Consider the following 48,496-nt stretch of genomic DNA (forward strand, 5'->3'; position numbering starts at 1 on the left):
CAAGTGGTTGCTGGAATCGGTCCGGCGAGAGCTTGCGGCCCAGTACCTGGCCGATCCCGGGCGCTCCCTGGCTGAGATCACCTTTCTGCTGGGTTTCTCCGAGCTGTCCAGCTTCTCCCGCGCTTACAGGCGCTGGACCGGTCGATCCCCGAGCCGGTTTCGCGAGGCTGCCTGCCCCTGAGCAGCGGGGCTGCCCCAGGCTGCTGCTGACGAATGGCGCCCCGAGTCAACGACATTGGCGCGGGATGTCAAGCGGGCTAGTCCGGATGAGGTTTATTGTTGATTTAACAAAAATAATCTGCCCGCTCGGGTCCCGTCGTGTACGCCTTGCGCGCCATGGCCTTCGACCGGCACCGAGCAGGGCGTCAGCGCGGGGCCGTCGCGTCCCCGACGTGTTGCAGCGAGATCCGCTCCGGTCGCTCCGCCGAACGTCGGTGACTGGAGCCGATCTCTAGGACAATCGCGGCGTGCGGGTTACCGTCAGCCCTAACGTAACGGACCACCGTCATGCTATCGCTCCACGCAGGACCGGCCGACATCCTGGCCCGCCCGCCTTCAGCGGGAATGCCCCAGGGCTACTTCACCTTCCGCCGCGTCGCCGGTCCTGACGGCATCCGCGAGAGCTGCCGGCTCCGTTACCAGGTCTTCTGCATCGAGCGCGGCTTCCTGAGCCCCAAGGACTATCCGGACCAGGAAGAGAGCGACTGCTACGACGCCCACGCCCTGCATTTTCTGGCGCGCCATATCGACGGCGAGCCGGCGGGGACGGCGCGCCTCGTCTTCAACGGCCCTCTGGGGCTGCCCTTCCAGCCGCATTGCAAGCTGGATCCCCGGTACCAATTCCTGTCCGACCCCCAGTATCCGTCGCGGCGGCGCTATGCGGAGATCTCGCGCTTGGCTGTACCCCGCTGTTTTCGGCGCCGCGCCGGAGACGGCGTCTACGGGGGCCCCCCCCGCGCCGATCGGTCAAGCTTCGACCGTTCCCCCACCCCGGTGTTGCCGCCCCTGGCGGACGCACCGGAAATGGTGGCCGGGATCTTTCGGCTGATCTACCAAGAAAGCAAACGCCGCGGCATCACCCACTGGGTGGTGGCGATGGAACGCGGTCTCCATGTCATGCTGAAACGGCGTGGGTTTGTCTTTACCCCCATCGGGCCGGAGGTGGACTACCATGGCCCGGTCCGGCCCTATGTCGCGGAGATCGCCGCTCTGGAGTGCATCGCCAGCCGTCAGCGTCGCCGAACCTTCGAATTCATGACCTCGGCGCTCGAGTTTCAGCTCAGGCCCGATGGTCCGCTCGATTCCTGACCATAACAGGTAGAACGGCGGGTCGCCGAGAACGATCCGCAGCCGACCAGCCCGCCCGTGCAGACAGCTCGACCGCGTCGACCAGAGATCCGTGAAACTGCGATGGTGTGCTTCGTCGATCGATGAACCCAATTGGCCGGTCGGCGCAGCCTGGCGCACAATGGCCGCGCGGACCGGCATTGCCGGGTCCGCTCCCGGCCCCCTCGCCGGAAAGGCCCCGAGGGTCGCCGCGCGCCACTCGGACCCTCTGACACTGCTGCAGCGCGGCGGGCGTCGCAGGAGCCCCTGATCCCCGCTGGTTCAGCTCGACGGAGGCTCGCCCCAATGACCTATTGCGTCGGACTCTGCCTCGACGGGGGCCTCGTGATGGCCGCCGACTCCCGCACCAATGCGGGCGTCGATTACATCTCCTCATACAGCAAACTGCATCTCTTTCGCCCGGCGCCGGACCGCATGTTCATCCTGCTCGCTGCCGGCAATCTCGCGACGACGCAGGAGGTGCTGAACCGTATTCGGCGCGACTTGGACCAGGCGACGAACCCAAGTCCCGTCCAGCCTGCACCCGCCGTCACGCTCGCGAGCGTGAGCTACCTGTTCGAGGCGGCGAGCTATGTCGGCCAGGTCAATCTCGCGGTTCAGAACGAGTACGGGCCGGCGTTGCGGCAGGCCGGCGCGAGTGTGGAGGCCACCTTCATCCTGGGCGGGCAGATCGCCGGCCAACCGCACGGCCTCTTCATGGTCTATCCGCAAGGCAATGCCATCGCGGCAACACCCGAGACCCCGTTCCTGCAGATCGGCGAGAGCAAGTACGGGAAGCCGCCCCTCGATCAGATCGTCTACCCTGGACTGTCGCTCGACGACGGCGCGCGGGTCTGCCTGGTCTCACTCCTCGCGACAGCTCGCTCCAACCTGACCGTGGGTCCGCCCTTCGAGGTCGCGATCTGCCCACGCGATACCCTGACCACGTCTCAGCGGCTCCGACTGGACGCGGACTCCCCCGAGCTGGACGCCATTACAAGGAGCTGGGCCGACAGCCTTCGCCAGGCCTTCTACAAGCTGCCCCGGTTTCCCTGGGAGCAGCCCGACGGACCCACGCAAGGTGAGGGCGCCCGGCCGAAACAGAAGCGGGTCTAGGAGCCTGTCGGACTGAGGATGAATCGGCTGCGGAAGCGGGACAAGGGTCCATGTCGCCCCGCTTTTTCGTTCTGTCGCCCTCACTCTGCGCCTCACAAACGGAACGCAATGACCTCGCTCTCCCACTCCCTCGCTTCGATCCCACTCAGTCCGACAGGCTCGTGCGCCGATTTTGATGGTGTCAGCGAGGCGAGGACCAGCCGTCCGGCGTCTCGACCGGCCATGGACCGCCGATAGGCTCTCCGGCAGCTGGACGCTGCCGGATGCGATGCCCACCGAGCCGGCCCGATGCGCGATCCTCCGCCCCGTCGACGACGTGGCGCCCATCACCGATCGCGATTGGGTCCCGGAATGCCGGTGACACCCGATCCCCTCAAGCGCCTCCGGGGCCGCGCGCCGTCTGGCGCTCCAGGCGCGCGCGCTCGGCGTAGTGCGCGCTGATGCGCGCCCAGGCATCCTCCGCACGTTCGACAAAACTGAAGAGCTCGAGATCGCTCTCGCTGATCACGCCCTCCTCGACCATCGCCTGGAAGTCGATCACGCGCTCCCAGAAGGCCCGGCCGAACAGCATGACGGGCATCGGCCTGATCTTCTGCGTCTGGATCAGACAGAGCGTCTCGAAGAGCTCGTCGAAGGTGCCGAAGCCGCCGGGGAACACGACGAGCGCCCTGGCGCGCATCAAGAAGTGCATCTTGCGCAGGGCGAAATAGTGAAACTGGAACGACAGCTCCGGGGAGATATAGGGATTGGGAACCTGCTCATGCGGCAGCGTGATGTTCAGGCCGATCGAGACGGCGTCGGCGTCGGCGGCACCCCGGTTGGCCGCTTCCATGATGCCGGGGCCCCCGCCTGTGACGATCACGAAGCGGCGCGCCAGATCGTCCTGCTCCTGCTCGGAGACGATCCGCGCGAAGCGGCGCGCCTCCTCGTAGTAGCACGAGCGCTCGAGCGCGTGACGCCAGCGCCGCACCGCCCGGCGGGCGTCCGGATCCTGAGGTGCCGCGACCAGCGCCCGCTCGGCCTCGGCCAGTCTCCTCGATGCGGTCGCGGGATCCGGGATCCGCGCACTGCCGAACACCACGATCGTGGACTCGATCCCCTGGTCCTGCAGCTCCAGCTCGGGCTTCAGGAGCTCGAGCTGCAGGCGCACGGGCCGGGCCTCGTCGCGCATCAGGAAGTCGACGTCGGTGTAGGCCAGACGATAGGCCGCCGAACGGGTCTGGGGCGTCGAGCGGGCCTCGGCGGCGCGCTCGGCATCCTCGCGTGCGGTCGGTAGGTTGACGTGCTCCTCGTCGCTTGGCGTGCGCATGCCTCTCTCCGCGGCGGACATCGAGCTGGACCGAATGCATGTCGACTCCCGGCGTGTCCGTGCGACTCCGCAGAGATCGCCCCACCGCCACGACCGGCACACGGTTGGGCCGGCTCAGGACGGGTTACCTGTGCCTCGGGATTTCAGCCCCGGAGCACGGCGGCGAGCAGTGTCCCGTCTCTCCAAGCCGCGTACAAGACCCGTCAGGTGCCCATCGCTGCGGGCCCTGCGAGCGCTGATGGCGCGCCCAAACCCCGACATTTTTGGAGTCGATCGAGCCCAATCGATATGCAATGATAGCGGCGCTGATGCGTGCAGCCCAGTGCGAGCACCAGTGATCCGGGAGCCAGCCATGTTGAGCGGTATCCGTCGCTTCTTCGATGAATTCATGACAACCGACCCGGCGGCCGCCGCCGCGCCCGGGCATGCGGTCCAGTGCGCGGCGGCGGCCCTGCTGTTGGAAATGGCCCACATGGACGAGACGCTGAAGCCGGAGGAGCACGACGCGGTGTTGAGGGCAGTCCACGAGCGCTTCGAGCTATCGCCGGAGGAGGCCGACGGGCTGATCGACTGCGCGGAGGCCGAGCGGCTGGAGGCGACCGACTACCACCAGTTCACCTCGCTGATCAAGGCGCATTTCGGCGCGGCCGAACGGATCGCTCTGGTCGAGCAGCTCTGGCGTGTCGCCTACGCCGACGAGCGCCTGTGCAAGCACGAGGAGTATCTGGTGCGTAAGGTCGCGGATCTCCTCCATGTGCCTCACAGCGCGTTCATCTCCGCGAAGCATCGGGTGCAGAGGGAGGCGGAGGGCTGAGACGGTGGGGCGCGGCGGACGCCGGCACTGCGAGGCACCGGCGGTGGGCTTGGTCGTTCAGGCTCCGGATGCATGTCACGCGGCCGCGCTCCCCAGGCGAAGAGGCGAGAGGGCACCCAGGGCCGGCGACCACAAACGCCTTGCGACAGTCCAGCGGCACGGCTATCCTTTGCCCGCGCCGCTTGAGCGGTTTTACCCTGAGCTGGACCTCAGATCTTTAGGGTCCTTCGGAACGCCGCCACGGATGGTCTTCGGTCATGGGCGAGCAGAAAGCTCGCGGCGCGATCTCGTCCGGTCCATCCCCGGCGCCGCCGGGCCTCGTTGCTCCCGGCTCCCCTTCAGGGGTGCGATCGAGCCCCGTCCTGTCTTGCGGCTCCCGCTCCTCCCGACCGCCGGCCCGTGGGTCTTCGAACGCCAACCCCAGCCTGTTAAGGAGTGAATGACCATGCTGAAAGAAATGATCGAGAAGCTTCGGACACTGCCGCGCTTCAGTCTCGCCGGCTCCTTCAAACGCCTGGGGTGGACGGGGTTCTGGATCCAGGTCATGGTGGGTGCGCTGCCGGTCGTGCTGATGGGCTACCTGATCGTGTTCGCGCAGTCCCCGAGCGGCCCGCGCATGGGCCTGCCGATCGTCGAGTATCTGACTTTCGCCGATCTGCTGCTGATGGTCTTCACCACCTTCTGGTTCTACCGCTACACCCGCATCGGACAACGCATCGCCGACCCGGCGCTGCGCCCCGCCGAAACACAGCTCACACGCGCCGTCTGGATCGGCGTTGTCGCCAGCAGCCTGGCGATCCTGTTCACGATCATCGTGATGTTCGTGGAGCTGGGACATCTGCTCTTCTATTTCCTTTCGGCCCCGCAGGCGGGTGTGCCGGTCATCCAGACCACGGGTTTGGGACCCTCAAGCTGGGTCTCGGCCGTCGATATGATCAGCCTGTTGTCGCTGGTCTTCACGCTGACGGCTGAGGTGTTTGTCTTGATTTTCAGCCTTTGGCTGCTGTTCCGGGTCATGGAAGGCTCACCCGAGTACGGTGGCGCCCAAGTCCAAGCCTAGGAGCAGCCTGTCGGACTTGAGACTGATCGACTGCCCCGTCGGTAGAGCGCCCCAGATCGGCCCGATTTCGCGTCACATAGGCCCACTATGCGCCTCAACATCGGTCGAATCTGTCCTCGCTCTCCCACTCGGCTCGCGACGATCGCTCAAGTCAGGCAGCCGCCGCTTAGAAACAGCGTTAACGGCCCGCTTGCGGGCCTTTTCCGCGGTGATAGAGGCGATGCGTTCCAAGAGCGGGCATGCGTTCGCCTTGTGGGACGCCATGCTGGTGCAGGCGGCTCGAGCCGCCGGAGTGATCCGACTCCTTATCGAGGACATGCAGCACGGCCGGACGGTCGGCACGTTGCGTCTGGAGAATCCCTTCAAGGCGGGCTTCGGTCTCGATCCGGATTGGCACGGCTCAGCCAACGGCTGACGCACCCATGCCCGAGCACGCCCGTCTTCGATGAGTCGTTGTTCCATCCACGCATCGGGGAGCAGCCTATCGATCCCGCCCTTGCGCTCTAACTGGATATCGAACATCAACGGTCGCTAAGCGGAGCAATGCTCCGCCCGCGCGCGTCAGTCGAGCAGCTCGGCCGGGATATTGCCGCCGTTGTCCGCGATCTTCTGCAATACCGTTTTGTGCAGCCACATGTTCATCTGGGCGGAATCGCTCATGAGCTCCGTGGGGCAGCCGAGCTCAGTCGCCAGCTCCTTGCGCGCCGCGTAGCTGCTATCGATATCGAGCAGCTTCAACAAGTCGACGATCGAGCGCTTCCAGTTCAGCTCCTGCGGGTTGGCCGCGGCGAGCTCCTCCAGCTGCGCCTTCACGTCCACCACCGACACCTGGGCCGGTGACGGCTTGGCCGGCGCCTCGGATTCGGACGCTGGCGGGGCCGCTGCGCCGGGCGTCGCAGCGGCAGGCGTCTCGTGCCCGGCGACGGGCGCGGCTTCAGCTTCCGACAACCCGAGCTTGTCGAGAATCTTTCCGAAAAAACTCATATTTTGTCTCCTGTTTCTCTACCACCTGTTTCTCTTCCAAGAGCCCCGCAGCTATCCGGCACTCGACGCCCGCGAGATCGAGGGCCCGGTTGCAGGGGCCCGGCAACCGCTGTTCTATTGCGCCTCGGCCGAGCGCTCCCGCGGCGGTGTCGCGACCGCTTGCGCCTCCGCCTTGCTGCCCGGCTCGAAGAAGGAGTGCATCGAGTCGTCGGTGAAGTGCCGCCAGAACTGCTCTTCGAAGAACTTGTCGTGGATCTCGAAGTCGCCGGAGGCCTGCCGCTCCTCGAGGTACTGGCGGTAGGCGTCAAGCGGCTCGGGGCCGAGCTGCTGAAAGATGATGCGGCGGCCGTATTGCTCTTAGAGCGCTCGGTTCAGCTTCCACTGACGAATCATGGCGCGGCCCATCTGCTCGACCTGGGCGGCCTCCTCCGGCGGCAGCTCGTCCTCCGCGGTCAGGCCCTTGGCGCGCATGCCGCGCTGCATGGCCTCGACATGAGTCTCGATCTCCGCGTCGCTGACCTCGACGCCGTGCAGCTCGGCGTAGCGGTCGAACAGCTCGGTCAACACGATCTGCTGCATTTCGCCGGCGTCGCCAGTGCGCACCTCCTCGCCCAGCACGGTCGCGGCCAGCGCCGTCTGCGCGTCCGGCGGCGTCATCGCATCCGACCCGGGCGCGTCCGCGCGCTGCGCTTTCACGAGGCTTCCGGCAATCAGTGCCAGACACAGCAGCAACCAGGCTCGGATTCGCATCTGCATGGCTCAGGCGCGCTTGACCGCTTTGACGATCAGAGCAGCACGGCCACCGCGCCGACCAAGGCCGGAACGAAGGCGCCGATGATCCCCACGCCGATCGACAGTCCGAGCGCCTGGAACAGTCAGCCACCGAGGACGGCGTCGACGGTCCCCATGCAGCAGAGGCCGGCTTGCCGGTCGGGTGGCTTCGGCGTATCTTGCGGGCGTCGGAGCCACCGGGCGCCGGTGCCGAAGCATCTTACCCTTTCGAGCCCGCGCTCGCCACGAGGCAAATTACCGCGTCTGCAAAAAGGAGGATCAGGTTGTCGGCCACCAGCACCGCCGGCTCGAGCGCCCCGGGTGCCTTCGCGCCGGCGAGGATCGTCTTCTTCGGTCTGGGTGCGGTGGGATCCGCACTGCTCATCTGCCTCTCGGAGCTGGCCGAGCGTGACGAGGTCCCGGTCCACTTTGTCGTCTATGTACTCAACCCCGACGCGGCGCGCGATGCGCTCTTTCACGCGGAGCGGCTGTTTGACCGGATCGACTTCATCGGGGTGTCCGACTTCGCCCCGATCTTCGCCCTTGCACCCGAGCATGAGGCCGAGCTGAAGCAGGCGTCGGTGCTGGTGAATGCGGCACTGCCGGAGTTCAACGGGGCGATGATCGACCTGGCGCTGCGCATCGGTGCGCACACGGTCGACCTTGCCTCGGACATGTACGACGCGACCACCGAGCGCACCTTGACCTTCGCGCAATACCAATACGAGCAGGCGCTGCGCGAGCGCGGCATCGCAGCGCTCATCAATATGGGTATCTCGCCCGGTGTCACGAATTTTCTGGTCGGCAGACGCATGCATGAGCTGCTTGCCGCCGATCGCAAGGACCTCGAGGTCGAGAGCATCGACCTCTACCTGCTCGAGGACATCGATTCAGACTCGATCATCTTCTCCTGGTCGCCGATCGTCGCGCTCGAGGAGCTGGCGCAGCAGCCGCGGATTCTGAACAAGGGCCGCATGCAGGTGCTCGAGCCCTTCAGCGCCGCGCGCGACTACGCCTTTCCCAAGGAGCCTCAGCCGGTCCGCCAGTATCCGCTGTATCAGGAGGAGCTCCTGTCGTTCCATCGGTCCTTTCCGGGTGTCGAGTCCATCGGGGTCTACACGGGCGGATCCGAGGTCGAGCTGGTCAAGGCGCTCTTCCAACTCAACCTGCTCTCCAAACGCACCCTGCCGCATCAGCCCGAGCTGACGGTGGAGGCCATGGTGCGCGCCATCCTGCCGGGTATGAACAAGCCGCGGCGCATCGAGGAGTACCTGCGCAACGGGGCGATTCGCCGGGCGCATTTCGCCGCGGCCGCGGAGATTCGGGTCTCGGAGGTCGTCCGCAACGATCGCCAGACTGCGATCGAGACCGTCGGGTTGAGCTACCTGCGCTACCATGACCTGCTCGGCACCCCTTACGCGGGAGCGACCTACATCTCTTATCCCACCGCGGTGGGTGCCGCGATCCTGGCGTGGCATGCACTCGAGCACGAGCGCGAGTCGCCGGGGGATCTCGCGGGGGTCGTTGCCGGGGAGGACTTGGCTCGCCTGCTGCCGCGGATGCGTGCGGACGCGATCCGTCGCGATCTGGTCGCCTGGGACATCGACCTCTTCGAGAGCGTCCGCGACGCCTCGGAGGTCTGACGTCCCGGAGGCGAAGAGCGCGCGGGTGCACAGGTCGCCAAGCTCATCATGGCGCCGAAGGAGGGCTGCGAAATGGGCGCGAGGATTGCCAGGCTCTTGAAGTTGGCGGCGCAGCTGCTTGCCGCGGGCGCCGTGACCTTTCTCGTCGTGCGGGCCTACGACGCGCATCGCGGCGCCCCGCTGGCCCCCTGGCACACCTACATACCGGAGGAGCTGGTCGCTGAGGAGCTCGATCAGGCCGATTGGGTCCGTTATCTCGAGCGCGAGCAGACGCTCTTCCGAGCGGTCCAGACCGAGGTCACCGACAGGCTCGAGCCGCAACACCAGATTCCATCCAACCGTTATTTCGATGGGAGCCCGCTCTATCCGAGCCGCTTCGCGCACGACTGGAACAGCTCCTACATTCTCGAGCCCGAACGTGATCCACTGGGTTCCGTCGTCCTGCTCCACGGGCTGACGGACTCGCCTTACAGCCTGCGGCATATCGGCAGGCATTATCGGGACGCGGGCTATGTCGTCGTCGGGATCCGGCTGCCGGGCCACGGAACCGTGCCGGCCGGCTTGACGACCGTGCATTGGCAGGACTGGTCCGCCGCGACGCGTCTGGCTGTTCGCGCGGCGCTGCGTCTCGCCGGCCCATCCGTGCCGCTGCACCTGGTCGGATTCTCCAACGGCGGGGCACTCGCGCTGAAGTACGCGCTCGACGCGGTCGATGACCCAGCTCTGCGGCAGGCGGACCGCCTGATCCTGATCACGCCGATGATCGGGATCACCGAGATGGCCAGATTCGCCGGCCTCGCGGGCTTGCCCGCGGTCTTTCCGGCATTCGCCAAAGCGGCCTGGCTCGGTGTCGTCCCCGAGTTCAATCCGTTCAAGTACAACTCGTTTCCGGTCAACGGCGCACGCCAGTCCTCGCTCCTGACCCGCGCCCTGCAGCCGCGGATCGCACGTTATGCGCGGGCGGGACGTCTCGACGAGCTGCCACCCATCATCACCTTCCAGTCCGTGGCTGACTTCACGGTGAGCACGCGCGCGATCGTCACGGGTCTATTCGCGCAGCTCCCCCCCAACGGGAGCGAGCTGGTCCTGTTCGACATCAATCGAAACACCAAATTCGGTCCATTGATGCGGCCCGACATGGAGACCGCCATCGACCGTATCCTTCCCGCGGCGCCCCGCTCGTACCGGACGACGATCATCACCAACGCGAGCCCGGACAGCAGCGACGTCGTCGAGCGCACGACCGCGGCGGGCGAGCTGAGCGAGCGCGTGCGCGACCTCGGATTGACCTATCCGCGCGACGTCTTCTCCCTCTCCCACATCGCCCTGCCGTTTCCGATCAGCGACTCGCTCTACGGGTTGGAGCCGGATCCGAACGAAGATTTCGGCGCCCACCTCGGGGCGCTGGCGATCCGGGGCGAGCGCCGCGTTCTGGTCATGAGCCTCGACTCGCTGGTGCGCCTGTCCTGGAATCCCTTTTTCCCTTATCTGCTGGAACGGATCGGGGAGGGCGCCAGCGAGATGCGGGATGAGCAGCCGTAACGCATCGGGTCCGTCGTGCGTCCATCGTGGCTGGGGAGGGGCCTGGTCTTTTTCGGATCTTGGCTGCTGCTCGCCGGGATCTGGCTCACCGACGCCGTTTCAGCGGTCGGTGCCGACGTTCACGCCCCCCGGCGCGCCGTTGAGGCGGGCTGCCGGATCCTGGCGGTAGAAGGCCCTGAGTTGCTGGTAGACCCTTGGGTATTCGGCACGAAGCAGATCGGGAAGCTCGAAAAAACACTCGCTGACCACCGCGAAAAACTCCGCGGGCGACTCGGTGGCATAGGGGTCGATGGGCGTCTCCTCGTCCGCGTCCACCCGCCGGCAGAGGTCGTCATAGGCGGCTGAGAAGGCATCCGACCACCCCTCCCGAGACATCCCTGCGTGCAGGGGCGGGCAGCCGTTCGCTGCTCCGTCGAGCATGTCGATCTTATGGGCGAGCTCGTGGATCACGACGTTGTAGCCGTCCCGCTCCAGGCCGGCCTCAACATCGTTCCAGGACAGGATGATCGGCCCCTGCTCCCAGGCCTCGCCGCTCTTGGCCTCGTGCTCGATCCAGACGACCCCGTCGTCCCCCATGACCTCTCGCTCGGGGACAAACTCCGCCGGGTAGACGATGACGGCGTACCAGCCGCGATACCAGTCGAGACCGAGCTCCAAGATCGGCAGGCAGGCTTCCAGGGCGATCACGAATCGCATCGATTCGCTCAGCTGGAGCCCCTGCACCGGCTCCAGGCGCTTCTCGCGCAGAAATGTCAGCGCGAGATCGGCAAGGCGTCGCGCCTCAGGCCCGGTCAAGTCCGCCACCAGCGGAAGGGTATCCCAGGCCGCCGCCCAGTCGCCCGGATCGACGCGTGCACGCTGGCGCTCGAGGGTCCGGGACCGCCACCAGTGGGTCAAGTGGCGCATCGATCACCCGCAAGCTGACGGCGAGGCAGCACCCTCGCCGGGCTAAGATGTGTCGGATAACGCAGGGCATGGGTCGTAGCGCGCGAATGTCCGGTGGTGCCGCCTTGTCCCCGGTTCCATTGATGCGCGTCAAGGCGAATCGCGCCCCTGCGAGGAAGATTGAGCGATCGATTTCCGCTGGAGGGGTCCCCGGCCATGGCTCGGAAGCTGTTGATCACCGTGATCCTGATCCTGGCTGGGCTGCTGGCGTGGCTGCTGTTTTACTGGGATCCGGCAGCGGTCGAGACCGGTCCGGCAGGGTCCGATCACCAAAGGCTTGAGCTTGCGGCGCCGCCGGCGGGCGGCGACTTCGTCCTCGACTCGACGAGCGGTCCCTTGGATCTGGCGGATCTCAGAGGCCGGGTCGTGCTGATCTATTTCGGCTACACTTGGTGCCCGGATATCTGTCCCACGAACCTGGTGCTGATCGCCAACGCGCTTAGGATGCTGACCCCCGAGGAGCAGGAGCGGGTGCAAGTTCTCTTCGTCAGCGTCGATCCCGAGCGTGATTCGACTCGGCGCGTCGCCGAGTATAGCGGCTATTTCCATCCGAGGATCCTGGGTCTGACCGGGACGCCGGAGCGGATCGCCGAGGTCGCCAGGCTCTACGGCGCGGCATACCGGCGCACCGAGCTGCCGGATTCGGCCCTGGGCTATGTGGTCGATCACTCGGCTTACAGCTATGTGGTCGATCCCAAGGGCCGCCTCGTGCGCACGCTCGATCATGCCACCCCGTCGGCTGAGATCGCCGCGGTCATCCGTGAGCAGCTGGGCGCTGCCTCGCCTGTTCGCGGCAGCGCGCGTTGAGCATTCGGCAAACCCCATCCACCCCGCTCGCCAGAGGACACACCATGCCCCGATACTTGACTGCCTTGCTTGCTGCGGCCGTTCTTGCGACCCTGTCCATCGCGGCCCAGGGTGTCGAGATCTCCATCGGCGATCCTTACGCGCGCGCGGTGCCGCCCGGCCAGCCCAACAGCGCCGTCTTCATGTCCCTGGAGAACCGCTCAGGAGCGGATCAGGCATTGGTGGCGGCCGAAAGCGGGGTCTCCGAGGTCGTCGAGCTCCACACCCATGTCGCGGAAGGCGGGATGATGCGGATGCGTCGGATCGAGAAGATCGAGCTGCCGGCCGGGCAGAGCGTCACGCTCCAGCCCGGTGGGCTGCACGTCATGCTGATTGGTCTCAAGCAGCCGCTGGACGTGGGTGACGTCGTGGACGTCACGTTGATCTTTGAAGGAGGCACCCGGCTGCCCGTCCAGGCCCCTGTGCGCCGGATCGAGATGCGGCACATGCAGCATTAGGACCGGTTGCAGGGGGTGGCCAAAGCGTCGTTTGCGCGGCATCGAACCCTGCAGCGTCCGGAAACACCCCAAAATGCACCTGGTTACAAGGTCGCCGATACAAGCGCATGTGGGGAATTTTCCGTGGCTCGCCCTGTCTTCCAACGCGTCCGTCGAGCGCGTTCCCGAAGCCGCGAGCCCGGTCGTTGGATTTGACCAATATGCGGAACTTCTGATATACAGCGACGGATATTTTCGCCCTTGATCAGGCCGCCTGTTGGCGCGATGGCGCGGCCACGAACACGACCAAACTAGGCATCTCCCATGGTAAAGAATTGGCTAATGACAGTTTCCGTGGCAACGGCGTTGGTCAGCGGTGCAGTCCACGCCGCTGGGGACCCCCAGGCCGGCGAGGCGAAAGCGAGCACCATCTGCCTGGCCTGCCACGGCCCACAGGGTAACAGCATCGTCCCGCTCTGGCCGAAGCTGGCCGGTCAGCATCCTGAATACATCTACAAGCAGCTGATGGATTTCAAGGCCGGCAACCGGGCGAACGAGCAAATGACCCCGATGGCGATGCCCTTGACCGACCAGGAGGTGGTCGACTTGGCGGCCTACTATGCCACCCAGGCCCAGGCGCCCGGGGCCGCCGACCCCGCGTTGGCGAAGCTGGGCGAGGCAGTCTATCGCAGCGGCAATCCCGAAACGGGCGTCCCCGCCTGCGCCGGCTGTCACGGACCGGCGGGCAAGGGGCAATCGCTCGCGAAGTTCCCGCGCATCGCGGGTCAGCACGCCGACTATACGAAGCAGACCCTGACCCACTTCCGTGATGCCTTACGGGCCAATGATCCGAACGGCATGATGCGCGGTGCCGCGGCGCGACTCAGTGATCAGGAGATCGCCGCGGTCGCCCAGTACATCCAGGGACTCAGCGACTGATTCAAGCGCCACAACGGCAGGCGTCGGGACCGGTCCTCCGTGGTCGGACTCCCAGACCGGTCCGGGTTCGGTGGGCAAGCGAGGCCAGTGCCCGACCCGCCCGGCCCGGCCCGTCGGATGGCTGACTGAGCCATGGGTCCGGGATTGCCCGGTTATCGGCTCGTTCGTGGCTAATCCAGCTCGGGGCAAGAGAGGACCGCTCAACGACGGACGGAGACCGGTGACGAGACCTGGCGTCCAATCGGCCGACATCGACGCAATCGCTGAGCGTTCTCGCCTCGGGCTGTCTGCGCATCCCGTCCACATGCAGCGACTCAAGCTCCTGAGCTATAACGTCCAGGCGGGGATCTATTCGCGGCAATACAGTGACTATCTGGTCCACAGCTGGAAGCACATCCTCCCTCACCCGGAGCGGCTGGCGAATCTGACGCGAATCGCCCAGCTGTTGCACCAGTTCGATCTGGTGGGCCTCCAGGAGGTCGATGCCGGCTCTCTGCGGAGCGCCTACATCGATCAGATCCAGTACCTGGCGCGCCACGGTGCATTCCCGCATTGGTATCGCCAAATCAACCGAAACCTCGGACCCTTTGCGCAACACAGCAACGGTCTGCTGAGCCGCCTGCGTCCGAGGCAGATCACCGAGCACAAGCTCCCCGGTCTTCCCGGCCGCGGCGTGGTGGTGGCCGAGTTCGCCCTTTCCGACCGGGAAACGCTCGCCGTGGCCATCCTGCATCTGGCCCTCGGTTGGCGAGCGCGGCGGCGCCAGCTGGAGTATCTGGTGACGCTGGCTCGTCAACATCCTTATCTCGTCCTGATGGGCGACTTCAATTGCGGATGTGATTCGAAGGGGCTGAGGTCGATGGTCCGCCAGACGGGCTTGCACGGCCTGGACTGCGAGTTGAAGACCTTCCCGAGCTGGCGGCCGACGCACAACCTCGACCACATCCTTGTCTCGCGGCCGCTCAAGGTCGTGGCGGCGCGCGTCGTCGACTATGCCCTGTCCGACCACCTTCCGCTCAGCATGACCATCGCGTTGCCGGAGGGCGTGCAGTTCGCGACGCACGGCGATCCCTCCGATCTCCAGTAGGCGTCGACGCGCGCACCGCAGACGGGGATTCGGACGCGCATCCGGCCCGGTCGCTGAGGCGACGGATCCCGGCGGGTAGACCGTCCGGTCCCCGGGTCAGTCCTGGATGTAGAAGTAATGCCAAGCCGATCCGCCGGCGCGTTCGAGCCCGTCGAGCAGCGCCGCTGTCGGGCTGGCCTCGCCCGGGAAGACCTCCTCCACTCGGATGATCTGGCGACCGAGTCCGCCCTGCTGTTTCCAGTCCCATTGCCATGGCGGGCGGGTCTGGCCGCAATTCGGGCAAGTGAAGCGGGCGCCGGAATCCTGCCCCCATCGCTCGATCTCCGCCCGCCAATCGATCAAGCGACCGCGACACCCCGGACATCGCGGTGGACGGGTGTTCCGGCCGAACAGCAGAAGCGGACGGCTCGCGGGCGGCGGCACCTGCACGTGGCAGAAGGCCGCGCCATCCCGGGGCTCGCTCGCGATGGACACGGCACAACCGGTGAAGGCCAGCAGATCGAGGAAGCCTGGGCCGATGAGGAAGGTATGGTCTTGATTGCTGATCGGCATGCCGATGAAGCCCAGATGCGACAAGCTCGCGATGAGTCGATCCCGGTCCGGGCGGGCGTGCGGGTCGCTCGGCGTCAGGATCAAGCGTCCGGCATGATTGGGCATTGAGGGCCTCGCGACATATCCTCCGCGGCGAACGGGGCAATCGCGTGGGAGGGCGCAGAGGATACCAGGTCGGCTTGCGGCTGAGCCAGATCCCCGTCCGATTGAACACGAAGGAATCGCACCCCCCGTTTTGCTATTCCATTTTCAGGCACTGAGGCGCCGGCAAACGCCGGGCCTCCTGGGCCGGTACAGGGCACCCGCCAGCTCGAGCGGGTTGAAATCCCCACTGTCTTTCGCTAGCTTCGGGGTCTCACGCTGCTGGGGGTGCCCGTCGAGCCAGCCTGCAGCCGAGAGGCATGCCCGCTCAATCCAATGGGCAGCGCACAGCCTCAAGGATACGGCAATCGCCCGACGGGCTGAGAAAGACCCTTCGAACCTGATCCGGGTCATGCCGGCGCAGGAAAGCAGGCGACGAGGACGGATAAGCCAGTCCTGAGTGGAGCGATCGCGCAGAACCGCGCCGGTTCGGCAATCCACTGACCAGGTCAGGAGATCCGCGCCGGGAATCGCGCAAGCCGCCGATCCCTCCGGCCACCTCGCATGGGGATCGCCTTCCAACCCGATCGCCCCGCCGCTCTTCCCGCTGGATCGCACTGGCCATCGTCCGATTCAGGCCGCAGCACACAAGGCCGGATCGACCCGAGCGCACGCGTGCGCCCGTATCCACTGAGAGGACACCACATGAGCGCCATCCCGCAGGCCTTCGTCCGGAAGACCGCCAAGCTGTCGGAAGAGGTCACTCGTCCCTTTCCAAGCTCGCGAAAGGTCTATGTGACGGGATCGCGCGCGGGCGTGCGCGTGCCGATGCGCGAGGTCACCCTGACCCCGACCCGGACCAATGAGGGGGCCGAGGAGAATCCTCCGATTTATGTCTATGACACCTCCGGTCCTTATACGGACCCCGAAGCGCGGATCGATCTGCTTGCCGGCCTGCACGATCTGCGCGGCGCCTGGATCCAAGAGCGTGGCGACACCGAGCGGCTCAAGGGGCCGAGCTCCGCGTTCGGGCGAGAGCGCCAGTCCGACCCGCGGCTGGCCCATCTGCGTTTCCAACACATCCGCACCCCGCGCCGGGCCAAGCCGGGGCGCAACGTCACCCAGATGCACTACGCGCGACAGGGGATCATCACCCCCGAGATGGAGTTCGTCGCCATCCGCGAGAACATGCGCCTGGATGAGCTGCACCGCGATCCACGCTACACGAAGCTCCTGCGCCAGCACCGCGGTCAATCTTTCGGCGCCAGCCTCCCGGAGATGATCACTGCCGAATTCGTCCGCGACGAGGTCGCCCGCGGGCGCGCCATCATCCCGGCCAACATCAACCACCCGGAGCTGGAGCCCATGATCATCGGGCGTAACTTCCGAGTGAAGGTCAACACCAACATCGGCAACTCGGCCGTCACCTCCTCGATCGAGGAGGAGGTGGAGAAGATGGTTTGGTCGGCGCGCTGGGGCGGCGACACCCTCATGGACCTCTCCACGGGCAAGAACATCCACGAGACGCGTGAGTGGATCCTGCGCAATGCCCCCGTGCCGATCGGCACCGTGCCAATCTATCAGGCACTCGAGAAGGTCGACGGCCAGCCCGAGGAGCTGACCTGGGAGATGTTTCGCGACACCCTCATCGAGCAGGCCGAGCAGGGGGTGGACTACTTCACCATCCACGCCGGTGTCCTGCTGCGCTATGTGCCCCTTACCGCGGATCGTGTGACCGGCATCGTTTCGCGCGGCGGCTCCATCTTGGCGAAGTGGTGTCTCGCACATCACCGGGAGAACTTCCTCTACACACACTTTGGCGAGATCTGCGAGATCATGAAGGCGTATGACGTCTCCTTCAGCCTGGGCGACGGGCTGCGTCCGGGCTCGATCGCCGACGCTAACGACGCCGCCCAGTTCGCCGAGCTCGAGACCTTGGGTGAGCTGACGCGCCAAGCCTGGGAGCAGGATGTCCAGGTCATGATCGAAGGCCCCGGCCACGTGCCGCTGCAGATGATCGAGGAGAACGTCACCAAGGAGCTCAAGGACTGTTGCGAGGCGCCCTTCTACACCCTCGGCCCGCTGATCACCGACATCGCGCCCGCCTATGACCACATCACCTCAGGCATCGGGGCGGCCAACATCGGTTGGTACGGCACCGCCATGCTCTGCTACGTGACGCCCAAGGAGCACCTGGGCCTGCCCAACAAGGAGGACGTCCGCGACGGCATCGTCACCTACAAGATCGCGGCGCATGGCGCGGATCTCGCCAAGGGGCTGCCCGGGGCCCAGATCCGCGACAATGCACTTTCAAAGGCGCGTTTCGAGTTCCGCTGGGAGGACCAGTTCAACCTCTCCCTCGATCCCGAGCGTGCCCGCGAGTTCCACGACCAGACCATGCCGCACGAGTCACATAAGGTCGCCCACTTTTGCTCCATGTGCGGTCCGCATTTCTGCTCAATGAAGATCACCCAGGACGTCCGAGACTTCGCCCGCGCCCATCAGCTCGGCGATTTGCAGATGGCGATCGAGGAAGGCATGAAGGAGAAGGCCGACGAGTTCCGTCAGGAGGGAGCACACATCTACAAGGCAGTCTGATGCCGGCTGTCTCGCCGTCGATTTCATCCGCTTCGGAGCCGCCCTCGTGATCGAGACGTTACGCAATATCGCCATCATCGCCCATGTCGATCATGGCAAAACCACGTTGGTGGACAAGCTGCTGCAGCAATCCGGAACGCTCGGGGAGCGCTTCGGGCCGGTCGAGCGGGTGATGGACTCCAACGCGCTGGAGCGGGAGCGTGGCATCACCATCCTCTCGAAGAACACCGCGCTGCGCTGGCGCGACTATCGCATCAACATTGTCGACACGCCGGGCCATGCCGATTTCGGAGGCGAGGTCGAGCGGGTGCTCTCGATGGTGGACTCGGTGCTCTTGCTCGTCGATGCTCAGGAAGGGCCGATGCCCCAGACGCGATTCGTGACCAGCAAGGCGTTCGCGCATGGCCTGCGCCCGATCGTGGTGGTCAACAAGATCGACCGCCCGGGGGCGCGACCGGACTGGGTCATCGATCAGGTGTTCGATCTCTTCGACCGTCTCGGCGCGACCGATGCCCAGCTCGACTTCCCAATCGTCTATGCCTCCGCGCTTAACGGGTATGCGGGGCTCACCAGCGACGTGCGCGCCGGCGATATGACCCCGCTCCTCGAGGCGATCGTCGAGCATTGCCCAGCCCCCGAGGTCGATCCGGACGCGCCCTTTCAGATGCAGGTCTCGACGCTCGACTACAGCTCGTTCGTGGGCGCGATCGCGGTCGGGCGGATCCGCCACGGCAGCGTGCGGCCCAACCAGCCGATCCTGGTCGTGAGACGCGACGGCACCGCGCACAAGGCCAAGGTCGGCCTGGTCTACGGCTATCTGGGACTGGAGCGCCACGAGGTGCCTGCGGCCTCGGCCGGCGACATCGTGGCCCTGACCGGGATCGAGGCCCCCAACGTCTCCGATACCCTCTGCCACCCCGACCATCCCGAGGCCCTGCCGCCGCTCACCGTCGACGAGCCGACCGTGACCATGACCTTCCAGGTCAACACCTCACCCTTCGCCGGGCGCGACGGCAAGTATCTGACCTCGCGCCAGCTCAAGGACCGCCTCGAGCGCGAGCTCATCCATAATGTTGCGCTGCGTGTCGAGGAGGGCAACGATCCGGAGAAGTTCCGGGTCTCAGGACGCGGCGAGCTGCATCTCTCGATCCTGCTAGAGAACATGCGCCGCGAGGGCTACGAGCTCGCCGTCTCGCGCCCGGAGGTCATCTTTCGCGAGCTTGACGGGCAAGTCTGTGAGCCTTACGAGCAGCTCACCGTCGATCTCGATGAGCGCTCCCAGGGGGCGATCATGCAGGCGCTCGGCGAGCGGCGCGGCGAGCTCAAGGATATGGTCCCGGACGGCAAAGGCCGGGTGCGGCTCGACTACGAGATCCCCTCTCGGGGGCTGATCGGCTTCCAGACCGAGTTCATGTCGCTGACCTCGGGCACCGGGCTCAAATACCATGTCTTCGACCGTTACCGCCCGGCCAATCCGGGCGGCATCGCCCCGCGGCGCAACGGCGCGCTCGTCTCCAACGCGACTGGCAAGGCACTCGGTTACGCCCTTTTCAACCTCCAGGAACGCGGGCGCATGATGGTGTCGCCCGGTGACGAGGTCTATGAGGGGCAGGTGGTCGGCATCCACTCGCGCGACAACGATCTCACCGTCAATCCGCTCAAGGCCAAGCAGCTGACCAACATCCGCGCCGCCGGGTCCGACGAGAATATCCTGCTGACGCCGCCCATCAGGTTGACCCTCGAGCAGGCGCTGGAATTCATCGAGGACGATGAGCTGGTCGAGATCACTCCCAAGGCGATCCGGGTGCGCAAGCGCTTCCTCAAGGAGCACGAGCGCAAGCGGGCCAACCGCGGGTAAACCGCCGCCGGCGTGACCGGCCGGGCTCGGGGCAGGCGGGGAAGCGAGCCAGCGCCCGGGCCGGCCGATCTGTGGCCGGGAATGGTCTCAGCGCCCGTCTTACGAGCGCTGATCGCCGGCGGCGCAAGTCGCGTTGTGGGCTAAAATGCTGGGGTCCCGACAGGAACCGACGCCGACATCCAACCAACACCAGACTCGCATGCCCGATCTCTATCGCCCTCCCGAGCCTTTCGCCACGCATGAGCTGGCCGTGGACCACGATCACCGGCTCTATGTCGAAGAATGCGGACGGCGGGACGGCATCCCCGCGCTCTTCCTGCACGGCGGCCCCGGCGCAGGTTGCGAGCCGGCGCATCGCGGTTTCTTTGACCCCGGGCGCTATCGCGCGGTCCTGTTCGATCAGCGCGGCTGCGGGCGCTCGCTCCCCCATGCCTCACTGGTCGCCAATACCACTTGGGATCTCGTCGCGGACATCGAGCGGATCCGCGAGCGACTTGGGATCGAGCGCTGGCTGGTCTTTGGCGGCTCCTGGGGCTCGACGCTCGCCCTCGCCTATGCGGAGACCCACCCCGAGTGCGTCACGGCGCTGGTGGTCCGGGGGATCTTTCTGTGCCGTGAGCGGGAGATCCGCTGGTTTTATCAGGAGGGCGCGAGCTGGCTCTACCCGGACTACTGGGCATCCTTCCTCGCCCCGATCCCCGAGAAGGAGCATTCCGATCTGCTTTCGGCCTATCACCGGCGGCTGACCGGCGAGGACGAGGCGGCGCGTCTCGAGGCGGCCCAGGCCTGGTCGGTCTGGGAGGGGCGCACGGCGACCCTCAAAGCGAATCCCGAGGTCGAGGCGCATTTCGCCGACCCGCATGTGGCGCTGAGCCTGGCGCGGATCGAGTGCCACTACTTCATGCACAGGTCCTTTCTCCGACCGGATCAGCTGCTCGCGGATGCGCATCGCATCAGGGGGGTCCCCGGTATCATCGTCCAGGGTCGCTACGACACGATCTGCCCGATGCGGTCCGCCTGGGACCTGCATCAGGCCTGGCCCAGCGCGGAATTTCAGGTGATCCCGGACGCGGGTCACTCGGCGTTCGAGCCCGGCATTCGCGCCGCCCTGGTGGCGGCCACCGACCGCTTCGCACGGGAGCTCGGTTGATCGCTCTGCTGCAGCGCGTGACACGGGCCCGGGTGGAGGTGGGGGGCGAGACCGTCGGGGCCATCGAGCGCGGACTGCTGGTCCTGGTCGGCGTGCAGCGCGGCGACACCCCGGCCCGCGCGGAGCGCCTCGCAGAGCGCGTGCTCGACTATCGGGTGTTCCCGGACCCGGCCGGACGCATGAACCTCAGCCTGCGGGATATCGACGGCGGGCTGCTCCTGGTGCCTCAGTTCACGCTGGCCGCCGACACCCGGAAGGGCACGCGCGCCAGCTTCACGCCCGCCGCGCCACCCGATGAAGGTCAGCGCCGGTTCGGCGAGGTCGTCGCCCGGGCCACGGCCTCCCATTCGCGTGTGGCCACCGGCCGGTTCGGCGCGGACATGCAGGTCAGTCTGATCAATGACGGACCCGTCACCTTCTGGCTGGAGAGCTAGGAGCCTGTCGGACTTTGCGCATCCAGGCCATCAGTGCAGACCCGCCGCGCGAAGTGAGGAGGGTGTCGATGTCCATGGCGCCGCCAGTCGTCGTCATGGCGTGCTGACTGGCCGGGAGCCCTGCCTTCCACTGGCCAGCGCTGGCGGAGCAGAGCGCGGACTGGCGGCGTTGGAGCACGGTCCGGGCGAGGTGCGTGATTTTGAGCGACTGGATGGAGCGGCACATCCGTGTGCCGCGCGAGGTCATGCATGCTTCGGAGCCTTCGGAGATGCGGCCGAACGATGGTCCTAACGCCGATTCCGTCAGCTATGTTTTAATGCACAGTCTGATGGAGACGACCCGCGATCCGCTATGACTTCCGAGACCCCCCATCGAACGGCCCGGGTCGAACGCAACACCCTGGAGACCCAGATCCGCGTGTCCCTGGACCTGGACGGTTGCGGTCGATCCGATCTCCAGACTGGGTTGCCCTTTCTCGATCACATGCTGGATCAGGTCGCTCGGCACGGCCTCATCGACCTCGAGATCCAGGCCCAGGGCGATCTGCATGTCGACGCTCACCACACCGTCGAGGACGTAGGCATCACGCTCGGCCAGGCACTTTCGACCGCGCTTGGCGGCAAACAGGGAATTCGCCGTTACGGTCATGCCTATGTCCCCCTGGACGAGGCCTTGTCGCGCGTCGTGATCGATCTGTCGGGACGACCCGGGCTGGATTTTCATGTCCGGTTTTCCCGCGCCATGATCGGCGGATTCGATGTCGACCTCTTCGGTGAGCTCTTCCAGGGGTTGGTGAACCACGCGGCCATGACGCTGCACATCGACAATCTGCGGGGCTCGAACGCACACCATCAGGCGGAGACCATCTTCAAGGCGTTCGGGCGTGCATTGCGGATGGCCGTGGAGCCGGATCCGCGAATGGCCGGGATCACACCATCCACCAAGGGTGCGCTGTGAGTCTCGACCCCGGTGGTCCTCGTTGTCTGCAGGGCGCCACTCCACCTTCACGACAGCGAGGGAATACGATCCATGCTGCTGATTCCCGCGATCGACCTCAAGGATGGCCGCTGTGTGCGCCTGCGCCAAGGCAGGATGGACGAGGTGACAGTCTTCTCCGATGATCCGGTGGACACCGCCGCCCGCTGGGTCGGCGAAGGCGCGCGCCGCCTGCATCTGGTCGACCTGAATGGCGCCTTTGCCGGTGAGCCGGTCAACGGCGAGGCCATTCGCGGCATCGCGGCGGCCTTTCCCGAGCTGCCGATCCAGGTCGGAGGCGGCATTCGAGACGAGGCCACCATCGAGGCGTACCTGAGTGCCGGCGTCACCTACTGCATCATCGGCACCCAAGCGGTTAAGGAGCCTGTGTTCGTGGCCCGTGCCTGCCGGTCGTTTCCAGGGCAGATCATGGTCGGGCTGGATGCAAGGGACGGCCAGGTTGCGATCGAGGGCTGGGCCAAGATCACCGGGCACCGGGCCGATGAGCTCGCAAAGCGCTTCGAGGACGTCGGCGTCACGGCCGTCGTCTATACGGATATCGGCCGCGACGGCATGATGAGTGGGCCGAATGTGGAGGCGACCCGGGCGCTGGCCGGGGCCATTCGAATCCCGGTGATCGCCTCAGGCGGCATCACCGAGATCGATGACGTCCGCGCGCTCGCCGAGGTCTCGAGCTGTGGCATCGTCGGGGCCATCACCGGTCGCGCCATCTATGAGGGGACGCTCGACTTCGCCGAGGGCCAACGCCTCGCGGACAGCCTGAATCCCCGCTGAGGCGGCGCCGGGGACAGCGGCAAGGATACTCAACATGGCTCAAGACTGGCTCGACGCCATCAAGTGGGACAGTCACGGCCTGGTGCCCGCGATCGCTCAGGAGCGCGGCACCGGGACGGTCCTCATGATGGCCTGGATGAACGCGGAGGCGCTGAAGCTGACCCGCGAGACCGGTCATGCCGTCTACTGGTCGCGCTCGCGCGGACGGCTCTGGCACAAGGGTGAGGAATCGGGCCACCAGCAGGTCGTGCATACCATCCGCCTCGACTGCGACGGGGATGCGATCCTGCTTGAGGTCGAGCAGCGGGGCGGAATCGCCTGTCACACCGGGCGGCACAATTGCTTCTTTCGCGAGCTCGATGGAGACGGCCGATGGGTCGAGGTCGCGCCGGTGCTGAAGGACCCGCGGACGATCTACGGTGCTGCCTGATGCCCGCGCTCCCGTGCCCCCCATCTTTCCCGAACCGTGCAGTCAGGCTGGGTGATGCCGAGACGTTCTGCGCCGCACGCGGCTCGCATTCGACTCGCATCCCATTCGATACCGCGCCAACCGCGGCACACGAGGATCGAGATGAACGATCTGCTTGAGCGCCTGGCAGACGTCCTCGAAGCACGGAAGGTGGCCGACCCTGGCGACTCCTATGTTGCCGGCCTCTACGCCAAGGGCCTCGATGCGATCCTGAAGAAGATCGGGGAAGAGGCGACCGAGACGGTTATGGCTGCCAAGGACGGGGTGCCCGAGCGGATCGTGCATGAGGTCGCGGATCTGTGGTTCCATACGCTGGTTCTGCTCGCCCAACAGGGGCTGGGACCCGCGGAGGTGCTCGCTGAGTTGGACCGGCGTTTCGGCCTCTCGGGTCTGAAAGAGAAAAGCCAGCGAGGCCGTTGATGGCTCGGGCGTCCTGATCGGGGGCTAACCGCATCTCCGGGATTGCGGTATGATCGGCGCTCTCGGGGCGTCCTCGCGGCAAGGGCGCCGAAGACACCGCAGAACCTCGCCGATGGGTCAGCCGCCCGTCGGCCTTCCCCACTGAATCGAGTCGACCGCGGGAATCTGGCGGTCCGGAGGAATACATGGGCGCTGGTGGTATCAGTATCTGGCAGCTTCTCATCATCCTGGTGATTGTGCTGCTGCTCTTCGGAACCAAACGACTCAAGGGTATCGGGTCCGATCTGGGCAATGCAATCAAGGGCTTCCGGTCCGCGATGTCCGAGGGCGAAAAGGCGGAGCAGGAGTCGGAGACCAAGCTGGTGGAGCAGTCGGCGGAGAAACGGGTCGCCGAGGGCGATGTCGGGGCCGGGCAGCGCGAGCAAGCGAAGTCGTCCAAGAAGTCCTCATGACCCGATCGTCCTGAGCGAGGTCGTCCTGCGAGGCGCATATGTTCGACTGGGGTTTCTGGGAGCTCGTCTTGATCGGGGTGGTGGCACTGGTTGTGATTGGACCCGAGCGGCTTCCGAAGGTGGCGCGGATCGCCGGCATCTGGATTGGACGTGCACGTCGCACCTTGGCCTCGGTCCAGGATGAGATCAACCGCGAGCTCAAGGCCGACGAGCTGAAGGAGGTGCTCGAGAAGCAGGCGCGCAGCCGCCCGCTCGAGACCATCCTGGAGGATCCGCTCAACGGCGTCGATGCAGCGAAGCCGGGCCGGGGATCGTCGTCCTCCAGGCCTGCGACGCCCGATGCAAGTCGAGCCGAGGATGCTGTTTCCGCCAGCGACGATCCGCCGCAAGGACAGGACAGATTCGCGGGCTGAGTGGCTGCGCAGAAGTTGAACGGCCGGCGCCGTCTGCGCAGGACCCAGCCCGGGTGCCGGCGCAGCCCTGCCCGAGGAACACTGGACGCGCGTCGGACCTGGCCGGCCGCTAGCTCCGCGGGCGGGCCGGCCGGTGCAGGCCACCCATCGAGCCCTCAGCCACCCTGCGACGAGAACACGACCCATGCCCGCCGCGATGCAGCCCGATGATCCGGGTGCCGAACAGCCTTTCGTCTCGCATCTGATCGAGCTGCGCGATCGTCTGATCCGCATGCTGATCGCGGTCTTCGTGGTGTTTCTGGCGCTCTTCCCGTTCGCCAACGAGATCTATGTCTATGTCGCGGCGCCGCTGATGGCGCAGTTGCCGGAAGGCAACACCATGATCGCGACCCAGGTGGCCTCGCCCTTCCTGACCCCCTTCAAGCTGGCCCTGATCGCCGCGGTCTTCCTGTCCATGCCTTATCTGCTCTACCAGCTCTGGGCCTTCGTCGCCCCCGGCCTGTACCAGCATGAGAAGCGCCTGGCCACGCCGCTCCTGATCTCGAGCATCCTGCTGTTCTATGTCGGGATGGCGTTCGCCTACTTCGTTGTCTTCCCTCTGGTTTTCGCCTTCTTGACGGCCTCCACGCCGGACGGGGTGGCGATGATGACCGATATCTCGGCCTACCTCGACTTTGTCCTGGCCCTTTTCTTCGCCTTTGGGATCGCCTTCGAGATCCCGATTGCAACGATCCTGCTGGTCGCTGCCGGCATCACGACCCCCGCCGATCTCGCCCGGAAGCGGCCGTACGTGATCGTCGGCGTGTTCGTCATAGGCATGTTGCTGACGCCGCCTGATGTCATCTCCCAGACCCTGTTGGCCGTGCCCATGTGGCTGCTGTTCGAGTTGGGCATCGTCTTCTCCAAGGTCCTCGTTCGCGGCCGCGCGGATGACGAGGACTCGGCCTCCGACGGAAACGCACCGGGCGCAGCACCGACGGCAGGCGGGCAGAGCCCGACGGCGCCCGACGGCGGCTCGGCGCCGAGTCGAGCGTCGAGCCGATCCGCGCGGACGTCCGGCAGCGTCGTTGACGTGGGGCGCGAGCTCGATCCACATTTCGATGACGGGGACCGCTGGCACCCCCTCACCGAGGCCGAGATGGAGGAGGAGCTCGACCTCATCGATGCCGACGAGACCATGGACGAGGCGGCGCCGGCAGCGCCGAGCACGGCGGCCATCAACTCTGTCGAGGAAAAGATTCGACGCGCCAATCGACTGCGCGAGCTCGGCAGCAGCGTCGCCGCGCGCATCGTGTTGTACGAGGTCCTCGAAGAGGGTGACGAAGACCAGCGCAGGGTGGCCCGAAACATCCTGCGCCAGCTCGATGAGGCTTGAGGTGATCCCGGGGGAGGCGGCCATCGCCGATTCGGCGTCGCCTTGTCGCCCTCCGCCATTCTCCGGCGGTTCGCCTTTTCTCACCCGTATGAGCAGATCCGTGCCAAGACAAGAAAGACCCTGCCGTACACCGCCTTGGCAGTCATCCAAGACCGGTTCCGGCAGGCGACCTCGGTTGCGCTCCCGGGAGGTCAGGGCAAGAGCCCAGCAATGATGAAATGATTGCTTGGCTCAATGGGAAGCGTAATATAGTATTAATTTATGCTGCCACTCGAGCGCTGGGCATACGATGGGCTCAGGCCCCCACATTCACTACAAGCAGAACCGACTCAAACAGCTTCGGGCCTTCTGTCATGCCGCCCGGACCGGCAGCGTCAGCGCTGCGGCCGAGAAGATCTTCCTGAGTCAGCCGACCGTCTCACTCCAGATCCAGGCCCTGGAACGTGAGTTCAGCACCGTCCTGTTCGAGCGCCGCGGCCCCAAGATCAAGCTGACCCCAGAGGGTGATCTGCTATTCCAGATGGCGGAGCCATTGGTCGAAGGCATGGACAAGCTCCATGAGACATTTGCCACCCAATGCGGCCGGGTCGATCGGGGTGTGCTGAACATTGCCGCCGGGGAGTCGACTATCCTCTATATCTTGCCGCAACCCGTGCGAGCCTTCGTCGACCAGTATCCGGGCATCGAGCTCAAGATGCACAATGTGACCGGCCGCGACGGCTTGGCCATGCTTCGGGCCGACGAGGTCGATCTTGCAGTGGGGTCGATGCTGGAGATACCGGATGACATCACCTACCGGCCTTTTGTCACCTATCAGCCGACACTCATCACGCCGAAGGACCACCCGCTCGCGGAGAAGGCGTCCGTCACACTCGACGAGATCGCCCCGTACGGACTGATCCTGCCGCCGCGACACCTGAGTACCTGGCGCCTCGTCGATCTGGTGTTCAAGCAGCATAACCTGGGATATCGGGTGACCCTGGAGGCTGGCGGCTGGGAGGTGATCAAGAAGTATGTCGAGCTGGGCCTCGGCATCTCGATCGTCACCGATGTCTGCCTCACCGGCAAGGAGAATCTGGGCCGAATCCGCCTCGATCAGTATTTTCCGAAACGCAGTTATGGCATCGTACAGCGCCGCGGCAAGTTTTTGTCGCCGCAGACCAAGTGTTTCATGAAGACCCTGGATCGCCTCTTTGCCGACCGGCTGGTAGAGCCGCAGGTCCAGACGGCTGGCGATTCGGCCGAATGGGAAGACGCCTGCCTGGGGTGAGCTGAGACCCGGTTCTGGAGCGTGACGTCGCTGCCCGATCCCTGAAGAATCAACATGCGAGGCGAGGCGACCCGGGTCTTGTCCTGGAGCACATCCGGACGCAATTAAAACCAACCGTGTACTAATGACAACATGGGCTCGCGGACCCGCACCACTATGGATCTCACAAAACGCATCGGGCAACGCCTGCGCGCCGCGCGGCAGGACCAAAAGCTGAGCTTGTCGGAGCTCTCCAGTCGAACCGAGTCGCTCTCCAAGTCACGCATCAGCAACTATGAGCAGGGGATTCGCCGCATGGGACTGGAGGAGGCACAAGAGCTTGCGGTCGCACTTGGAACCGTGACCCCAACCTACCTCCTGTGTCTCGAGGACACGGATCCGCTGTCGCTGCGCGAACGCCAGCTGGTGGAGTATTTCCGGCGGGCGGATGAGCGCGGCAAGGAAACCATCGTCAAGATTGCATCGGATCAGTCGGGGTTTACCGCGGGATAGCGGTCGCATGCCGCTTGGCGGCATGCGACCCGTTTGAGCTTACTTGTAGGCCCCCACGCCGCAGAAGAAGCCCTCGTCGTTGGTCAGGATGTAGCTTGTTTTTGGCCGGACCTCTTCCGTGCCCGGATAGGGCCAGTTGTAGTCGACCCAGCCCTCGCCGGACTCCTTGGCCACGGCGACCATGTTCTTGAAGAGCTCATCGCCGTACTTGTTGAAATCCAGCAGATTCTTTCCGACCAGCTCGGGCTTGAGCGCATGCGAGAGCATGACGCCGTCGAGGTCCATGCAGAAGACATACAGGTCGCGGTCCTGGAACTCCCCGTCGCTGGCTGCGAAGGCCGCGAAGGCCTGCTCGCTCCCGATCTCGTTCACCGCCGCCTGGGCCTTTTGAGACATGGCCTTTGCCTCGTCCGGGGTCGCCATGTCCGCGGCGGCCGCGTTGCCCATCAGGGCCATGACAGCGCTAGCAAGGAGCAGTTTGCGCATACTCTCTTCTCTCCGGCATGTTGTGTGGTCTTGGGGAGGCGACCATAGTACAGAAGCCGCGTCGAATCCAGCCTGCTCGATCCCAGAGCATGCAAAGCGACCGCGGCGGCCATCCTCGCCCGGAAGTGCACCAGTCTGGTGCATCGCAGATCGTCGTCCCCGCCGAGTCCGCCGACTCCTCTCCTCATCCACAAGCGGCAGTCGTGCGACCCTCGAACCGTGCCCCGCGCGATGTGCGGGAACGCGTTAGGGGGCCGTCGCGGCTCGACAGCCAGGAGACGCGGGAGGCATTCACACGCCCTTTCCCATGCCACGGCCAATGCTGCCAAGCTTGCGAAGCGCAACGCCCTGACGTCTAACGATGCCGTCTCGCCGGGTCTCGCTTCTCGGCCCAAGCGACACGGGATGCTTGAACGGCTTCAATCGATTGCAGCGTCGCCAAGCGCTCGGCGTGAGGTGCGGCCCAATCCCGGCGGTGAGGCGCCGGATCGGACTTGGCTCGGTTTCTGCTGAGGGTTTTCGCCGGATGTCTCATTCTGCCGCTTCCCTACCTCATCCGCATCGATCATCGATAGGAGATCCATCGCATGTCTAGACGCGACCCGATCAAACCGATCCTGCTCTGCGCTGGTTTGGCGCTCGGCGTGACGTCCGGATTGGTGGCGCACGCCGAAGACGAGACCATCAAGGTCGGGGTCCTGCATTCCCTCTCGGGCACCATGGCCATCAGCGAGACGACGCTCAAAGACACCGTCCTGATGCTGGTGGAGGAGCAGAACAAGAAGGGCGGTCTGCTCGGTAAGCAGCTGGAGGCGGTCGTCGTCGACCCTGCCTCGGACTGGCCGCTGTTCGCCGAGAAGGCGCGGGAGCTGCTGACCAAGGACAAGGTCGCCGCCGTCTTCGGCTGCTGGACCTCGGTGTCGCGCAAGTCGGTGCTGCCGGTCTTCGAAGAGCTGAACGGCCTGCTCTTCTACCCCGTGCAGTACGAGGGCGAGGAGTCCTCGAAGAACGTCTTCTATACCGGCGCCGCGCCTAATCAGCAAGCGATCCCGGCGGTCGATTATCTGCGGGACGAGCTTGGCGTGGAGCGTTGGGTCCTCGCCGGCACCGACTATGTCTATCCGCGCACCACCAACAAGATCCTGGAGGCCTACCTGAAACAGAACGGGGTCGCCGAGGAGGACATCATGATCGACTACACGCCCTTCGGTCACTCGGACTGGCAGTCGATCGTCGCCCGTATCAAGCGTTTCGGCTCCGAGGGCAAAAAGACCGCCGTGGTCTCGACCATCAACGGCGACGCCAACGTCCCATTTTATAAGGAGCTGGGCAATCAGGGCATCTCGGCCGATGAGATTCCCGTCGTTGCCTTCTCGGTCGGCGAGGAAGAGCTATCGGGCATCGACACCAAGCCGCTGGTGGGACACCTCGCGGCCTGGAACTACTTCATGAGCGTGGATGACCCGGCCAACGCTGCCTTCATCGAGACCTGGCACGGGTTCACCAAGGACGACAAGCGTGTGACCAACGACCCCATGGAGGCCCATAAGATCGGCTTCGATCTCTGGGTCCAAGCCGTGGAGAAGGCCGGAACCACGGACACCGACGCGGTGGAGGCCGCGATCATCGGTCTGGAGACCCCCAACCTCACAGGGGGTACTGCCAAGATGCTCCCCAACCACCACATCACCAAGCCCGTCCTGATCGGTGAGATCCAGGGGGATGGCCAGTTCGCGGTCGTATGGCAGACCGATGCGGAGGTGCCCGGCGATGCCTGGTCCGACTATCTTGAAGGCTCCAAGGACCTGATCGCCGATTGGACACCGCCGATCAAGTGCGGGAACTTCAACACCAAGACCCAGACCTGTCTCGGCAGTCAGACCCCTTAAGCTACCAGGGGTGGGGTCCGTGACTCGCTCATGGGCCCCACCGGGCAGTGTCTGGATTCGGGATCACGGCAGCCGCGCGTCTTGTATGCCCGTCACAGATGGATGTTCCGCGGCGACGCACGCCTCTCGCACCTGATCGCGGCGTGGCGACTCCCTGCAATAGAGACGGCTATTCCTCGTCGTCGCGCCTTGCTGACCGAAAAACCCTTAAGCGGCGGGTATCGATGCCAATGAGTCCGACACGCACCCAGCGACGCGCGCCGTCCCCGTCCTGGCACGGCCTCCTCTGGGGTCTTGTCCTGTTGGCGCTGATCCCCCTCAACAGCCTCGCCGATGCGCTCGACGCCGCGCTGATCGACCTCAGCGACCGCTCGTTCGAGGTCAAGCAAGCGGCGGTCGAGGTGATCGCGGTCAGCGGCGACCCACGCGCATTGAAGGTTCTGGAGGCGCTCCTCGACGGCGACCTCTATGCCCGCACCTCGGATCGACGGCCGGTTTTGGCCGCGGCCAGTCCGGCCGGTTTCCGGCTCAGGGACGCGCTCGAGGGTACCGACCTCGGTGAGGCCGATCGCCGGGACATCCGGAAGATCACCATCAATAACCGCATGCGCACTCAACTGCGCTCGGCGATCGCCGCCTTGACCCTCGCGAGCCCGGATGCGGTGCTGCGTCTGAGCGCCGCGCGGGAGTTGCTGGGCGATCCCGATCCCCTCGTGGTCGAGGCGATTCGCGCGCAGTTCGAGCGCGAAGAAGACAAACAGGTCCGCGACTCCCTCGCGTTGGCGCTGGCCCTGGCCAGCCTCCGGGATGAGGACCCCGAGGCTCGCCTCTCCGGAGTCTCCGCCCTCGCGGGGAGCCTCGATCCGTCCGCACGCAATGCCCTGACGCGTCTCCTCGGCGAGGAGACCGACCCGCATGTGCGCGCCGGCGCGCAACGCGTCCTCGCCGGGATCGAGCAGAAGCTCAAGCTCAACGCGGCGGCTGAGACCCTCTTCTTCGGCCTGAGCCTGGGCTCGGTCCTGGTGCTTGCGGCCATCGGTTTGGCGATCACCTTCGGCGTGATGGGGGTCATCAACATGGCCCATGGCGAGTTGATCATGATCGGCGCCTACAGCACGTATTTGGTGCAGCAGGCGATGCCGGGACTGATCGATTATTCGCTCTTCGTGGCCATCCCGGCGGCTTTCCTGATTGCGGGGCTCCTCGGCGTGCTGATCGAGCGCACCGTGATCCGTTTCCTCTACGGACGGCCGCTCGAGACCCTGCTCGCGACCTTCGGCATCAGCCTCATCCTCCAGCAGCTGGTGCGGACCACGATCTCGGCTCAGAATGTCGCCGTGCAGAACCCGTCCTGGATGAGCGGCGCCCTTCAGATCAATCCGGCGCTCGCCCTGACCTACAGCCGGCTCTACATCCTGGTGTTCGCCCTCCTGGTCTTCCTGGCGCTGCTCCTCATCCTCAAGCGCACGGCCCTGGGTCTGCAGGTCCGGGCCGTCTCGCAGAACCGATCGATGGCACGGGCGCTCGGCGTGCGCTCGGCGCGGGTCGATGCCTTGACCTTCGGCCTGGGTGCCGGGGTCGCCGGTGTGGCTGGCGTGGCCCTGTCTCAGTTGACCAATGTCGGCCCCAACATGGGGCAGGCCTACATCATCGACTCCTTCATGGTCGTGGTCTTCGGTGGTGTGGGCAACCTCTGGGGTACATTGGTCGCCGGCCTCACCCTGGGGGTCGCGAACAAGCTGATGGAGCCCTGGGCCGGCGCGGTCCTTGCCAAGATCCTGGTGCTGGTCTTCATCATCCTCTTTATCCAGAAGCGGCCGCGCGGCCTCTTCCCGCAGCGTGGCCGCGCGGCCGATGGATAGGTCCATGAGCCCGCCGACGGACCGCGGGCGTCGGGTCATGGCGCGCGACGGCGCCGGTGTGGATTGCGCGCCTTGCGCCGGCCCGTCTGACCCGGGCGGCGAGCAGTGCTGATGAGATCCGGAGAGACGAGAATGGGTTTGGTCAGGGTCACGCGGGATGACAAAGGTGGGCAGGCGATGCTGGCCATCCTGATGATCGTGGCGGTGGTGGTGCCGCTCCTGAATCTCGCGGTGCCCGCGTCCAGCCCGTGGCACGTCTCCACCTACACGGTCACCCTGCTCGGAAAGTATCTGACCTACGCGCTGCTTGCGGTTGCGGTCGATCTCGTATGGGGCTATCTCGGCATCCTGAGCCTTGGCCATGCCGCCTTCTTCGGGCTTGGCGGCTATGCGATGGGCATGTATCTGATGCGTCAGATCGGCGACCGCGGGGTCTATGGACATCCCGTGCTTCCGGACTTCATGGTCTTCCTGAACTGGCAGGAGCTGCCTTGGTTCTGGCACGGCTTCGACCTTTTCTGGTTCGCCGCGCTGATGGCGATTCTGGTCCCCGGGGCGCTCGCCTTCGTGTTCGGCTATCTCGCCTTCCGCTCGCGGGTGACCGGGGTCTATCTCTCGATCATGACCCAGGCGTTGACCTATGCGCTGATGCTCGCCTTTTTCCGCAACGAGATGGGTTTTGGCGGCAACAACGGCCTGACCGACTTCAAGGACATGCTGGGCTTCGATCTCACGAGCGACGCGACCCGAGTGGGGCTTTTCCTGGCCTCGGCGCTCGCCTTGGCGCTGGGTTATCTGGCCTGCCGCTTCATCGTCACCTCGCGGCTCGGGCGGGTCGCGGTCGCGATCCGGGACGCGGAGGCCCGCACCCGCTTCCTCGGCTATCGCGTCGATCGGGTCAAGCTCGCGCTCTTCACCTTCTCGGCCATGCTGGCGGGCGTGGCCGGTGCCCTTTACGTTCCCCAGGTCGGGATCATCAATCCGGGGGAGCTCTCGCCGCTTAACTCCATCGAGCTGGTGATCTGGGTAGCCGTCGGCGGGCGGGCGACGCTGTACGGTGCGGTGATCGGCGCGATCCTGGTGAACTATGGGAAGACCTACTTCACGGGCGCCTTCCCGGAGGCCTGGCTCTTTGCCCTGGGTGCGCTGTTCGTGGTGGTGACCCTCTTCCTGCCCAGGGGGATCGCCGGTGTGGTCGGCATGCTGCGGACATGGCGGCGGCCGCGATCATCGAACGGCTCGCAACCGGAGGCCCGGGGATGAAAGCGGTCGGGCAATTGCGTGAGTCCATGCGCAAGGATCGCCAGTGGAGCTTCATGTATTCCCTGCTGGATGTCGAGCTCGACCTCAGTCTGGGTGTCATCCTGTATCTGGAAGGTGTCAGCGTCAGCTTCGACGGCTTCAAGGCGATCGACAACCTGAGCTTCTACGTCAACGCCGGCGAGCTCCGCTGCGTGATCGGTCCCAACGGCGCCGGCAAGACCACCATGATGGACATCATCACCGGCAAGACCCGGCCGGATACCGGCAGCGCCTATTTCGGGCGGACAATCGATCTGCTGCGCCTCTCCGAGCCCGAGATCGCTGCCTTGGGGATCGGGCGCAAGTTCCAGAAGCCGACTGTCTTCGAGCATCACAGCGTGTTCGAGAACCTGGAGCTCGCGATGGCAGGCGACAAGCGGGTGTTCCCGACCCTGTTCGCGCGCCTCACCGGGGAGCAGCGCGACCGGATCCATGAGGTCCTCGGGATCATCGGTCTCCAAGGGCAGACCCAGCGCGCGGCCGGTGCACTCTCGCACGGGCAGAAGCAGTGGCTCGAGATCGGCATGCTGCTCATGCAGGACCCCCACCTGCTGCTGGTCGACGAGCCGGTCGCGGGCATGACACATCAGGAGATGGACCGCACGGCCGAGCTGCTGCTCTCACTCGAGGGCCGGCACTCGGTCGTGGTGGTCGAGCACGACATGGACTTCGTCCGCTCCATCGCCAAGCGTGTCACCGTGCTCCATCAGGGCTCGGTCCTTGCGGAGGGCAGCATGGACGAGGTGCAGAACGACCCGCGGGTGGTCGAGGTCTATCTCGGGGAATGAGCGCGCGGATCAGATCATCTTTTTGAACCGCCTTGAACCAGACCCCATTGGTGTCCTGAACCCGCGGGTACATGACGGGGCTTGTCTCAACTGCGGACGCGGTTCAAGGTTTAACATGCTTCAGATCACCGGACTCAATCAGTTCTACGGCGAGAGCCACACCCTCTGGGATCTGGATGTCGAGATCCCGCAGGGTCAGTGTACCTGCGTGATGGGGCGCAACGGGGTTGGCAAGACCACCCTGATGCAATGCATCATGGGTCTGCTCCCGCTGCGCTCCGGATCCCTCATCTACCGCGATCAGGAGCTGGCCCGGCTCGCGGCCGAGCGGCGTGCGCCGCTCGGGATCGGCTATGTGCCGCAGGGCCGTCAGATCTTCCCGCTCCTGACCGTGGAGGAGAACCTGCGGATCGGCCTGTCCGCGCGTCCCGACGGCTCGCGACAGATCCCGCGCTACATCTTCGAGCTCTTCCCCGTGCTGAAAGAGATGCTCGGACGCCGCGGCGGCGACCTGTCCGGCGGTCAGCAGCAGCAGCTGGCCATCGGCCGGGCACTGGTCATCGAGCCCAAGCTGTTGATTCTGGACGAGCCCACCGAAGGCATCCAGCCCAACATCGTGCACGAGATCGGCGACATCATCCGCCGCCTCATGACGGATCTCGGCCTCACCGTCATCCTGGTCGAGCAGAAGCTCCCCTTCGCCCGCCGCGTCGCCGACCGCTTCGCCATCCTCGACCGCGGACGCCTCATGGCGAGCGGGGTGATGGCGGAGCTCAACGACGAGCTGGTCAGGAGCTACTTGGCGGTCTGAGTCCTGTACGACCGCATGGATGTTTCGTTTCCGCCCGCCAATCGCCGTGCTGCCGTCGCCCGCGCCCTGTGAACCGAGCCGCTGGACCCCTCTCGCTCCCCTCGCCGGCGCCTGACAGTGCCATCAACGTGCCTTGGCCGGTGCTCGGTTCCCTGCTAACCTGCCTGTCCAACCCGTCCTCAGGCGATCCAGACCGCGAAACCGGGATGCGGGGGCGGCGAGTGGTCAGGAAGCGGGATATCGAGGGCGCTCACGGAGCTGGTCCTCGGATCGGGCCGGGGGTCGGTGGCGCTTCGGCGCCGGCGGACCGCAGACGCTCGAGGATCTCGAAACTGATCTCGCCGCCCATGATCAGGCCCTGGTCGACGGCAAAGGCACGCAAGGCCGTTCGGGTGCGCGGACCGATGAGCCCGTCCACGGGCCCCGGGTCGAATCCCCGATCGCGCAGGTGGAGCTGAACCAGCCGGACCAGTGCGTTGGTGAGCGGTGGGGCGGGGATCGGCTCCGGACCCGCAGGACCGATACGGCAGTCGGTCAGGAACAGGGTCGTGGCGATCTCCGGGTGACCCAGCTCGAACGGGCGGGCGGGGTCGCACGTCCCGACAAGGCCAATCTGCTCGGGCGGGGCCTCCTTGGCCTCGCCCTCGGAGCCCTGGTTCACCGTTTCGTCTCCCCCGGGCGCGGTCTGCTCCCCGCCCGGTTCTCGCGGTGCGGCTTCCTCCGGCACGAGCTCCTCCGGCACGAGCTCCTCCGGCTCGGGTTCCTCCGGCTCGGGTTCCTCCGGCTCGGGTTCCTCCGGCTCGGGTTCCTCCGGCTCGGGTTCCTCCGGCTCGGGTTCCTGCCGTGGCGACGTCTGCGGCAGCGACTCGCTTGGCCCAACCCGCGTGCTCGCGTCTTCATCGCTTCGGTCCATCCGCGGAGCCGAGAAACCGAGTGCCATCAGCAGGGCCAGGATGCCGAGCCAGGCGACCCCGGCCGTTGGCCAGTCCCCCATTGCACTCTCCGCGTCACCGGAGCGTGAACGCAGCGCCGTCAGGGCAGCGGCCGCCCGCGAGACCAGCAGCCTTCGGGCCCGGCGCGCTTGCCGGCGGGTGATCTCGACGGTGAAGCGACCCACCGCGAGCACTGGACCCGCCAGCCTGAGCAGATCGCCGGGCGGGACCCGGCCGACGAGGGGTGACAGCAGACCGGGCTTGAGCCTGGCCACCAGCGCGACGGCGCCGGACAGCGCGAGACCGATGACGACGGGCAGGGCATTCGTGAGCCAGGCCTGGGCGGTGCCGAGGGTCAGGGAGTAGACGACGGTCAGGGCGATCAGCCCGCCCCAGGCCAGCGTGCCGGCCGCGTAACCGGGCTCGGGGTGCGGGGAGAGACGCCAGACGACCCACAGGAAGCGCGCCATCAGCAGGGTCGTGGCCGCGGTGCTGAAGGCCACGACCTGGGTCAGCCAGGACCAGTCGGTGCCGGCCAGTATGGGTTTGATGCCGAATTTCGCGACTGCGCCGCTGGTCGGGGGCAACCCCGCGATGGTCAGGGCGAGCAGGGACGATCCGGCGAGGATGAGCCCCTGGAGGGGTGCGTGCAGGCGCAGGCCCACGCCGAGGAAGAGCCCCCCCTTCGTAAGCCCATGGTGGACCGCGTACAGGGTCAGGGCGAGGATTCCGGCCGGTGCCAGGCCGGGGTCGAGCAGCAGCAGACCGAGGGTCAGCGAGAGCAGGCCCATCTTGCTCACGCTCGAATAGGCCAGGATCACCTTCGGGTTGGCCTGGACGAGACCGACGGGGATGGCGAAGAGGAGGCTGATCAGCCCCATGAACACCAGCAGCAGGCCCCAGCCGACCAGGGCCTCCTCGCCCACGGGCAGGAAGCGCAGCCAGCCGAGCAGCGCGACCTTGATCATGGCGCCGCTCAGCACGGCGCTCGCCGGCACCGGAGCCGCCGGGTGGGCCAAGGGCAGCCAGACATGCAGGGGCACCAGCCCGGCCTTGACGGCGAGCCCCAGGATCAGAAGGCCGATCGCCAGGTTGCCGAGGCCGGTGAGCTCCGCGGGCTCCGGCGTCATGGTCCCCGTGTGCCGGGCGATCATCACGAGCGCAACGAACAGGGCCATCTCACCCGCCAGCGCCATGGCGAGGTAGACGCGCCCGGCGCGCAGGGCGTCTGCGTCACCCTCATGGACCACCAGCCCATAGGACGCGAGGCCCATGAGCGCGAACCCGAGGTAGAAGCTCGCCAGGTCCTGGCCCAGGATGAGCCACAGGTTGCCCGCCATCGCCAGCAGGAAGAAGACCCGGAAGCGCCCCGCGTGGGGCCCGTCGCGCATCACCGGGGCGGCATAGATTCCCGCGGCGAGCCACAGCACCGAGGTGAAGGCGAGGAAGAGCCGCGCGACCTGGTCGCTACCGAGGCTGGTGCCGAGCAGCAGCCAGGGAAGCTCCAGACGCGCATCGTCGGTGAGCAGCAGGGCCGCCGCGAGTCCCGGCAGGGCGGCGAGCGCCGGCACCCACCAGGCGCGGCGCCAGGGGACGATGGCGGCCGCACCCAGCGGGACCAACCAGGGGAGGACGAGGAGCAGCCCCATGGGATCCATTCCCGCCCTAGACCCCGGCGCCCGAGCGGGGGTAGGCCGCCCAGGCCGCGACCGGCGGAGCGCTCACAGTCCGTACTCCCGCCGGGCGATCAGCTCCGCCCACTCGAGCGGGCTCACCGGAGACGCGGCGAAGAGGCCCGCGGCGAGCGAGAGCACGGCCGTCACCACCGGAGGCCACAGGAGCGGGGCGCTGGTCTCCAGGCGGGCGGCTGGGATGTGTTCATCCGGCCACCGCGCGGGCGGCTCCCTGAACCAGGCCCGGAACAGGATCGGGAAGAAGTAGGCCGCATTGAGCAGGCTGCTGGTGACCAGGATCAGGAGCACCCAATCGCTGCCCGCCTCGGCCGCCCCGAGACCGAGGTACCATTTGCTGACGAATCCGGCCGCCGGCGGCACCCCGATCATCCCCAGGGCCCCGGCCGTGAAGGCCAGGGTGGTCAAGGGCATGCGCCGCCCGACGCCGTCCATCTCGCTCACCCGGTCAACGCCCAGGGTCTCGGCGTAGTTGCCGGCGCAGAAGAACAGGGTGATCTTCATGATGCCCTGGTGGACCAGGTGAACCACCCCGCCGATGGTCGCGATCGGGCCGAAGACGGAGGCGCCGAGGGCGATGTAGGAGACCTGGCTCACGGTCGAGTAGGCCAGTCGTTTTTTCAGCCCGTCCTGGGACAGGGCGCGAATGGACCCGTAGACGATGGTCACCGAGGCGAGCACGGCGAGCAGCCCGAGCACACCCATGGACTCCGCCACCGTGACCCCGTAGACGTCGTAGACCACGCGCAGGATCCCGAACGCCCCTGCCTTGACCACCGCAACCGCGTGCAGCAGGGCGCTCACCGGCGCGGGCGCCACCATGGCCTGGGGCAGCCAGCCATGCAGGGGCACCAGGGCCGCCTTGACGCCGAGCCCGCCGAGCAGCAGCAGAAAGACCAGGGTCAGCTGAACCGGGTGATCGTCCACCAAGCCCCCCAGCATTCCGCCCTGGGTGAAGGTCACCGGGCCCGCCAGGGCATGCAGCCAGGCCGCCCCAACCAGCAGCAGGGTGCCTCCGGCCAGGGTGTAGGCCAGGTAGACGCGCGCACCCTTGATGGCGTCCGGGGTGCCGCGATGCGCCACCAGCGGGTAGGTGGCCAGGGTGAGCACCTCATAGAACACCACGAACGTGAACAGGTTGCCGGCCAGGGCGAGCCCGACGGTGGCCGAGACGCACAGGCTGAAGAAGCCGAAAAAACGGCTGCGGTTCGGAGAGTGCTCCAGGTAGCCGATGGCATAGATGGTGGTCACCAGCCACAGCACGGTGGACAGCGTCACGAAGAGGACCGAGAGCGCGTCGGCGCTGAACACCAGGTCGAGGCCGGGCGCCAGGGTCAGACGGCTCTCGAATACCCGCCCCTCGTAGACCCCCCAGATCAGCCAACCCACCAGGGCGAGCTTGACCAGCGCCCCCAGCATGTTGAGGCCGGTGCGCAGGAGCTGCCTGTCCTCCCTGAGCAGGAAGATCAGCAGGCCGGGCAGCAGCGAGCTGAGGACGATCGCCGCGGGCAGCCAGGCATCCAGGATCATGGCGCCGCCTCCGACGGGTCGGTGGTGGAGGCGAGCAGATCCCAGAGGGGCTCGGCGGTCATCCCCAGCGCCAGCACCGCGACCAGCGCCAGCATCAGCCCGGGGAGTTGCAGGGCGAGACCGATGGCGTTCGCGCCCGGGCAGCCGCGAGGGTCGATCGGCGGGGCATCCCCGTGACGGGGGGCGGAGGCGAAGGCGTGACCCAGCACGCGGAAGACATAGGCGGCCGCGAGCAGGGTGCCGGCCATGATCACGGGCACCCAGGGCCATTGGCCGAGGTCGATGGCGGCGGTGAGCAGCATCCACTTGGCGGTGAAGGTGCCGCTCGGCGGCAATCCGATCAGGGCGACGCCGGCGAGGGCCACGCCCAGGGTGACCACTGGGAGCGCCTGGGTTGCGGCGCTCAGCTCGTCGATTCGGTCATGTCCCGCGGCCTTCTGCAGGAGACCCGCGCACAGGAACAGGCTCGCCTTGGCGAACCCGTGGGTGAGGGCGAGCAGCACGGCCGCCCCCAGGAGCTCGGTGCGCGCGGTGCCTGCGGGCAGTTCCGCGAGCAGGGGGAAGAACAGGAACAGATAGCCGAGCTGCGCCACCGTGGAATAGGCCGCGAGCAGCTTGAGGCGCTCGGCCCGCAGCGCCCGCCACGCCCCCCAGATGACGGCGGCCGCGCCGAGCAGCCCGAGCAGGAGGGCCGCCGAGGCGCCGACCACCGGGCCGAACAGCTCGAGCCATAGTCTCAGCACCAGATAGAAGGCCGCCTTGACCACCAGGGCCGAGAGGGCCGCGCTGACCGGCGCGGGGGCGTTGGCGTGCGCGGGGGGCAGCCAGAAATGCATGGGAAAGAGCGCCGACTTGAGGATCAGGCCGCCGGTCATCAGCGCAAAGGAAACCCAGGCGACCGGCCCGGCGCGGAGCTCCCTTGCCGCCTGCTCGAGGTCCAGGGTCCCCAGAGCGGTGTAGATCAGCGACACCCCGAGCAGGTAGGTCATGGAGCCCAAGAGCCCGACCAGCAGATAGCGCAGGTTCGCCTCCACCGCGGCCCGCTGGCCGGTCAGCGCGCCGAGGCCAGCCGCCGCAAGGCCGAGCAGCTCCAGGGTTACGTAAAGGTTGAACAGGTCACCGGCGAGGAAGAGCCCGTTCAGGGCGGCCCACAGGAGCATCCACAGGGGCCAGAACCGCGCCTCCAGGACCGAACCGCGGAAGTAGCCGGGGGCGTAGAGGCTCACGGCGAGCGCCACCAGGTTTGCCATTCCGAGCAGCGCGGCGGCGAGCCCGTCGGCCCGCAGCAGGATGCCGAGCGGTGCGCCCCAGCCCCCCAGCGCGGATACCTGCACCCCCTGGTCGGCCACCAGCACCATCACCATCAGGGCCGCCCAAACCGTCGGGAGTGCGGCGGCCAGGCCCAGGGGAACAGCGAAGCGGGGCAGGGCGACGGTCGCCACCGCCCCGAGCAAGGGCAGGGCCACGCTGAGGGCCAGCCAGTCAATCACGGTCCTGCTCCCCGGCGGACCCTTCCAGGCGCTGGCCGAACGCCACCGCCAGTGCGGTGGCGCTCACCGCCACCACGATCCCGGTCAGCACCAGAGCATGAGGCACGGGGTCTGGGGGCGCGTCCAGTCCTCGATATCCCACCGAGATGAGCAGATGGAACACGCCGGCGCCCATCACGTTGAGGGCGACCAGCTTGCGTAGCAGCGGGGCATGGACGAGGAACGACCAAGCGCCTAGCACCACCAGCGCCAGTCCGGCCGCGGCGTAGATCAGGTGAGCGGTCATCGGGTCACCCCGTCGCCGCTGTCCGTCGGATCCGCGCGTCCACCCAGGTAGGCCGCGGCCAGGGTTGCTCCGATGGACAGGGTGGCGGCGGTCTCGATGACGAGAATCAGCCACTTGGCGAGATCGAGCGGGTACGTCAGGAAGCCGTAGCCCAGCGCCATGAGCGCCACTCCGCACAGGGTGAAGATCAGGACCCCCAAACCGATCGTCACGCGCAGTAAGGCCTCCGGGGGAAGCCCCGCAGCGGGATAGCCAGCCAGGCGCAGGGTCACCCCAGCCGCTCCAAGCAATGCGCCTGCCTGGAAGGCGCCTCCCGGAGCGTGGCCGCCGACCCACAGCATGTAGCCGCCGGCGATGATCAGGAGCGGCACGATCAGTCCCACCAGGGCCCGCAGCACGGCGCCCGCCGGCAGGAATCCCGGTGAGGCCTTGCCCACCGCCCAGATCCCGAGAATGGCCGCGAGCAGGACCGCGAGCTCGAGCAGGGTGTCGTAGGCCCGGAAGTTGAGCAGCACGGCGGTCACCGGATTGGTCACTCCGCTCTCCGGCACCCGCGTCGCGGTCAGCTCTGCCAGGCGGTCCCCGGTCGGCCCGGAGAACGCGTTCCAGAACGCCCAGGCAAGCACGACTGAAAGCACCAGCACCAGCGCAGTGATCGCGGCCTCGCGTCGCTTCATCGACCCGCTTCCTCTGGTGGGGCCGGGCTCGGCGCGGCATCCCGCTGAATCAGGGCGCGCCTTGCGGCCGCGAGCATCAGCGCGCCGCCCAGGCCCGCACCGATGGCCGCCTCGGCCAGGGCCACGTCCGGGGCGCGCAGGCGCGCCCAAACCAGCGCGAGGAGCAATCCGAAGGCGATGAAGAGGATCACGGCCTGGCGGGGCTCCCGGCGGGTGACGGTCGCCCAGGCGAGCGCGACGACCGAGATCGACAACAGGCCGTCGAGAGCGAGCAGGAGCGCGCTCATCGGGCGTCCTCACCGTCTCCGCGCAGGGTCCGCTTCGCCACCAGATGGGCGGCGGTCGCCCCGGCGGCGAGCACCAGCAGCCACACCAGCACCAGCTTGGCCCCGGGGAGCAGACCCCCTGTATGCGGCAGCAGCCCGAGCACCACGAGGCTGAGTCCCAGGTTGTCTGCCTTGGTCAGGGCGTGCAGACGGCTCAAAGGGTCAGGAAGGCGCAGCAGGCCCACGGTGCCGGCGATGAAGAAGAACAGCCCGAGCCCGATGAGCGCGGCGGATATGCCTTCGAGCAGGCTCATGCCTCCTCCGCGGCGCATTCCGCGCGGCGGGTGAAGGCGACGATGGCGACCGCGGCCAGCAGGGCGAACACGAGGGCGACGTCGACCAGGGCGGGTACGCCTATGGCCGGGCCGAGGAGCAGCAGGACACCGATCCCCGAGGTCCCCATGAGCTGGACAGCCATCATACGGTCCGAGGGTGTCGGACCCCACAGAGCCCGGAGCAGACCGGTACTCATGGTTGCGAGAAGCACCAGGGCGGCGGCGACTTGGATCTCAGGCACGGACGGGGTCCTCCGGGGGCTCAGGGTCTCGAAAGGTGGTTCCAACGCGCATCGGTCTTGCTGACGTGGGGCCGCGGGCGTCGGCCTGTTCCGAGAACAGGGCGGCCACCCGCCGTTCCAGGCGAGCCAGCTCGCCGTCAATGTCGGCACCCCGATCGAGGGCGTGAATGGTCACCGTCCGCCCCCTTAGATCGGCGCTCAGCGTCCCGGGCAGGAGGCTGACCAGGTCGACGAAGAGGACCCTCGCCGCCGGCGTTCTCAGGCTCAGACAGTAGTCGTGGTAGCCCGGCTCGACCCGAACGCGCGGGCCAAGCACGCGTGAGGCGACGTCGAGCCCACCGCGAACGGACTCGACCGCGAAAAAGGGCAGGAAACGCAGGACACCCCAGGGCGACATCCGCGGACCGGGGTGCTGGGCAAGCCGCCAACTGGCCCAGGTGGCGACCACGACCGCGGGGATCCCGATGATCGCCGAACCGGCCTCGGTGCCCGCCAGCACGACCCAGGCCCCGGTGAACAAGAGTGCCCGCCAAACGACGGACAGTGCCATTGCCAGGCGAGCGGGCGACTGGGGTGATGTCTTGGACGCTGAGCTGGTATCTGCAGTCATGTCGCCTCGTTCGGCGTTGTTTGGCATCAGCAGGTCTCAGGTTTGGGGGCAGCGCGTCCGCGATCTCGCCGGGCCGTTCGCCGCCGGCCCTGGTGCGCGGGAGTCGGGGAGAATTGAGCGCGTTCAACCCCTGGCGGCATGATCGGGGTCCGACCCGATGGATCTCAACGGAGCGTCTCGCCCGAACCGCGGTTCGAGAAAAAAGCGAAGGATCCGTCAGCAATTTTCGAACAACCGTTTCCCGCCACTTGGATCCACCTGGGAAGTTGCAGGAAAAACGATTTAAATCAGAAAGTAAATCGCCGGTTTTCGGGAAAGGCGCTGGACTTCGTTCGGCATTCGCGATGGCTGCGAGTGTCCGGAGCGAGGGGTCGCCGCAGGGCAGGCGAGCGGCGCGGAGCACTCGTCTTGGGAAGCGACGCCGGCGACGCAATCTCGCTTCTAACATAGAACCCCCGAAATTGCCATGGCAACCAAGATTCGAACGAACCTGCTGACCGGGATGGTGACGCTGATTCCCATCCTGGTCACGGTCTTCATCTTCAAGTTCTTTCTCGATCTGCTCTCGGATATCGGTCGGCCGAAGGTGATCATCCTGGCCAATGCGGTACGTCCCATCTCCCCCGAATTCGCCCGCTGGCTGATCGAAGTGCCCTGGCTCTCGTCCGGGCTCGCCGTTGCGCTCACCCTAGTGATGTTTTACGTGCTGGGTTGGGCGATGTCGCGTCTGGTGGGCCGGCAGATGCTGCGCGTCGTGGAAGACTTACTGCGCCGGATCCCCCTGGTCACGACCATCTACGGGTCGACCAAAAAGCTGATCGAGGCCTTTCAGACGGATTCCGGCAAGGCCCAGAGGGTCGTCCTCATCGAGTTCCCCCATGCCCGTATGAAGGCAGTCGGTTTGGTCACCCGGACCTTTGTCGACGAGGAGACCGGCGAGGAGCTCGCGGCGGTCTATGTGCCCACGGCGCCCAACCCCACCGGCGGCTACCTGGAGATCGTGCCGGTCGCCGAGCTGGTGCCGCTCGACTGGAGCGTGGACGAGGCGATGACCTTCGTCATCTCCGGTGGCACTACCGCCCCGGAGAACATCCGGTTCGGCCGCGGTACCCGGGGTGAACCTGGTTCGGCGCCCCGCGCCAGCTCGGTCACGGAGTTACGGCAGACGGGCGTGCTGTCCTGTGGTGCCCCGAATCTCGATGCCAAGGCCGGTCTGAAGCCCCAAGGAGGCAGCGCGGCCTAACGGCCATATAGCCAGCAGGACGGGGCGTTCGCACCGGCCATGGCCACCGCGGCGTCCAGCCCCATGACCTGGACACATGCCATGCCCACGGCCTCCGGGATCACCGGATTGATCTTGCCGGGCATGATGCTGCTGCCGGCCTGCAGCTCGCGCAGCCGGCGGTACAAGGACCGGGGCGACCCCTTCGCCGGACGGCTGCTCGAGGTATACCCTATACACCAAACCGAACCAGCCGATCGGGATGCACCTGATGACCTCAGCCAAACACCGCGTCTTGTGGGCCGCCATCCTCCTGCTCCAATACGCGATTCTCTTTCCGGCGACGGCGCATGGCGCCCTCAACGAGCCCCAGCGGATCATCCAGCAGGTCTCGGACGGGTTGATGCGGGTTCTGCGGGAGGATCGAAACCTGCTCAAGACCGACCCAGGCTACGTCTATCGCCTCGTCGACGAGCTGTTTCTGCCGCATGTGGATCTCCCGCGGGTCACGGCCCTGGCGCTCGGCCCCTATTGGCGGGATGCGACGCCCGAGCAGCGACGGGTGTTCCAGACGGAGTTTCAGCGGCTGCTGATCCAGACTTACGCCTCTGCCCTGGATGCCCTCAGCACCTGGGAGATCCGCTTCCTGCCGATGCAGCTGGAGCCAGGCGCGACGCGGACGATGGTTCGCACTGAGATCCGCCAGCCTAACGGTCAACCTGTCCGGGTTGACTATCGAATGGCCTTGACCAACGGACGCTGGCGCGCCTATGACGTCGCGGTCCAGGAGGTCAGCCTGCTTGCGTCCTACCGCAGTCAATTCACCGCGGTCGCCCAGCGCCGCGGGATTGCGGGTCTGCTCGAGGAGTTGAGCGCCCGGAACGAGACGCGGCGCTGAGCGCCTCGACCCCCGCAGGGTCTGCGGGTGGGCCGTCTCGGTGTCCTGACGGTCCGGGCCCAGGGCTCGCGCTCACGTGCCCGGATTGAGCGCAGGCAGTGCCGCGCGTTTGATCCGCGCCCGGCGGGTCGCGCGGCGCAGCATGCCGGCGCCGCGTCCGACCTGGCGGGAAAAGTCGTGCTTCCATCGCGCGAAGTCGAGCGGCTGGCGGCCATAGAGGGCAGCGTCCAGCTGCTGCATCAGGCGCGTCAAGGTCGCTCGATCCGCGCCGGGGCGCAGACTCAGGATCAGTTTCGTCAGGTTGGGTTGGGTGGCCTCACCCTGAAAACGCAGGCGGCTGCGCGCATCCGCCTCGAAGCGCTCGCACCAATCGACGGGGTCGGCGGCGCGGTTCGCGTGGCGCACACACAGCAGGAAACGACTGCTCGGCGGAAGAGCTGCAGCCGCGGCCGAGCGCGCCCGTGCGATCAGAGGCGCGGGGCGCAGGCGCGTCGCGAGCCGATCCCGGAGGGAACCCAGCAGGGAAGCTGCGGACCGGAGTCCGTCGGTCAGCTTCGACGCGAGGCCGGGTGCGACGCGACCCGGGCGCACGCCGTAGATGACCCCAGCCCAGTACCCGATCAGCACGAGCAGGAGCCCGATCAGGGGAAGCGATACCAGGCCCCATCGATCCCCCGCCGTCATCGAGGCCGGCATATTGAACGGCCCGCCGGCGCCGCCGATATTCAGGGTCCGCATCGGCAGATGCGCGACCTCTCGAACACCCAGCTCCGTGTTCCACCAGGCGACACTGATCTCCGGGAGGATGAGCCGACCGGCGGACTGGGGCACCAAGGTGTAATATTCCGTGCGGCGGCCAACCAGGTCTCGGCCGTCTGGGCCAAGGCCACCCTCGGTCAGGACCTGCTCGCGGTAGACGCGCAGGTCCGGGTTGGACAGCTGATCTTCGAGGCTGGGCAGCTGGGCGGCTGTACCGCCGACGGCGGAGACCTCCAGCGCGAGGGTCACGGGCTGCCCCGGCACCAGCGTCTCCTCTCGGTCGATGCTTGCTTTCAGGCTCAATGATTTCAACGGCAGCCAGGGAATGACCGCGCTCATGGCGGGGCGGACCTGGAGCTTGATCGGACGATCGGTCACCGCTTCGAACCGCTGCAGCGCCCCGCCGTAGCCTGGAACCGTGCCCTCGACCTTGATCGCAGGGATCTCCAGACTGCCGGGCCTCAAGGGCACCAGGCTGATGACGAACGTATTGACGATCTCGCGCCGACCGGCCGCGGAGACCCGCGAGCCGGGTGTCGGCCCCTCGAGCCGCTTGAGGAGTGCGTCGCCGGTTGACGGCAGCTCGAGATTCGCCTCTCTGGGATTGTCGCTGGTGATAAGCTGCAGGCGCACCAGCAACGGCTGCTGCAGATAGGGCTCGGGCTCGTCGACTGTCGCTTCGAGCCGGGCCGGCGTGGCCTGCGTCTGGTACTGGCCGGGATACTGCCCGGGGACCTGGCCCTGAAACGGCGAATAGCGGGGCGGCCAGCCCGGCGGATAACCGGCGGATTGCTGTCCGGGTCCATATCCCTGGGCGTCCTCCGGCTGGTAAGAGGGAGGGGTCCCTTGGGCATTGCTGGGGGGTTGCGGGCGGAACTGCCAGGGGCCTTGCTGCGCCGGAGGTTGTCCGTATGGAGCACCCGGCGGCTGGAACGACTGCTGTCCCGGCGGTCCGTAGGGCCAGGCGACCAGCTCCGCACTCAGTGAGCCCAGGACGAAGCCGACGACCAACCCGAGGGCCAGCCTCGTTCGCGAGATCCGCCGCGAAGCGGTCCGGCGAATCGGGCCAGGCGCTGGGGCGCTGCCCGACGGGGCGGGCATCCGCGCCTTGTCGAGGCGGCTCACCACGGGCGGTTCTCGAGCAGGGGCACGCCGGCGTTCTGCATCCATCGCAGCTCTTCCAAGCGATATTGGTTGCGGATCAGGAGAGAGGGATCGCCTTCCACCTGCCTGAGCCGCTGCTCCAAGACGGCCATGCCCGCGCCCAGCATGGGTGCGCCATCCAGCGCGCCTCGCTCGCCCGACGCGCCTTCCTCGAGTGCCGCGCCCGACTCCTGACCGAGTTGATCGAAGCGCTCGACCGCGTCGGTCTGCCCTTCCTCGGTCACCGCGTCGGGTGGCTTGACCTCGGCCGGACCGGGGGCACCCGGACGACGAGCGCTTCCGGTGGTGCCCTCCGACTGAGCATCCTCGGCCTGTTCGCGACCCGCATCCGCGCCGGATGCGTCCGAAAGGCCTTCTTCGCCCCCCTCAGACTCATCCCCTCCGTCCGCCGGCGTCTCCGACTCGGGACGGACGCCTGCCTCCTCGCCCTCCTCTTCGGGGCCTGGGGCGGACTCTTGCTCATTGGCCTGGTCCTGGTCTGGCTTGTCGCCAGGGCGATCATCCTCCGGGGCGGTTTCGCCGGTCTCCTTTGAGGTATCCGGGGGGCCTTCCTCCTCGCCGGTGCCTTCGGCGCGGTCGTCCCCCTTGTCCCCATCCGGCTCGGATCCGGTCTCGGCCGCAGATTTGGCGTCCGGCTTCGTCCGATCCTCTGAGTCACCGCGATCGGTCTCATCCTCGCCCTGATCCTGATCACCGGCAGCGGACTCGGCCTTCTCTTCGCGACCGGCGCCGGTCGTCTCGGCCTCATCGGTTCCGCTGCCTTCCCTGTCCTCACCTTCTTCCCGACCGGAAGCCGACTCGGCGGTGTCCTTGCCTGCGCCCTCTCCCTCCTGATCGGCTTCACCCTCGGTGCCGGTCTGGTCTTGCCGCCCGGCGCCGTCCGACGATTGATCCTGCGAGCCCGTGTCCTCGCCTTGCTGCTGGCCCGACCCTTCCCCCTCCGAGTCCTGCTCCTCGGACGACTGCTGCTGGCCGGACTCCTGCTGCTCGGACTCTTGCTGCTGGCCGGACTCCTGCTGCTCGGACTCTTGCTGCTGGCCGGACTCCTGCTGCTCGGACTCCTGCTGCTCGGACTCCTGCTGCTCGGACTCCTGCTGCTCGG

The 48,496-nt window shown here is 66.6% G+C and carries 49 protein-coding genes, 1 pseudogene and 1 riboswitch; of the genes and pseudogenes, 32 read left to right on the forward strand and 18 right to left on the reverse strand.

Annotated features, from left to right (window positions below; all coding sequences use genetic code 11):
- From LJE61_RS07245 to LJE61_RS07255, 3 genes are all read left to right on the forward strand, one after another.
- Nucleotides 1-181, forward strand: a 181-nt coding sequence (locus LJE61_RS07245) for a helix-turn-helix domain-containing protein (protein WP_296910363.1), incomplete at its 5' end; no start/stop codon positions are given.
- A 326-nt stretch (nucleotides 182-507) separates the two neighbouring features.
- The gene (locus tag LJE61_RS07250) at nucleotides 508-1,308 is read left to right on the forward strand and encodes a PEP-CTERM/exosortase system-associated acyltransferase (RefSeq protein WP_296910365.1); all 801 of its coding nucleotides are present in this window, start codon (nucleotides 508-510) and stop codon (nucleotides 1,306-1,308) included.
- Nucleotides 1,309-1,632: 324 nt separating this feature from the next.
- Nucleotides 1,633-2,442 carry a proteasome-type protease gene (locus LJE61_RS07255; protein WP_296910367.1) on the forward strand — a complete coding sequence of 270 codons (810 nt, stop codon included), beginning with the start codon at nucleotides 1,633-1,635 and terminating at the stop codon, nucleotides 2,440-2,442.
- 373 nt (nucleotides 2,443-2,815) lie between these two features.
- On the opposite strand, the gene LJE61_RS07260 is transcribed toward LJE61_RS07255, so the two are convergent.
- Nucleotides 2,816-3,751, reverse strand: coding sequence for an LOG family protein (locus LJE61_RS07260; protein WP_296910369.1), 936 nt, complete (start codon nucleotides 3,749-3,751; stop codon nucleotides 2,816-2,818).
- Nucleotides 3,752-4,103: 352 nt separating this feature from the next.
- Between LJE61_RS07260 and LJE61_RS07265 the strand changes: the two genes are divergently transcribed.
- The 3 genes from LJE61_RS07265 (at nucleotide 4,104) to LJE61_RS07275 (ending at nucleotide 6,040) form a co-directional block, all read left to right on the forward strand.
- Complete coding sequence (locus tag LJE61_RS07265; protein WP_296910371.1) at nucleotides 4,104-4,565, forward strand: tellurite resistance TerB family protein; 462 nt, start codon at nucleotides 4,104-4,106, stop codon at nucleotides 4,563-4,565.
- Between the two features lie 445 nt (nucleotides 4,566-5,010).
- Nucleotides 5,011-5,625 (forward strand): DUF3611 family protein, encoded by a 615-nt coding sequence (locus LJE61_RS07270; protein WP_296910374.1) that lies wholly within the window; start codon nucleotides 5,011-5,013, stop codon nucleotides 5,623-5,625.
- Between the two features lie 220 nt (nucleotides 5,626-5,845).
- Complete coding sequence (locus tag LJE61_RS07275) at nucleotides 5,846-6,040, forward strand: PIN domain-containing protein (protein WP_296910376.1); 195 nt, start codon at nucleotides 5,846-5,848, stop codon at nucleotides 6,038-6,040.
- 146 nt (nucleotides 6,041-6,186) lie between these two features.
- Here LJE61_RS07275 and LJE61_RS07280 read toward each other — a convergent pair whose 3' ends face one another.
- Nucleotides 6,187-6,609, reverse strand: a complete 423-nt coding sequence (locus LJE61_RS07280) for a DUF3597 domain-containing protein (protein WP_296910378.1) — start codon at nucleotides 6,607-6,609, stop codon at nucleotides 6,187-6,189.
- 357 nt (nucleotides 6,610-6,966) lie between these two features.
- Nucleotides 6,967-7,341 carry a hypothetical protein gene (locus LJE61_RS07285; RefSeq protein WP_296917898.1) on the reverse strand — a complete coding sequence of 125 codons (375 nt, stop codon included), beginning with the start codon at nucleotides 7,339-7,341 and terminating at the stop codon, nucleotides 6,967-6,969.
- Nucleotides 7,342-7,664: 323 nt separating this feature from the next.
- Here LJE61_RS07285 and LJE61_RS07290 point away from each other — a divergent pair, with 323 nt between their 5' ends.
- Complete coding sequence (locus tag LJE61_RS07290) at nucleotides 7,665-9,023, forward strand: saccharopine dehydrogenase family protein (protein WP_296910381.1); 1,359 nt, start codon at nucleotides 7,665-7,667, stop codon at nucleotides 9,021-9,023.
- 72 nt (nucleotides 9,024-9,095) lie between these two features.
- Entirely contained in the window at nucleotides 9,096-10,565 is a 1,470-nt protein-coding gene (locus tag LJE61_RS07295; protein ID WP_296910383.1) for an alpha/beta hydrolase, read from the forward strand.
- A gap of 99 nt (nucleotides 10,566-10,664) precedes the next feature.
- On the opposite strand, the gene LJE61_RS07300 is transcribed toward LJE61_RS07295, so the two are convergent.
- The gene (locus tag LJE61_RS07300) at nucleotides 10,665-11,471 is read right to left on the reverse strand and encodes a M90 family metallopeptidase (RefSeq protein WP_296910385.1); all 807 of its coding nucleotides are present in this window, start codon (nucleotides 11,469-11,471) and stop codon (nucleotides 10,665-10,667) included.
- Nucleotides 11,472-11,666: 195 nt separating this feature from the next.
- Here LJE61_RS07300 and LJE61_RS07305 point away from each other — a divergent pair, with 195 nt between their 5' ends.
- From LJE61_RS07305 to LJE61_RS07320, 4 genes are all read left to right on the forward strand, one after another.
- Nucleotides 11,667-12,317: an SCO family protein gene (locus LJE61_RS07305; RefSeq protein ID WP_296910389.1), complete on the forward strand. Its 651-nt coding sequence runs from the start codon at nucleotides 11,667-11,669 to the stop codon at nucleotides 12,315-12,317.
- A 44-nt stretch (nucleotides 12,318-12,361) separates the two neighbouring features.
- Nucleotides 12,362-12,814: a copper chaperone PCu(A)C gene (locus LJE61_RS07310; RefSeq protein ID WP_296910390.1), complete on the forward strand. Its 453-nt coding sequence runs from the start codon at nucleotides 12,362-12,364 to the stop codon at nucleotides 12,812-12,814.
- A 303-nt stretch (nucleotides 12,815-13,117) separates the two neighbouring features.
- Nucleotides 13,118-13,732, forward strand: a complete 615-nt coding sequence (locus LJE61_RS07315; RefSeq protein WP_296910393.1) for a c-type cytochrome — start codon at nucleotides 13,118-13,120, stop codon at nucleotides 13,730-13,732.
- A gap of 304 nt (nucleotides 13,733-14,036) precedes the next feature.
- Nucleotides 14,037-14,819 (forward strand): endonuclease/exonuclease/phosphatase family protein, encoded by a 783-nt coding sequence (locus LJE61_RS07320; protein WP_296910395.1) that lies wholly within the window; start codon nucleotides 14,037-14,039, stop codon nucleotides 14,817-14,819.
- Between the two features lie 96 nt (nucleotides 14,820-14,915).
- Here the strand turns inward: LJE61_RS07320 and LJE61_RS07325 are convergent, their stop codons facing one another.
- Nucleotides 14,916-15,476 carry a hypothetical protein gene (locus LJE61_RS07325; RefSeq protein WP_296910397.1) on the reverse strand — a complete coding sequence of 187 codons (561 nt, stop codon included), beginning with the start codon at nucleotides 15,474-15,476 and terminating at the stop codon, nucleotides 14,916-14,918.
- Nucleotides 15,477-15,726: 250 nt separating this feature from the next.
- Nucleotides 15,727-15,896, forward strand: a riboswitch (TPP riboswitch).
- Between the two features lie 261 nt (nucleotides 15,897-16,157).
- Here LJE61_RS07325 and thiC point away from each other — a divergent pair.
- From thiC to LJE61_RS07390, 13 genes are all read left to right on the forward strand, one after another.
- Nucleotides 16,158-18,050 carry a phosphomethylpyrimidine synthase ThiC gene (gene thiC / locus LJE61_RS07330; protein ID WP_296910399.1) on the forward strand — a complete coding sequence of 631 codons (1,893 nt, stop codon included), beginning with the start codon at nucleotides 16,158-16,160 and terminating at the stop codon, nucleotides 18,048-18,050.
- 46 nt (nucleotides 18,051-18,096) lie between these two features.
- On the forward strand, nucleotides 18,097-19,908 hold the full coding sequence (gene typA, locus LJE61_RS07335) for a translational GTPase TypA (protein ID WP_296910401.1): 1,812 nt from the start codon (nucleotides 18,097-18,099) through the stop codon (nucleotides 19,906-19,908).
- 199 nt (nucleotides 19,909-20,107) lie between these two features.
- Nucleotides 20,108-21,058: a prolyl aminopeptidase gene (gene pip / locus LJE61_RS07340; RefSeq protein ID WP_296910404.1), complete on the forward strand. Its 951-nt coding sequence runs from the start codon at nucleotides 20,108-20,110 to the stop codon at nucleotides 21,056-21,058.
- On the forward strand, nucleotides 21,055-21,492 hold the full coding sequence (dtd, locus tag LJE61_RS07345; RefSeq protein ID WP_296910406.1) for a D-aminoacyl-tRNA deacylase: 438 nt from the start codon (nucleotides 21,055-21,057) through the stop codon (nucleotides 21,490-21,492). Before pip ends, dtd begins: the two co-directional genes overlap by 4 nt.
- Before the next feature lie 352 nt (nucleotides 21,493-21,844).
- Nucleotides 21,845-22,450: an imidazoleglycerol-phosphate dehydratase HisB gene (gene hisB, locus LJE61_RS07350; RefSeq protein WP_296910408.1), complete on the forward strand. Its 606-nt coding sequence runs from the start codon at nucleotides 21,845-21,847 to the stop codon at nucleotides 22,448-22,450.
- A gap of 72 nt (nucleotides 22,451-22,522) precedes the next feature.
- Complete coding sequence (gene hisA, locus LJE61_RS07355; protein ID WP_296910410.1) at nucleotides 22,523-23,263, forward strand: 1-(5-phosphoribosyl)-5-[(5-phosphoribosylamino)methylideneamino]imidazole-4-carboxamide isomerase; 741 nt, start codon at nucleotides 22,523-22,525, stop codon at nucleotides 23,261-23,263.
- A gap of 34 nt (nucleotides 23,264-23,297) precedes the next feature.
- Nucleotides 23,298-23,693 (forward strand): phosphoribosyl-AMP cyclohydrolase, encoded by a 396-nt coding sequence (hisI, locus tag LJE61_RS07360; RefSeq protein ID WP_296910412.1) that lies wholly within the window; start codon nucleotides 23,298-23,300, stop codon nucleotides 23,691-23,693.
- 141 nt (nucleotides 23,694-23,834) lie between these two features.
- A complete protein-coding gene (locus LJE61_RS07365; protein ID WP_296910414.1) occupies nucleotides 23,835-24,152 on the forward strand; it encodes a phosphoribosyl-ATP diphosphatase in 318 nt (105 codons plus the stop codon).
- A gap of 185 nt (nucleotides 24,153-24,337) precedes the next feature.
- On the forward strand, nucleotides 24,338-24,604 hold the full coding sequence (gene tatA / locus LJE61_RS07370) for a twin-arginine translocase TatA/TatE family subunit (RefSeq protein WP_296910416.1): 267 nt from the start codon (nucleotides 24,338-24,340) through the stop codon (nucleotides 24,602-24,604).
- A gap of 38 nt (nucleotides 24,605-24,642) precedes the next feature.
- Nucleotides 24,643-25,017: a Sec-independent protein translocase protein TatB gene (tatB, locus tag LJE61_RS07375; protein ID WP_296910418.1), complete on the forward strand. Its 375-nt coding sequence runs from the start codon at nucleotides 24,643-24,645 to the stop codon at nucleotides 25,015-25,017.
- A gap of 184 nt (nucleotides 25,018-25,201) precedes the next feature.
- Nucleotides 25,202-26,392 carry a twin-arginine translocase subunit TatC gene (gene tatC / locus LJE61_RS07380; protein WP_296910420.1) on the forward strand — a complete coding sequence of 397 codons (1,191 nt, stop codon included), beginning with the start codon at nucleotides 25,202-25,204 and terminating at the stop codon, nucleotides 26,390-26,392.
- A gap of 289 nt (nucleotides 26,393-26,681) precedes the next feature.
- Entirely contained in the window at nucleotides 26,682-27,662 is a 981-nt protein-coding gene (locus LJE61_RS07385) for a LysR family transcriptional regulator (protein ID WP_296910422.1), read from the forward strand.
- 156 nt (nucleotides 27,663-27,818) lie between these two features.
- Nucleotides 27,819-28,154: a helix-turn-helix domain-containing protein gene (locus LJE61_RS07390; RefSeq protein ID WP_296910424.1), complete on the forward strand. Its 336-nt coding sequence runs from the start codon at nucleotides 27,819-27,821 to the stop codon at nucleotides 28,152-28,154.
- 39 nt (nucleotides 28,155-28,193) lie between these two features.
- On the opposite strand, the gene LJE61_RS07395 is transcribed toward LJE61_RS07390, so the two are convergent.
- Nucleotides 28,194-28,640, reverse strand: coding sequence for a cache domain-containing protein (locus LJE61_RS07395; protein ID WP_296910426.1), 447 nt, complete (start codon nucleotides 28,638-28,640; stop codon nucleotides 28,194-28,196).
- A 587-nt stretch (nucleotides 28,641-29,227) separates the two neighbouring features.
- Here LJE61_RS07395 and urtA point away from each other — a divergent pair.
- The 5 genes from urtA (at nucleotide 29,228) to urtE (ending at nucleotide 35,292) form a co-directional block, all read left to right on the forward strand.
- A complete protein-coding gene (gene urtA / locus LJE61_RS07400; RefSeq protein WP_296917901.1) occupies nucleotides 29,228-30,529 on the forward strand; it encodes an urea ABC transporter substrate-binding protein in 1,302 nt (433 codons plus the stop codon).
- Between the two features lie 230 nt (nucleotides 30,530-30,759).
- Nucleotides 30,760-32,391, forward strand: coding sequence for an urea ABC transporter permease subunit UrtB (gene urtB, locus LJE61_RS07405; RefSeq protein ID WP_519972976.1), 1,632 nt, complete (start codon nucleotides 30,760-30,762; stop codon nucleotides 32,389-32,391).
- A gap of 132 nt (nucleotides 32,392-32,523) precedes the next feature.
- Nucleotides 32,524-33,654, forward strand: a complete 1,131-nt coding sequence (urtC, locus tag LJE61_RS07410) for an urea ABC transporter permease subunit UrtC (protein WP_296913945.1) — start codon at nucleotides 32,524-32,526, stop codon at nucleotides 33,652-33,654.
- Entirely contained in the window at nucleotides 33,651-34,481 is an 831-nt protein-coding gene (gene urtD / locus LJE61_RS07415; protein WP_296917904.1) for an urea ABC transporter ATP-binding protein UrtD, read from the forward strand. Before urtC ends, urtD begins: the two co-directional genes overlap by 4 nt.
- A 115-nt stretch (nucleotides 34,482-34,596) precedes the next feature.
- On the forward strand, nucleotides 34,597-35,292 hold the full coding sequence (gene urtE, locus LJE61_RS07420) for an urea ABC transporter ATP-binding subunit UrtE (RefSeq protein WP_296913939.1): 696 nt from the start codon (nucleotides 34,597-34,599) through the stop codon (nucleotides 35,290-35,292).
- A 250-nt stretch (nucleotides 35,293-35,542) separates the two neighbouring features.
- On the opposite strand, the gene LJE61_RS07425 is transcribed toward urtE, so the two are convergent.
- From LJE61_RS07425 to LJE61_RS07465, 9 genes are all read right to left on the reverse strand, one after another.
- On the reverse strand, nucleotides 35,543-37,873 hold the full coding sequence (locus LJE61_RS07425; protein ID WP_296917905.1) for a proton-conducting transporter transmembrane domain-containing protein: 2,331 nt from the start codon (nucleotides 37,871-37,873) through the stop codon (nucleotides 35,543-35,545).
- A gap of 72 nt (nucleotides 37,874-37,945) precedes the next feature.
- Entirely contained in the window at nucleotides 37,946-39,445 is a 1,500-nt protein-coding gene (locus LJE61_RS07430; RefSeq protein WP_296917907.1) for a proton-conducting transporter transmembrane domain-containing protein, read from the reverse strand.
- On the reverse strand, nucleotides 39,442-40,935 hold the full coding sequence (locus tag LJE61_RS07435; protein ID WP_296917909.1) for a complex I subunit 5 family protein: 1,494 nt from the start codon (nucleotides 40,933-40,935) through the stop codon (nucleotides 39,442-39,444). Before LJE61_RS07435 ends, LJE61_RS07430 begins: the two co-directional genes overlap by 4 nt.
- On the reverse strand, nucleotides 40,928-41,221 hold the full coding sequence (locus LJE61_RS07440) for an NADH-quinone oxidoreductase subunit K (protein WP_296917911.1): 294 nt from the start codon (nucleotides 41,219-41,221) through the stop codon (nucleotides 40,928-40,930). The genes LJE61_RS07435 and LJE61_RS07440 overlap by 8 nt, the downstream gene beginning before the upstream one ends.
- Nucleotides 41,218-41,898 carry an MnhB domain-containing protein gene (locus LJE61_RS07445; protein WP_296917913.1) on the reverse strand — a complete coding sequence of 227 codons (681 nt, stop codon included), beginning with the start codon at nucleotides 41,896-41,898 and terminating at the stop codon, nucleotides 41,218-41,220. The genes LJE61_RS07440 and LJE61_RS07445 overlap by 4 nt, the downstream gene beginning before the upstream one ends.
- Nucleotides 41,895-42,185 carry a DUF4040 domain-containing protein gene (locus tag LJE61_RS07450; protein WP_296917914.1) on the reverse strand — a complete coding sequence of 97 codons (291 nt, stop codon included), beginning with the start codon at nucleotides 42,183-42,185 and terminating at the stop codon, nucleotides 41,895-41,897. The genes LJE61_RS07445 and LJE61_RS07450 overlap by 4 nt, the downstream gene beginning before the upstream one ends.
- The gene (locus LJE61_RS07455; protein WP_296917916.1) at nucleotides 42,182-42,478 is read right to left on the reverse strand and encodes a monovalent cation/H(+) antiporter subunit G; all 297 of its coding nucleotides are present in this window, start codon (nucleotides 42,476-42,478) and stop codon (nucleotides 42,182-42,184) included. Before LJE61_RS07455 ends, LJE61_RS07450 begins: the two co-directional genes overlap by 4 nt.
- Nucleotides 42,475-42,741: an MrpF/PhaF family protein gene (locus LJE61_RS07460; RefSeq protein ID WP_296917918.1), complete on the reverse strand. Its 267-nt coding sequence runs from the start codon at nucleotides 42,739-42,741 to the stop codon at nucleotides 42,475-42,477. The genes LJE61_RS07455 and LJE61_RS07460 overlap by 4 nt, the downstream gene beginning before the upstream one ends.
- Nucleotides 42,734-43,351: a Na+/H+ antiporter subunit E gene (locus tag LJE61_RS07465; RefSeq protein WP_296917920.1), complete on the reverse strand. Its 618-nt coding sequence runs from the start codon at nucleotides 43,349-43,351 to the stop codon at nucleotides 42,734-42,736. Before LJE61_RS07465 ends, LJE61_RS07460 begins: the two co-directional genes overlap by 8 nt.
- A gap of 466 nt (nucleotides 43,352-43,817) precedes the next feature.
- Here LJE61_RS07465 and LJE61_RS07470 point away from each other — a divergent pair, with 466 nt between their 5' ends.
- Nucleotides 43,818-44,594 (forward strand): DUF502 domain-containing protein, encoded by a 777-nt coding sequence (locus tag LJE61_RS07470; RefSeq protein WP_296917922.1) that lies wholly within the window; start codon nucleotides 43,818-43,820, stop codon nucleotides 44,592-44,594.
- A gap of 32 nt (nucleotides 44,595-44,626) precedes the next feature.
- Here LJE61_RS07470 and LJE61_RS07475 read toward each other — a convergent pair.
- Nucleotides 44,627-44,749, reverse strand: a pseudogene (locus LJE61_RS07475) (lyase family protein); the annotation flags it as partial.
- A gap of 95 nt (nucleotides 44,750-44,844) precedes the next feature.
- On the opposite strand from LJE61_RS07475, the gene LJE61_RS07480 reads away from it, so the two are divergent.
- Entirely contained in the window at nucleotides 44,845-45,471 is a 627-nt protein-coding gene (locus LJE61_RS07480) for an MlaC/ttg2D family ABC transporter substrate-binding protein (RefSeq protein ID WP_296917924.1), read from the forward strand.
- A gap of 72 nt (nucleotides 45,472-45,543) precedes the next feature.
- Here LJE61_RS07480 and LJE61_RS07485 read toward each other — a convergent pair whose 3' ends face one another.
- Together LJE61_RS07485 and LJE61_RS07490 are read right to left on the reverse strand one after the other, a co-directional pair.
- Entirely contained in the window at nucleotides 45,544-47,358 is a 1,815-nt protein-coding gene (locus LJE61_RS07485) for a polyadenylate binding domain-containing protein (protein ID WP_296917926.1), read from the reverse strand.
- The coding region (locus LJE61_RS07490; RefSeq protein ID WP_296917928.1) for a hypothetical protein at nucleotides 47,352-48,496 on the reverse strand (1,145 nt) is incomplete at its 5' end. The genes LJE61_RS07485 and LJE61_RS07490, both read right to left, overlap by 7 nt.

Origin of the sequence: Thiocapsa sp. (assembly GCF_022340925.1) — a bacterium.
GTDB lineage: Bacteria > Pseudomonadota > Gammaproteobacteria > Chromatiales > Chromatiaceae > Thiocapsa.

Excerpts from the sequence above, each read along its gene's own strand:
- LJE61_RS07250 (WP_296910365.1), top strand. The coding sequence starts at position 508 with ATGCTATCGCTCCACGCAGGACCGGCCGACATCCTGGCCCGCCCGCCT.
- LJE61_RS07255 (WP_296910367.1), top strand. The coding sequence starts at position 1,633 with ATGACCTATTGCGTCGGACTCTGCCTCGACGGGGGCCTCGTGATGGCC.
- LJE61_RS07260 (WP_296910369.1), bottom strand. The coding sequence starts at position 3,751 with ATGCGCACGCCAAGCGACGAGGAGCACGTCAACCTACCGACCGCACGC.
- LJE61_RS07265 (WP_296910371.1), top strand. The coding sequence starts at position 4,104 with ATGTTGAGCGGTATCCGTCGCTTCTTCGATGAATTCATGACAACCGAC.
- LJE61_RS07270 (WP_296910374.1), top strand. The coding sequence starts at position 5,011 with ATGCTGAAAGAAATGATCGAGAAGCTTCGGACACTGCCGCGCTTCAGT.
- LJE61_RS07275 (WP_296910376.1), top strand. The coding sequence starts at position 5,846 with ATGCGTTCCAAGAGCGGGCATGCGTTCGCCTTGTGGGACGCCATGCTG.
- LJE61_RS07280 (WP_296910378.1), bottom strand. The coding sequence starts at position 6,609 with ATGAGTTTTTTCGGAAAGATTCTCGACAAGCTCGGGTTGTCGGAAGCT.
- LJE61_RS07295 (WP_296910383.1), top strand. The coding sequence starts at position 9,096 with ATGGGCGCGAGGATTGCCAGGCTCTTGAAGTTGGCGGCGCAGCTGCTT.
- LJE61_RS07300 (WP_296910385.1), bottom strand. The coding sequence starts at position 11,471 with ATGCGCCACTTGACCCACTGGTGGCGGTCCCGGACCCTCGAGCGCCAG.
- LJE61_RS07305 (WP_296910389.1), top strand. The coding sequence starts at position 11,667 with ATGGCTCGGAAGCTGTTGATCACCGTGATCCTGATCCTGGCTGGGCTG.
- LJE61_RS07310 (WP_296910390.1), top strand. The coding sequence starts at position 12,362 with ATGCCCCGATACTTGACTGCCTTGCTTGCTGCGGCCGTTCTTGCGACC.
- LJE61_RS07315 (WP_296910393.1), top strand. The coding sequence starts at position 13,118 with ATGGTAAAGAATTGGCTAATGACAGTTTCCGTGGCAACGGCGTTGGTC.
- LJE61_RS07320 (WP_296910395.1), top strand. The coding sequence starts at position 14,037 with ATGCAGCGACTCAAGCTCCTGAGCTATAACGTCCAGGCGGGGATCTAT.
- LJE61_RS07325 (WP_296910397.1), bottom strand. The coding sequence starts at position 15,476 with ATGCCCAATCATGCCGGACGCTTGATCCTGACGCCGAGCGACCCGCAC.
- thiC (WP_296910399.1), top strand. The coding sequence starts at position 16,158 with ATGAGCGCCATCCCGCAGGCCTTCGTCCGGAAGACCGCCAAGCTGTCG.
- pip (WP_296910404.1), top strand. The coding sequence starts at position 20,108 with ATGCCCGATCTCTATCGCCCTCCCGAGCCTTTCGCCACGCATGAGCTG.
- hisB (WP_296910408.1), top strand. The coding sequence starts at position 21,845 with ATGACTTCCGAGACCCCCCATCGAACGGCCCGGGTCGAACGCAACACC.
- hisA (WP_296910410.1), top strand. The coding sequence starts at position 22,523 with ATGCTGCTGATTCCCGCGATCGACCTCAAGGATGGCCGCTGTGTGCGC.
- hisI (WP_296910412.1), top strand. The coding sequence starts at position 23,298 with ATGGCTCAAGACTGGCTCGACGCCATCAAGTGGGACAGTCACGGCCTG.
- LJE61_RS07365 (WP_296910414.1), top strand. The coding sequence starts at position 23,835 with ATGAACGATCTGCTTGAGCGCCTGGCAGACGTCCTCGAAGCACGGAAG.
- tatA (WP_296910416.1), top strand. The coding sequence starts at position 24,338 with ATGGGCGCTGGTGGTATCAGTATCTGGCAGCTTCTCATCATCCTGGTG.
- tatB (WP_296910418.1), top strand. The coding sequence starts at position 24,643 with ATGTTCGACTGGGGTTTCTGGGAGCTCGTCTTGATCGGGGTGGTGGCA.
- tatC (WP_296910420.1), top strand. The coding sequence starts at position 25,202 with ATGCCCGCCGCGATGCAGCCCGATGATCCGGGTGCCGAACAGCCTTTC.
- LJE61_RS07385 (WP_296910422.1), top strand. The coding sequence starts at position 26,682 with ATGGGCTCAGGCCCCCACATTCACTACAAGCAGAACCGACTCAAACAG.
- LJE61_RS07390 (WP_296910424.1), top strand. The coding sequence starts at position 27,819 with ATGGATCTCACAAAACGCATCGGGCAACGCCTGCGCGCCGCGCGGCAG.
- LJE61_RS07395 (WP_296910426.1), bottom strand. The coding sequence starts at position 28,640 with ATGCGCAAACTGCTCCTTGCTAGCGCTGTCATGGCCCTGATGGGCAAC.
- urtA (WP_296917901.1), top strand. The coding sequence starts at position 29,228 with ATGTCTAGACGCGACCCGATCAAACCGATCCTGCTCTGCGCTGGTTTG.
- urtB (WP_519972976.1), top strand. The coding sequence starts at position 30,760 with ATGAGTCCGACACGCACCCAGCGACGCGCGCCGTCCCCGTCCTGGCAC.
- urtC (WP_296913945.1), top strand. The coding sequence starts at position 32,524 with ATGGGTTTGGTCAGGGTCACGCGGGATGACAAAGGTGGGCAGGCGATG.
- urtD (WP_296917904.1), top strand. The coding sequence starts at position 33,651 with ATGAAAGCGGTCGGGCAATTGCGTGAGTCCATGCGCAAGGATCGCCAG.
- urtE (WP_296913939.1), top strand. The coding sequence starts at position 34,597 with ATGCTTCAGATCACCGGACTCAATCAGTTCTACGGCGAGAGCCACACC.
- LJE61_RS07425 (WP_296917905.1), bottom strand. The coding sequence starts at position 37,873 with ATGGGGCTGCTCCTCGTCCTCCCCTGGTTGGTCCCGCTGGGTGCGGCC.
- LJE61_RS07430 (WP_296917907.1), bottom strand. The coding sequence starts at position 39,445 with ATGATCCTGGATGCCTGGCTGCCCGCGGCGATCGTCCTCAGCTCGCTG.
- LJE61_RS07440 (WP_296917911.1), bottom strand. The coding sequence starts at position 41,221 with ATGACCGCTCACCTGATCTACGCCGCGGCCGGACTGGCGCTGGTGGTG.
- LJE61_RS07445 (WP_296917913.1), bottom strand. The coding sequence starts at position 41,898 with ATGAAGCGACGCGAGGCCGCGATCACTGCGCTGGTGCTGGTGCTTTCA.
- LJE61_RS07450 (WP_296917914.1), bottom strand. The coding sequence starts at position 42,185 with ATGAGCGCGCTCCTGCTCGCTCTCGACGGCCTGTTGTCGATCTCGGTC.
- LJE61_RS07455 (WP_296917916.1), bottom strand. The coding sequence starts at position 42,478 with ATGAGCCTGCTCGAAGGCATATCCGCCGCGCTCATCGGGCTCGGGCTG.
- LJE61_RS07465 (WP_296917920.1), bottom strand. The coding sequence starts at position 43,351 with ATGACTGCAGATACCAGCTCAGCGTCCAAGACATCACCCCAGTCGCCC.
- LJE61_RS07470 (WP_296917922.1), top strand. The coding sequence starts at position 43,818 with ATGGCAACCAAGATTCGAACGAACCTGCTGACCGGGATGGTGACGCTG.
- LJE61_RS07480 (WP_296917924.1), top strand. The coding sequence starts at position 44,845 with ATGACCTCAGCCAAACACCGCGTCTTGTGGGCCGCCATCCTCCTGCTC.